Annotated in this window: 55 protein-coding genes, 1 tRNA gene and 2 pseudogenes (2 of these 58 running past the window's edge); 29 read left to right on the top strand and 29 right to left on the bottom strand. The window is 66.0% G+C overall.

From position 1 onward, the window contains the following. Window positions 1-198, bottom strand: the beginning of a protein-coding gene (locus CJZ82_RS08560; protein WP_233130133.1) for a glycoside hydrolase family 15 protein. The gene continues 3126 nt to the left of window position 1, outside the view; the window shows 198 of its 3324 coding nt (coding positions 1-198); its start codon is at window positions 196-198; its stop codon lies off the left edge, out of view. A 94-nt stretch (window positions 199-292) separates the two neighbouring features. Here CJZ82_RS08560 and CJZ82_RS08555 point away from each other — a divergent pair, with 94 nt between their 5' ends. Beyond that, window positions 293-1024 (top strand): WecB/TagA/CpsF family glycosyltransferase, encoded by a 732-nt coding sequence (locus tag CJZ82_RS08555; protein WP_094555382.1) that lies wholly within the window; start codon window positions 293-295, stop codon window positions 1022-1024. A 47-nt stretch (window positions 1025-1071) separates the two neighbouring features. Here the strand turns inward: CJZ82_RS08555 and CJZ82_RS08550 are convergent, their stop codons facing one another. Then, on the bottom strand, window positions 1072-1224 hold the full coding sequence (locus tag CJZ82_RS08550; protein WP_094555354.1) for a photosystem II reaction center protein K: 153 nt from the start codon (window positions 1222-1224) through the stop codon (window positions 1072-1074). Between the two features lie 34 nt (window positions 1225-1258). Beyond that, complete coding sequence (tgt, locus tag CJZ82_RS08545; RefSeq protein WP_094555353.1) at window positions 1259-2404, bottom strand: tRNA guanosine(34) transglycosylase Tgt; 1146 nt, start codon at window positions 2402-2404, stop codon at window positions 1259-1261. Between the two features lie 53 nt (window positions 2405-2457). On the opposite strand from tgt, the gene CJZ82_RS08540 reads away from it, so the two are divergent. Next, window positions 2458-3237, top strand: coding sequence for an adenosylcobinamide-GDP ribazoletransferase (locus CJZ82_RS08540; protein ID WP_094555352.1), 780 nt, complete (start codon window positions 2458-2460; stop codon window positions 3235-3237). Here the strand turns inward: CJZ82_RS08540 and CJZ82_RS08535 are convergent. Beyond that, complete coding sequence (locus tag CJZ82_RS08535) at window positions 3234-4328, bottom strand: sensor histidine kinase (RefSeq protein ID WP_369820035.1); 1095 nt, start codon at window positions 4326-4328, stop codon at window positions 3234-3236. The two genes, CJZ82_RS08540 and CJZ82_RS08535, sit on opposite strands and share 4 nt — an antisense overlap. Before the next feature lie 432 nt (window positions 4329-4760). On the opposite strand from CJZ82_RS08535, the gene CJZ82_RS08530 reads away from it, so the two are divergent. Further along, window positions 4761-5132: a DUF3155 domain-containing protein gene (locus tag CJZ82_RS08530; RefSeq protein ID WP_094555351.1), complete on the top strand. Its 372-nt coding sequence runs from the start codon at window positions 4761-4763 to the stop codon at window positions 5130-5132. A gap of 62 nt (window positions 5133-5194) precedes the next feature. On the opposite strand, the gene CJZ82_RS08525 is transcribed toward CJZ82_RS08530, so the two are convergent. Continuing rightward, window positions 5195-5800: an alpha/beta hydrolase gene (locus CJZ82_RS08525; RefSeq protein WP_094555350.1), complete on the bottom strand. Its 606-nt coding sequence runs from the start codon at window positions 5798-5800 to the stop codon at window positions 5195-5197. A 135-nt stretch (window positions 5801-5935) separates the two neighbouring features. Here CJZ82_RS08525 and purH point away from each other — a divergent pair, with 135 nt between their 5' ends. Further along, the gene (gene purH / locus CJZ82_RS08520) at window positions 5936-7489 is read left to right on the top strand and encodes a bifunctional phosphoribosylaminoimidazolecarboxamide formyltransferase/IMP cyclohydrolase (RefSeq protein ID WP_094555349.1); all 1554 of its coding nucleotides are present in this window, start codon (window positions 5936-5938) and stop codon (window positions 7487-7489) included. Between the two features lie 80 nt (window positions 7490-7569). Then, window positions 7570-8028 carry a DUF4079 domain-containing protein gene (locus CJZ82_RS08515; RefSeq protein WP_094555380.1) on the top strand — a complete coding sequence of 153 codons (459 nt, stop codon included), beginning with the start codon at window positions 7570-7572 and terminating at the stop codon, window positions 8026-8028. A gap of 19 nt (window positions 8029-8047) precedes the next feature. On the opposite strand, the gene CJZ82_RS08510 is transcribed toward CJZ82_RS08515, so the two are convergent. The 4 genes from CJZ82_RS08510 to CJZ82_RS08495 all read right to left on the bottom strand — a co-directional run bounded on the left by CJZ82_RS08510 (window position 8048) and on the right by CJZ82_RS08495 (window position 11821). After that, window positions 8048-8695 (bottom strand): DUF1997 domain-containing protein, encoded by a 648-nt coding sequence (locus CJZ82_RS08510; protein WP_094555379.1) that lies wholly within the window; start codon window positions 8693-8695, stop codon window positions 8048-8050. A gap of 195 nt (window positions 8696-8890) precedes the next feature. Next, a complete protein-coding gene (locus CJZ82_RS08505; protein ID WP_094555348.1) occupies window positions 8891-10087 on the bottom strand; it encodes a 4-hydroxy-3-methylbut-2-enyl diphosphate reductase in 1197 nt (398 codons plus the stop codon). A 62-nt stretch (window positions 10088-10149) separates the two neighbouring features. Next, window positions 10150-10488, bottom strand: coding sequence for a P-II family nitrogen regulator (locus CJZ82_RS08500; RefSeq protein WP_094555347.1), 339 nt, complete (start codon window positions 10486-10488; stop codon window positions 10150-10152). 10 nt (window positions 10489-10498) lie between these two features. Beyond that, window positions 10499-11821 (bottom strand): ammonium transporter, encoded by a 1323-nt coding sequence (locus tag CJZ82_RS08495; RefSeq protein WP_094555346.1) that lies wholly within the window; start codon window positions 11819-11821, stop codon window positions 10499-10501. Between the two features lie 604 nt (window positions 11822-12425). Between CJZ82_RS08495 and CJZ82_RS08490 the strand changes: the two genes are divergently transcribed. The 4 genes and pseudogenes from CJZ82_RS08490 to CJZ82_RS19575 all read left to right on the top strand — a co-directional run. After that, complete coding sequence (locus CJZ82_RS08490) at window positions 12426-13997, top strand: response regulator transcription factor (RefSeq protein ID WP_094555345.1); 1572 nt, start codon at window positions 12426-12428, stop codon at window positions 13995-13997. After that, window positions 13994-16336 (top strand): CHASE domain-containing protein, encoded by a 2343-nt coding sequence (locus tag CJZ82_RS08485; RefSeq protein ID WP_094555344.1) that lies wholly within the window; start codon window positions 13994-13996, stop codon window positions 16334-16336. Before CJZ82_RS08490 ends, CJZ82_RS08485 begins: the two co-directional genes overlap by 4 nt. Before the next feature lie 644 nt (window positions 16337-16980). After that, complete coding sequence (locus tag CJZ82_RS08480; protein ID WP_094555343.1) at window positions 16981-18246, top strand: PrsW family intramembrane metalloprotease; 1266 nt, start codon at window positions 16981-16983, stop codon at window positions 18244-18246. A gap of 160 nt (window positions 18247-18406) precedes the next feature. Further along, window positions 18407-19300: pseudogene (locus CJZ82_RS19575) on the top strand (mechanosensitive ion channel family protein); the annotation flags it as partial. A gap of 83 nt (window positions 19301-19383) precedes the next feature. Here CJZ82_RS19575 and CJZ82_RS19570 read toward each other — a convergent pair. Continuing rightward, the gene (locus CJZ82_RS19570; protein WP_369820039.1) at window positions 19384-19464 is read right to left on the bottom strand and encodes a hypothetical protein; all 81 of its coding nucleotides are present in this window, start codon (window positions 19462-19464) and stop codon (window positions 19384-19386) included. Here CJZ82_RS19570 and CJZ82_RS19565 point away from each other — a divergent pair. Further along, window positions 19454-19912, top strand: a complete 459-nt coding sequence (locus CJZ82_RS19565; protein WP_369820038.1) for a cyclic nucleotide-binding domain-containing protein — start codon at window positions 19454-19456, stop codon at window positions 19910-19912. The two genes, CJZ82_RS19570 and CJZ82_RS19565, sit on opposite strands and share 11 nt — an antisense overlap. 205 nt (window positions 19913-20117) lie before the next feature. On the opposite strand, the gene CJZ82_RS08470 is transcribed toward CJZ82_RS19565, so the two are convergent. Together CJZ82_RS08470 and sfsA are read right to left on the bottom strand one after the other, a co-directional pair. Beyond that, the gene (locus CJZ82_RS08470; RefSeq protein WP_094555341.1) at window positions 20118-21563 is read right to left on the bottom strand and encodes an ammonium transporter; all 1446 of its coding nucleotides are present in this window, start codon (window positions 21561-21563) and stop codon (window positions 20118-20120) included. Window positions 21564-21694: 131 nt separating this feature from the next. After that, entirely contained in the window at window positions 21695-22477 is a 783-nt protein-coding gene (gene sfsA, locus CJZ82_RS08465) for a DNA/RNA nuclease SfsA (RefSeq protein ID WP_094555340.1), read from the bottom strand. A 122-nt stretch (window positions 22478-22599) separates the two neighbouring features. Here sfsA and murJ point away from each other — a divergent pair, with 122 nt between their 5' ends. Beyond that, entirely contained in the window at window positions 22600-24213 is a 1614-nt protein-coding gene (gene murJ, locus CJZ82_RS08460) for a murein biosynthesis integral membrane protein MurJ (protein WP_094555378.1), read from the top strand. Here the strand turns inward: murJ and CJZ82_RS08455 are convergent. The 3 genes from CJZ82_RS08455 to CJZ82_RS08445 all read right to left on the bottom strand — a co-directional run bounded on the left by CJZ82_RS08455 (window position 24197) and on the right by CJZ82_RS08445 (window position 25121). After that, a complete protein-coding gene (locus tag CJZ82_RS08455) occupies window positions 24197-24463 on the bottom strand; it encodes a cytochrome-c oxidase (RefSeq protein WP_094555339.1) in 267 nt (88 codons plus the stop codon). The two genes, murJ and CJZ82_RS08455, sit on opposite strands and share 17 nt — an antisense overlap. Before the next feature lie 94 nt (window positions 24464-24557). Next, window positions 24558-24848 (bottom strand): DUF3181 family protein, encoded by a 291-nt coding sequence (locus tag CJZ82_RS08450; protein WP_094555338.1) that lies wholly within the window; start codon window positions 24846-24848, stop codon window positions 24558-24560. Between the two features lie 15 nt (window positions 24849-24863). Beyond that, window positions 24864-25121 (bottom strand): hypothetical protein, encoded by a 258-nt coding sequence (locus CJZ82_RS08445; protein WP_094555337.1) that lies wholly within the window; start codon window positions 25119-25121, stop codon window positions 24864-24866. Between the two features lie 96 nt (window positions 25122-25217). Here CJZ82_RS08445 and CJZ82_RS08440 point away from each other — a divergent pair. From CJZ82_RS08440 to CJZ82_RS08415, 6 genes are all read left to right on the top strand, one after another. Then, window positions 25218-25291: transfer RNA gene (locus tag CJZ82_RS08440), tRNA-Arg, on the top strand. Between the two features lie 190 nt (window positions 25292-25481). Further along, entirely contained in the window at window positions 25482-26771 is a 1290-nt protein-coding gene (glyA, locus tag CJZ82_RS08435; protein WP_094555377.1) for a serine hydroxymethyltransferase, read from the top strand. 143 nt (window positions 26772-26914) lie between these two features. Further along, window positions 26915-28054, top strand: a complete 1140-nt coding sequence (locus CJZ82_RS08430; protein ID WP_094555336.1) for an MraY family glycosyltransferase — start codon at window positions 26915-26917, stop codon at window positions 28052-28054. Next, entirely contained in the window at window positions 28029-29327 is a 1299-nt protein-coding gene (locus CJZ82_RS08425) for a competence/damage-inducible protein A (RefSeq protein ID WP_094555335.1), read from the top strand. The genes CJZ82_RS08430 and CJZ82_RS08425 overlap by 26 nt, the downstream gene beginning before the upstream one ends. 47 nt (window positions 29328-29374) lie before the next feature. Further along, window positions 29375-30850, top strand: a complete 1476-nt coding sequence (gene leuC, locus CJZ82_RS08420; RefSeq protein ID WP_233130140.1) for a 3-isopropylmalate dehydratase large subunit — start codon at window positions 29375-29377, stop codon at window positions 30848-30850. After that, window positions 30847-31488: a 3-isopropylmalate dehydratase small subunit 2 gene (locus tag CJZ82_RS08415; protein ID WP_094555333.1), complete on the top strand. Its 642-nt coding sequence runs from the start codon at window positions 30847-30849 to the stop codon at window positions 31486-31488. Before leuC ends, CJZ82_RS08415 begins: the two co-directional genes overlap by 4 nt. 3 nt (window positions 31489-31491) lie before the next feature. Here CJZ82_RS08415 and CJZ82_RS08410 read toward each other — a convergent pair whose 3' ends face one another. Next, window positions 31492-34608 carry a DUF3769 domain-containing protein gene (locus tag CJZ82_RS08410; RefSeq protein WP_233130130.1) on the bottom strand — a complete coding sequence of 1039 codons (3117 nt, stop codon included), beginning with the start codon at window positions 34606-34608 and terminating at the stop codon, window positions 31492-31494. Window positions 34609-34777: 169 nt separating this feature from the next. Further along, window positions 34778-34897 carry a photosystem II reaction center protein I gene (locus CJZ82_RS08405; RefSeq protein WP_071800827.1) on the bottom strand — a complete coding sequence of 40 codons (120 nt, stop codon included), beginning with the start codon at window positions 34895-34897 and terminating at the stop codon, window positions 34778-34780. Between the two features lie 101 nt (window positions 34898-34998). Here CJZ82_RS08405 and CJZ82_RS08400 point away from each other — a divergent pair, with 101 nt between their 5' ends. Further along, on the top strand, window positions 34999-37998 hold the full coding sequence (locus tag CJZ82_RS08400) for an alpha-mannosidase (RefSeq protein WP_094555331.1): 3000 nt from the start codon (window positions 34999-35001) through the stop codon (window positions 37996-37998). Here CJZ82_RS08400 and psbN read toward each other — a convergent pair. Beyond that, window positions 37967-38107, bottom strand: a complete 141-nt coding sequence (gene psbN, locus CJZ82_RS08395; protein WP_006172418.1) for a photosystem II reaction center protein PsbN — start codon at window positions 38105-38107, stop codon at window positions 37967-37969. The two genes, CJZ82_RS08400 and psbN, sit on opposite strands and share 32 nt — an antisense overlap. Window positions 38108-38292: 185 nt before the next feature. On the opposite strand from psbN, the gene psbH reads away from it, so the two are divergent. From psbH to CJZ82_RS08375, 4 genes and pseudogenes are all read left to right on the top strand, one after another. Continuing rightward, on the top strand, window positions 38293-38493 hold the full coding sequence (gene psbH, locus CJZ82_RS08390) for a photosystem II reaction center phosphoprotein PsbH (protein WP_094555330.1): 201 nt from the start codon (window positions 38293-38295) through the stop codon (window positions 38491-38493). Between the two features lie 55 nt (window positions 38494-38548). Then, window positions 38549-38824: pseudogene (locus CJZ82_RS08385) on the top strand (TatA/E family twin arginine-targeting protein translocase); the annotation flags it as partial. 137 nt (window positions 38825-38961) lie between these two features. Next, the gene (pth, locus tag CJZ82_RS08380) at window positions 38962-39588 is read left to right on the top strand and encodes an aminoacyl-tRNA hydrolase (protein WP_094555328.1); all 627 of its coding nucleotides are present in this window, start codon (window positions 38962-38964) and stop codon (window positions 39586-39588) included. Between the two features lie 36 nt (window positions 39589-39624). After that, window positions 39625-39882 carry a DUF3146 family protein gene (locus CJZ82_RS08375; protein WP_094555327.1) on the top strand — a complete coding sequence of 86 codons (258 nt, stop codon included), beginning with the start codon at window positions 39625-39627 and terminating at the stop codon, window positions 39880-39882. 29 nt (window positions 39883-39911) lie between these two features. Here CJZ82_RS08375 and CJZ82_RS08370 read toward each other — a convergent pair whose 3' ends face one another. Genes CJZ82_RS08370 through ntcA form a run of 3 tightly spaced genes read right to left on the bottom strand, consistent with a single transcriptional unit; the run spans window position 39912 to window position 42373 of the window. Continuing rightward, window positions 39912-40361 carry a resolvase gene (locus CJZ82_RS08370; protein ID WP_094555326.1) on the bottom strand — a complete coding sequence of 150 codons (450 nt, stop codon included), beginning with the start codon at window positions 40359-40361 and terminating at the stop codon, window positions 39912-39914. Next, window positions 40358-41599 (bottom strand): DUF3084 domain-containing protein, encoded by a 1242-nt coding sequence (locus CJZ82_RS08365; RefSeq protein WP_094555325.1) that lies wholly within the window; start codon window positions 41597-41599, stop codon window positions 40358-40360. Before CJZ82_RS08365 ends, CJZ82_RS08370 begins: the two co-directional genes overlap by 4 nt. 45 nt (window positions 41600-41644) lie before the next feature. Then, window positions 41645-42373, bottom strand: coding sequence for a global nitrogen regulator NtcA (gene ntcA, locus CJZ82_RS08360; protein WP_094555324.1), 729 nt, complete (start codon window positions 42371-42373; stop codon window positions 41645-41647). A gap of 207 nt (window positions 42374-42580) precedes the next feature. Between ntcA and CJZ82_RS08355 the strand changes: the two genes are divergently transcribed. Together CJZ82_RS08355 and dcd are read left to right on the top strand one after the other, a co-directional pair. After that, window positions 42581-43174, top strand: coding sequence for a cob(I)yrinic acid a,c-diamide adenosyltransferase (locus CJZ82_RS08355; protein WP_094555376.1), 594 nt, complete (start codon window positions 42581-42583; stop codon window positions 43172-43174). Continuing rightward, window positions 43168-43761, top strand: coding sequence for a dCTP deaminase (dcd, locus tag CJZ82_RS08350; RefSeq protein WP_094555323.1), 594 nt, complete (start codon window positions 43168-43170; stop codon window positions 43759-43761). The genes CJZ82_RS08355 and dcd overlap by 7 nt, the downstream gene beginning before the upstream one ends. A 17-nt stretch (window positions 43762-43778) precedes the next feature. On the opposite strand, the gene CJZ82_RS08345 is transcribed toward dcd, so the two are convergent. The 3 genes from CJZ82_RS08345 to CJZ82_RS08335 are packed head-to-tail and all read right to left on the bottom strand — an operon-like array spanning window position 43779 to window position 45536. Beyond that, a complete protein-coding gene (locus tag CJZ82_RS08345) occupies window positions 43779-44174 on the bottom strand; it encodes a hypothetical protein (RefSeq protein WP_143593577.1) in 396 nt (131 codons plus the stop codon). A gap of 26 nt (window positions 44175-44200) precedes the next feature. Next, a complete protein-coding gene (thyX, locus tag CJZ82_RS08340; protein ID WP_094555321.1) occupies window positions 44201-44923 on the bottom strand; it encodes an FAD-dependent thymidylate synthase in 723 nt (240 codons plus the stop codon). Between the two features lie 34 nt (window positions 44924-44957). Beyond that, window positions 44958-45536 (bottom strand): thioredoxin domain-containing protein, encoded by a 579-nt coding sequence (locus CJZ82_RS08335; RefSeq protein WP_094555320.1) that lies wholly within the window; start codon window positions 45534-45536, stop codon window positions 44958-44960. Window positions 45537-45656: 120 nt separating this feature from the next. On the opposite strand from CJZ82_RS08335, the gene CJZ82_RS08330 reads away from it, so the two are divergent. Together CJZ82_RS08330 and CJZ82_RS08325 are read left to right on the top strand one after the other, a co-directional pair. Then, a complete protein-coding gene (locus CJZ82_RS08330; RefSeq protein ID WP_094555319.1) occupies window positions 45657-46070 on the top strand; it encodes an NIL domain-containing protein in 414 nt (137 codons plus the stop codon). Continuing rightward, window positions 46067-46585 (top strand): hypothetical protein, encoded by a 519-nt coding sequence (locus CJZ82_RS08325; protein WP_094555318.1) that lies wholly within the window; start codon window positions 46067-46069, stop codon window positions 46583-46585. Before CJZ82_RS08330 ends, CJZ82_RS08325 begins: the two co-directional genes overlap by 4 nt. 14 nt (window positions 46586-46599) lie before the next feature. Here CJZ82_RS08325 and CJZ82_RS08320 read toward each other — a convergent pair whose 3' ends face one another. Further along, a complete protein-coding gene (locus CJZ82_RS08320; protein WP_094555317.1) occupies window positions 46600-48609 on the bottom strand; it encodes a lytic transglycosylase domain-containing protein in 2010 nt (669 codons plus the stop codon). A 63-nt stretch (window positions 48610-48672) separates the two neighbouring features. On the opposite strand from CJZ82_RS08320, the gene CJZ82_RS08315 reads away from it, so the two are divergent. Further along, a complete protein-coding gene (locus tag CJZ82_RS08315) occupies window positions 48673-48885 on the top strand; it encodes a hypothetical protein (RefSeq protein WP_094555316.1) in 213 nt (70 codons plus the stop codon). A 45-nt stretch (window positions 48886-48930) separates the two neighbouring features. Next, on the top strand, window positions 48931-50340 hold the full coding sequence (gene glmM / locus CJZ82_RS08310; protein WP_094555315.1) for a phosphoglucosamine mutase: 1410 nt from the start codon (window positions 48931-48933) through the stop codon (window positions 50338-50340). Here the strand turns inward: glmM and CJZ82_RS08305 are convergent. Genes CJZ82_RS08305 through CJZ82_RS08290 form a run of 4 tightly spaced genes read right to left on the bottom strand, consistent with a single transcriptional unit; the run spans window position 50327 to window position 54721 of the window. Next, window positions 50327-51340, bottom strand: coding sequence for an N-acetylglucosamine kinase (locus CJZ82_RS08305; protein ID WP_094555314.1), 1014 nt, complete (start codon window positions 51338-51340; stop codon window positions 50327-50329). The two genes, glmM and CJZ82_RS08305, sit on opposite strands and share 14 nt — an antisense overlap. Continuing rightward, a complete protein-coding gene (locus CJZ82_RS08300; protein ID WP_094555313.1) occupies window positions 51333-52694 on the bottom strand; it encodes an IctB family putative bicarbonate transporter in 1362 nt (453 codons plus the stop codon). The genes CJZ82_RS08305 and CJZ82_RS08300 overlap by 8 nt, the downstream gene beginning before the upstream one ends. Beyond that, the gene (gene trmB / locus CJZ82_RS08295; protein ID WP_233130129.1) at window positions 52694-53404 is read right to left on the bottom strand and encodes a tRNA (guanosine(46)-N7)-methyltransferase TrmB; all 711 of its coding nucleotides are present in this window, start codon (window positions 53402-53404) and stop codon (window positions 52694-52696) included. The genes CJZ82_RS08300 and trmB overlap by 1 nt, the downstream gene beginning before the upstream one ends. Before the next feature lie 6 nt (window positions 53405-53410). Then, window positions 53411-54721: an FIST N-terminal domain-containing protein gene (locus CJZ82_RS08290; RefSeq protein ID WP_094555311.1), complete on the bottom strand. Its 1311-nt coding sequence runs from the start codon at window positions 54719-54721 to the stop codon at window positions 53411-53413. Between the two features lie 34 nt (window positions 54722-54755). Between CJZ82_RS08290 and CJZ82_RS08285 the strand changes: the two genes are divergently transcribed. After that, window positions 54756-54915 carry the beginning of a DUF3177 family protein gene (locus CJZ82_RS08285; RefSeq protein WP_094555310.1) on the top strand. Its footprint extends 479 nt past the window's final position, so the window shows 160 of its 639 coding nt (coding positions 1-160); the start codon lies at window positions 54756-54758; its stop codon lies beyond the right edge, outside the window.

Below are 54915 nucleotides of genomic sequence, written 5' to 3'. Positions count from 1 at the left end.
GTTGCCGTGCACGGTGTTGGCGGTGCTCGCCGGCAGCAGTCCACTGATCGGATGCTGACGGGCCAGCACCACCCGCTCGATCTGGCTGTCGAGGTGGCGAAGCAGCTCGTGGGCGTCTTCGTCGCTGAGCTGGCGGGCGCCCAGCTGCTCCTGCAGGGGCGGCTCCAGGCCCCCATCGCGGGTCCACTCGCTCGTCATGGTCGGCCTGGTTGCGAGGTTGATGGAGGGATCTGCCCTGCAGATGGGTACTCTCCCTAAATTCTCCCCTGTGATCCGAAGGGACCTGGCCGTGATGGTGACGGAAACTCAGGTTCCCGGGGGCCTGCGCTCGAAGGTGCTGGGACTGCCGGTCGATGTCTGCGCAGATGTGGCTGATGCCGCGCTGAGGCTGCATGGCCGCGGCGGCGGTCAGATCGTCACCCTCAACGCCGAGATGACGATGGCAGCGCTTGAGGATCCTGCCCTGGGGGATGTGATTCGAGCCGCCGAGCTGGTCATCCCCGATGGGGCGGGGGTGGTCTGGGCCCTGGGGCGGCAGGGGCACCGGGTGAGACGTAGCCCGGGCATCGAGCTGGCCGATCGGCTGCTGGTGGAGGCTGCCGAGCGGGGATGGCGGGTGGCCCTGGTGGGGGCATCGCCCACGGTGATGGAGCGCCTGCGGGAGCGCCTGCTGCTGCGGCTGCCGGACCTCGATCTGATCGCCGCGGTACACGGCTATCAAGCCGATGCGGCCTGGCCGGGGCTGGAAGCCACGTTGATAGCCAGCCAGCCGGATCTGGTGCTGGTGGCGCTGGGGGTCCCTCGCCAGGAAACCTGGATCCAGCGGCTGCATCAGGGCCAGAAGGGCCTCTGGATGGGGGTGGGCGGCAGTTTCGATGTCTGGGCCGGGACCAAAAAAAGGGCCCCCGCCTGGATGGGAGCCCTGCAGATCGAATGGTTGTACCGGTTGATCCAGGAACCGAGCCGTTGGCGGCGGATGCTGGCGCTGCCGGCTTTTGCCTGGGCTGTGCTGCGGGGCGGTTGAGGCGCTGCCCAGGAGGTGTGGTTGGTGTGCCTGCCCGGTGCGATGGCTCAGCGGAAGCCGACGGAGGCCTGCCAGACGAAAGCCAGCAGCAGGAAGAAAAGGGGGATGATCGGCAGGATGTCGACCAGTGGGCCGAAGGCCTGATAGGCCTCGGGAAGTTCGGCCAGGGTGGTGGCGGAGATCAGCGCGGAGAAGACCATCCCTGAACGGCGAAAACGTGATATGGGCTGGACGCTACCACGTGTGAGCGGCCCCGGAGCCGGGCTCCCAGGGAGTGAAATCCTCTGCAAAGCAGCCCTCGCGGATCGCCGTCGCCATGGCTGTGCTGAAGCGAATCAGCTGGGTGAGGTTGTGCAGGCTGAGCAGGATCCGGCCGAGCAGTTCGTTGCTGCGGAACAGGTGATGCAGATAAGCCCGGCTGTGAACGGTGCAGGCCGGGCAGGCGCAGCTGGCATCGAGCGGGGTGTGGTCGTGGCGGAAACGGGCGTTGCGCAGATTCCAGCGTTCGCCCTCCACCAGGGCGGTGCCGTGGCGGCCCAGGCGGGTGGGCAGCACGCAGTCGAACAGGTCGATGCCCTGGGCCACGGCGATCGCCATCTCCCGCAGGCTGCCCACACCCATCAGATAGCGGGGACGATCGCTGGGCAGCAGCGGCGCCACCTGGCGCACGATCCGGTGCATGGCCTCCACCGGTTCGCCCACGCTCACGCCGCCGATGGCGATACCGGGCAGGCCCATGGCACTCACCGTCCGTGCCGCCTGCTCGCGCAGATGGGGGAAGGTGCCCCCCTGGACAATGCCGAACAGCGCCTGGTCGCTGCGGTCATGGGTGGCGATGCAACGCTCCAGCCAGGCGTGGGTGCGGCGGCAGGCCTCGCCCACGTCATTTTCGCTGGCGGGATAGGGCGGACATTGATCGAAGGCCATGGCCACATCGGCCCCGAGCGCCATCTGGATCTGCATCGAACGCTCCGGTGTGAGGCTGATGCGGGCGCCGTCTCGGGGCGAGCGGAACACCACTCCCTCGTCACTTATCAGATTTATGTTGCCGAGGCTGAACACCTGGAACCCACCCGAATCGGTGAGCAGGGGCCCATCCCAGCCCATGAAGCGGTGCAGCCCGCCTGCTTCGGCCACGATCCCCTCACCGGGCTGGAGGTGCAGGTGATACGTGTTGGCGAGAACCATCTGGGCGCCGGTGGCCGCCAGCTGGGCCGGGGTCACCCCCTTCACGGTGCCCAGGGTGCCCACCGGCATGAAGCGTGGCGTTTCAACCTGGCCGTGGGGCGTGTGAAAGACGCCGCAGCGGGCCTGGGTACAGGGGCACTGGGCCGTGATCTCGAACCGGAAGGGGTCGGCCGCTGCGGCGGAGCGGGTCACGGCGGCTGGAACGGTTCGGCGTTGAACTTAGTTCGTTCGCCCTGGAGTGGGCGATGAGGCCCCTGGCGGCGCCTCCCTGGCTACGCGATCTGGCCGGGGCCTGGATCTTTTACACGGTGCTGCCCGCCTGGCCACGGCTGCAGCCACGCTTTGAGCGGATTGCCCGCTTCGCCCCGTGGATCGGTCTACTGCAGGGCCTGCTGCAGGGCCTGCTCTGGTGCCTGGCGGAACCCTGGCTCCCGGGAGGGGCCCGCGTAGCTCTGGTTCTGGCCTTTGGCCTCTGGCTGACGGGCGGCATCCACGCCGATGGGGTGATGGACACGGCCGATGGCCTGGCGGCCGGCGACCGGGCCCTGGAGGCGATGGACGACAGCCGGGTCGGGGCCAGTGGGGTGCTTGGCCTGGTTCAGGTGCTGTTGCTGCGGGCGGCCGCGCTGCTCACCCTGGCGGAGTTGAACCTCGGTCCCCTGGTGGCTCTCGGCCTGGTCTGGGCCGGGGTGTGGGGCCGCATCGCCCCGTTGTTTGCCATGCACCTCTTCCCCTACCTGCGGCCCGCCGGCACGGCCGCGTTTCATCAGCGGCACTGGCTCGGCCTCGGCCGGGAGCTCAGGCCAGCGCTGGTGTTGCTGGTGCCGCTCACCCTGGTTGCGGCGTCGATGGGTTGGCCCTGGCAGGGCTTGCTGGGCCTGCTGCCGGCGTGGCTGGTGCCGCTGGGGCTGGGCCGCCGCCTGGGGGGTCACAGCGGTGACAGCTACGGCGCCTGCGTGGAATGGGTGGAGAGCCTGACCCTGCTGCTGCTGGCCCTGGCTGCCCTCCTCGCTGGGGCGGGCTAGGCGCTGGCGCTGGGAGGGAGCTCCAGCAGGAAGGCGTTGCCGGCGTCGGGGAGATCACTGGCAGCAAGGTTGGGGGGGCAGAGCAGACTCAGTTCGCCGCCCATGCTGCGGGCCAGATCCCTGGCCAGGGCCAGCCCCAGTCCCGTGCCAGGAAGGGCCTGGCCCCGCTCCCCCCGGATCCCCCGTCCGAAGATCGCCTCCCGCTCGTCCGGTGAGATCGCCCCTCCGCCATCCCAGACCGTGAGCCTGGGGCTTCCGCCAGATGTCATGGCGGTGTGCAGTCCCACGCTGGTGCCTTCGGGGCTGTAGCGGAAGGCGTTCTCCAGCAGGTTGGCCAGAATTTCGGCCACGGCGGAGCTGTCGCCGCGCCAGTCCGGCAACGAGCTGGGGCCCTGCCAGGGGCGGCCCTGCAGGGCTGCGGTGGCGGCTGCGCGCTGCAGCAGGGGCTCGATCCGCTCCTGCAGGGGTGCGGCGTTGCCGCTCTGGAGGGACGGCGGCAGCAGCAGGGGGCCTGAACTCTGGGGGCCGGCCTGGAGCGCCGCTGGATCCGTGAGCCCGTCGATCGCTTCGATGTAGCGGTGAAGCTGCTGCCCTTCCACCAGCAGGTTCTCCACCAGGGCGCGGTTCTCGGGATCGCCCTCGAGGCGTCGTTTGAGCAGCTGGGCAAAGGTGCGCAGGGCGGCCAGGGGGTTGCGCATCTGGTGCACCAGCAGGCGCAACTGCTGCTGCTGCCGCTCCAGCTGCTCGCTCAGCCGTTGGTGCTCCAGATCCAGCAGCAGGGCCTCGGTGAGGACCTGGGCCGCCGCCTGCAGCCGTGGATGGAGGTTGGCCGGCCAGGCACTCCCAGCCAGTTCCACCCGCAGGGCGCCCAGCAGGGTGCTCTGGTGGCGCAGGGGCAGCCAGCGGCGCTGCTCACTGGGCAGCAGCAGGCTCTCGTCTTCCTCTACGGGGGGAAGGGCCATGCGTTGTGGAGGCCAGTGGCCTGCCGGCATCAGGGCCGGCTTGCCGTCAGCGCGGGGAATGGCCAGATAGACCACCAGAGAGCGGATGTCGCTGCGGTCGGAGAACTGCTCGAGCTGCAAGCGCAGCAAGGTCAGGAAACGCGGCGACACCTGCATCGTGGCCTGGCCGGGAAAGCCTGCAAAAAAAAGTTCCGGGAACCGTGGTTGAAATCTGGGATTTTGCCTTAAGATTTACGTATCGACCACTACTTCGCGGTCCGCGAGCGGACCTCCAGGTGCAGGGGCGAACGCATCGGTTGCACTTTTCTGCAAACGAGGCTACAGCAGAGAGAGACCCGTCCCTCCGCTGTTCGGAGGCATTCCCTGGGATGCCTCCGAGTTGCTTCCTGTCTGGCGATTCCCTGAGCAGCTGCCAGCAGCCGCCCCAGGAATTCCGCTCCCGGTAGCCAGATGTCTGGACGTGCCTGCGCTTCCCCAGGGAGCGCTCAGCAGGTTTGTCTCGTCCTGCGAGACCGCCCCATCCTCTCCGTCCCTCTCCATCTCCCCCTAGGGAGTTGTTTCATGTCCAAGAAGCGCAAGCGGATCAGTCGCCGTCGTCTCGCCGGTCAGCGCGTGCTCGCCCACGTGCCCACCCACAACCTTGAGACCGGAGAGCACAAGCCGGTCACCGCTGCCCGCCGCTACATCGCCGAAACCGGCCTTGAAGCGCCCGCACTGCTCAACGTCCGCCGCAACGAGCACACCACCGATCGTTTCTTCTGGGGTGAGAAGGGCCTGTTCAGCGCCCAGTACGCCGAGGAGAACCACTTTCTGTTCCCCTCCCTGCGCCTGATCGTCGATCAGGTCGGTGAGGACAACCTCTTCGCCGGCCTTGAGTCCACTGGCTCCGACGACTGGGAAGAGATGGAAGAGTACGAATACGCCTTCGTCTGAGGTCTGCTACTGGGGCACCGCCCGATCAACCCCTGTGGATCCATGGATCCACAGGGGTTTGTTTATGGGCGTGGCTGGGGCCAGTGTCTTTGCAGGAAGGAGCGCAGAGCTGGGAACAGGGCCGGGTCAATGCTGTGGCCTCCTTGGAAGCCCAGTAACTCACTCTCACCGCCGGCGCTTCGCCAGAGACGCTGCAGCTCTTCGCTGGCGCCATAGGGCACCACCGGGTCCGCCCGGCCGTGGGTGAGCAGGATCGGCGGTAAGGGGGATTGGGGGCTCCAGCCGGGGTGGGGATAGCCACTGCAGCCGATCACCCCGGCCACCGGCAGTTCGCCAGCCACATCCAGGGCCATGGCAGCCCCCTGGGAGAAGCCGAGAACAATGGTCTGCTCCAGGGGGAGGCTTTCCGCCAGGTCCTCCAGCCGCTGACGCAACAGCAGCCGGGCCTCTGCCAGGCCTGGCCACTCCGGCTGCTGCAGGTCATACCACTGGCGCCCGACTCCGTAGGGGTGGGGTTCGGGCGCGCGCAGGCTGATCACCCCCGTGTCGCGGCTGGCGAGTTCTTCCCCCAGATCCAGCAGGTCGTCGGCATCGGCGCCCCAGCCATGCAGCAGCACCAGCCGTTGCTCGGCGGCGGCGGGTCCGCGGATCAGAAGGTCATCCGTCATGGCACTGGGGTGCTGGCGCACTCGGGTGGGGGTGCCGGCGTCAGGGCCGGAGCTGGGGCCATGGTGCTGCGCGGTTGGTGCTGTTGGGGTGCTGCTGCTGCGTAAGTTGTGGCCAGCACGCCGTCACGACCGTCCATGGCCCCCACCGCGCTGCTGAGTGTGTCGGATAAGCAGGGTTTGGTGGAACTCGCCACGGCCCTGCACCAACGCCATGGCTACAGCCTGCTCTCCAGTGGCGGCACCGCGTCCACCCTGGCTGCCGCCGGCCTGCCGGTGACACGGGTGGCCGACCACACCGGGTCACCGGAAATTCTCGGCGGCCGGGTCAAGACCCTGCATCCGCGAATACACGGCGGCATCCTGGCCCGCCGGGAGGACCCAGCCCACCGAGCTGAGCTGGAGTCCCAGGCGATCACACCCATCGATGTGGTGGTGGTGAACCTCTATCCCTTCCGCGAAACGGTGGCCGACCCTGCCGTCTCCTGGGAGACGGCGGTGGAAACGATCGACATCGGTGGCCCGGCCATGGTGCGTGCCGCCGCCAAGAACCATGCTGACGTGGCGGTGCTCACTGACCCCGGCCAGTACGGCGACTTCCTTTCGGCCCTGGACGAGGGGCGTCTTGATGCCTCCCTGCGCCGCCAGCTCGCCCTTGAGGCCTTCCGTCACACCGCCAGTTACGACAGCGCCATCAGCGGCTGGCTGGCGGAGAAACTGGAGCCTGCGGCGGCGGAGCAGGAGCTCCCTCTGCGGCTGGAGCTGCCCTTGCGCCAGCCCCTGCGCTACGGCGAGAACCCCCACCAGCAGGCCGGTTGGTACAGCGAGCCCGGGGCGGGCTGGGGCGGGGCCCGGCAACTGCAGGGCAAGGAGCTCAGCTTCAACAACCTGCTCGACCTCGATGCCGCCCTGGCCACCGTGAGGGAGTTCGGCTACGGCGCCGACGTCAGGCCCGCGGCTGTTGTGGTGAAGCACACCAACCCCTGCGGTGCGGCTGAGGGCAGCAGCGCCTCTGAGGCCCTGCGGCGGGCCCTGGCGGCGGATTCGGTCTCGGCCTTCGGAGGCATCGTCGCCCTCAACACAGAGGTCGATGGGGCCAGTGCCGAGCGGCTCACCAGCCTGTTCCTGGAATGCGTTGTGGCGCCTGGTTACAGCGAGGAGGCCCTCGCGCGGTTGGGGGCCAAGACCAACCTGCGCCTGCTGGAGCTGCCGGCGGCGGCAGTGGCGCTGGCGCCGCGGCGCCAGCTGCGCACCGTGCTCGGCGGTCTTCTGTCCCAGGACCTCGATGACCAGCCGGTCAGCGAAGCCGATTGGCAGGTTGTCAGCAAGCGGCCGCCCAGCCCCGCCGAACTCGACGACCTGCGTTTCGCCTGGCGTCTGGTGCGCCATGTGCGCTCCAACGCGATCGTGGTGGCCAGGGGCGGGGTCAGCCTGGGGATCGGTGCCGGCCAGATGAACCGGGTCGGCTCCGCACGGCTCGCTCTGGAGTCGGCTGGAGATGCCAGCCAGGGTGCGGTGCTCGCCAGTGATGGTTTCTTTCCCTTCGCTGACACCGTGCGGCTGGCGGCGGAGCACGGGATCACCGCGGTGATCCAGCCGGGCGGCAGCATGCGTGACGGGGAGTCGATCCAGGCTTGTGACCAGCTCGATCTGGCGATGATCTGCACCGGTCGCCGGCACTTCCTGCACTGAACGGGCCAGCCTCGGGCGCCGAACGGCACGGGGAGAATGTGAAGCAGTAGTTTCGCTGCCAACGGCTTCACCCCGTGACCATGCCTGATGCTCTCGCTTTCAATCTGAATTTTTTGCACCCGTTGCTGATGTGGGCGTTGCTGGCCCTCTCCGTCTATGCCCTGTTCCTGGGCATCAAGGCCAAGAAGACCCGCACCGCCGATGCGGAGCAGCGCAAGGAGCTGATCAAGGGCAAGTTCGGTCAGCGCCACTTCCAGATCGGCTCGATCGTGCTGGCGGTGACGGTGCTCGGCAGCTTCGGCGGCATGGCCGTCACCTACCTCAACAACGGCAAGCTGTTCGTGAGTCCTCACCTGCTGGTGGGCATCGGCATGGTCTGCCTGATCGCCGTGGCGGCCTCCCTCTCGCCGCTGATCCTCAAGGGCAATCTGGTTGCCCGTAAGGCTCACGTCGGTCTGAACATGACCCTGATGACCCTTTTCCTCTGGCAGGCGGTCACCGGCATGCAGATCGTCAACAAGATCTGGACCGACCGCTGAGGACCTGCTCAGAAGGTTGTCAGAAGGGGGCTCGGCGCCGGGGCGGGCATTCCAGTTCGTGGGTGGCGTGAAAGTCTTCCTGGACCTTCCAGGTGAGCTTGCGCGAGATCTGACGCACGATCTGACGCAGCAGGTGATCGCCGCTGGATTGGACCAGCTTGTCGGGAAGCAGGCCGATCACCGCTGGCAGCCTGATCCACACACAAAGGTCGAGTTCCCAGCGCACCTGGGTGAGGACGCCGGTGCCGGCCTCTGAGCCCTCCTCCAGCTGCAGGGCGGCGTTGAACTCGACGTCGTAGATCTCCTGCAGGCTGGGGTCGGGGTCGCTCAAGGCCGCCGTGACAATGCGATAGATGCCTTCGCTCTGGGGCAGGAGCTCCAGGCCGATCGTGGGTTCCACCTCGAAGCCGAAATTGCCGAAGCGCCCCAGGGTCAGGGCATAGCCGTTGGGCCCGAGCGGTTGCACCGTCATCGGGGCCGCGCAACGCCGGAACCAGCCATCGTGGTGGTCGAGATAGGTGCCCACGGACTGGGACGGCGCCCGCATCTCCATGACATCGGCGAAGCTGCTGCTGTACCGGTGAACTCGAAGATCGTCGCTATGGCGCAGGGGCAGGGCTTCGGACGGCGGGCACTGGGCAGACTCCGGATCCTGGGCAAAGGCCACGGTTGGCGAGGCGTCGCGGGACAGGGCGGTGCTCAAAACTGTTTGATCTCCTCAAGGCCCGGGCAAGTACCCCGTGAAGGCGGGAGACGATGGACCAATTTAACTGCGGCTTGCTTGGGCGGCTGGGGCGGTTGTGACAGCCATGGGAGCTGAGGGTTGGAAGGGGCTCTGCTCAGCCGCTCCCGATGTTCGCCCTCAGTTGCCGCAAAGCTCCATGAGGTGGCGGATCACGTCCTCCACCACCCGGTCAGGAGTCGAGGCGCCGGAGGTGATGCCCACGCGCAGGGGACCCTCCGGCAGGAAGGGCGCCACCACCTCCAGATCGCCCCCAAGCGGCATGTGCTCGATGCGGTTGCCAGGCCCGATCCGCTCGGGTGTGTCGATGTGGAAGGAGCGGATGCCGCGGCTGACGGCGATCTCCTGCAGGTGAGTGGTGTTCGAGGAGTTGTACCCGCCGATGACGACCATCAGATCGAGCGGTTCATCCACCAGGGAGAACATGGCGTCCTGCCGCTCCTGGGTGGCGTCGCAGATGGTGTTGAAGGCCAGGAAGTGGTCGTTGAGCTCAGCCGGGCCGTAGCGCTGCAGCATGGTGCGCTCGAACATGCGCCCGATTTCCTCGGTTTCACTCTTGAGCATCGTCGTCTGATTGGCCACACCGACGCGCACCAGATCCAGGTCGGGATCGAATCCCGGGGAGGACGCCTTGGCGAAATGGGTGATGAAGGCCTCCCGGTCGCCCTTGCCGAGGATGTAGTCGCAGACCATCTGGGCCTCGGCCAGATCCAGCACCACCAGATAGGTGCCGGCGAAGGAGCTGGTGGCGAGGGTTTCCTCGTGCTTCACCTTGCCGTGGATGATCGAGCTGAAGGCGTGCTTCTTGTGCTTCTCCACGGTGTTCCACACCTTCGAGACCCATGGGCAGGTGGTGTCGACGATGTGACAGCCGCGTTCGTTCAGGAGTTGCATCTCCTGCACGGTGGCGCCAAAGGCGGGCAGGATCACCACATCACCGATCCCCACCTCGGAAAAGTCCTTGACCCCTTCCTCGACGCGTATGAACAGGACGTTCATGTCGCGCAGATGGGCGTTCACTGACGGGTTGTGGATGATCTCGTTAGTGATCCAGATCCGCTCAGTGGGGTAATGGCGGCGTGTTTCATAGGCCATGGCCACGGCACGCTCCACACCCCAGCAGAAGCCGAAGGCCTCGGCCAGCCGCACAGTGAGACGGCCATGCCGCAGCTCGTGGCCATTGTCCCGCAGGCCGGCGATCAGATCGCTCTGATAGGCCTGCTCGAGACTCCCTGCCACCTCCTCGCCGAGGCCGAAGCCCCGGCGGTTGTAGCGCTCGGAGTGGTGAAGCGAGCGCTTGAAGGCACGGGTATCCATGGCAGCAGGCCTCGGTTGAGAGCAACTCTATGGAAAAGCCCCCGTTCCGGTGGGGGCCTGGCTCAGAGAGCTGCCTCGCCGCGTTCGCCGGTGCGGATCCGCACAACGATGCTCACCGGAGTGACGAAGATCTTGCCGTCACCGATCACTCCGGTGTGGGCCGCTTCACTGATGGCGGCGATGGCGGTTTCCACCTTGTCGTCGGAAACCACGGTGGAGAGCCGCACCTTGGGCAGGAAATCGACCGTGAACTCGTTGCCGCGGTAGCGCTCCACCTGGCCTTTCTGCCGGCCGAAGCCCCGCACCTCCGTGAGCGTGAGGCCAACCACATCGATGGCCACAAGAGCTTCTTTGACGGCGTCCACCTTGGAGGGCCGTACGATTGCTGTGATTTGCTGCATGAGATAAGCTTCAGGAGGTCATGGGTTCGTAGGCATCTTCGCCATGCTCGACGTAGTCGAGTCCGCGTTCTTCGTCCTCAGAAGTGACACGCAGCGGCATAACAGCGCTAAGGCCCTTCAGAATGATGAGCGTGCCGAGACCTACGAAACCATAGGTGATCACGACGGCCTTGAACTGAGCCACGAACAGGGCGAAGTTTCCCCCTGTAGCGAGAAGCTCTGCTGAAACGGGGAAGTAGTCGGCTGGAACGAGTTCCTTGGCCGCCAGGATTCCGGTGAGCAGGGCGCCGACCGTACCGCCCACGCCGTGCACGGAGAAGGCGTCGAGCGATTCATCCAGCATCGTTTTTCTGGTGCCGCCATAGCCGCCGAAGCCGGAGAGCTGAACGGCCACGAAGCAGACTGAGGCCGTGACGGCACCGATCAGGATCGACTGGGGCATGTAGACGAAACCGGCGGCAGGGGTGATGCCCACAAGACCAGCCACGGCACCACTGGCGGCCCCAACGGCGCTGGGTTTGCCGTTTTTGAACCACTCGATCAGGCACCAGGTGAGCATGCCGGCCGATGCACTGGTGGTGGTGGTGAGGAACGAGAAGCCTGCTCCCTTCGCTGCAAAGTAGCTGGCACCATTGAACCCGAACCAGCCAAACCACAGCAGGCCGGCCCCCAGGAGGATGTGGGTCACATTGTGAGGTGGACGGACGCTGTCGGGGTAGCCGGTGCGGGGGCCGACGATGGCCGCTGAGACCAGAGCCGCCACACCGGAGGCGATGTGGACCACGGTGCCGCCGGCAAAGTCAATCGCACCAATTCCAAAGCTGCCGAGATAACCGCCGCCCCACACCATATGGGCCATGGGGCAATAGATGAGAAGGCTCCAGAGCAGGCAGAACCAGAACCAGGCCTTGAAATTGATGCGTTCGACCACGGCACCCGAAATCAGGGCAGGGGTGATGATCGCGAACATTCCCTGGAAAAGGGCGAATGAGGTGCCGCTGATCGCGAACCCATCTGCCAATGGAGCATCCCCGAGCGGCCCACCCACTCCGTTCAACCACATGAACTCGAGGCCGCCGATGAAGGGACTCTTGAAGCCGGTGCCGAACGAGAGGCTGTAGCCGATCACGACCCAGAGCACCCCGATGAGCCCCATCAGGAAGAAGCTCATCATCATCGTGTTGAGAACGTTCTTGGCGCGGGTGAACCCCCCGTAGAAGAACGCAAGCCCTGGAGTCATCAGCAGCACAAGGGCTGATCCCATCAGCATCAGCAGGGTGTCGGCACCATCCGTTGGCACCTTGGTGAGAGCCGCATGGGCGGAGCCGGCCATCAAAGGCAGCAGGCCGGCTCCAGCGGCGAGCAGGATGATGGCGTAGCGGCGGAGATGGGAATGCCCTACTCCTGAGAGAAGCTTTGATCGAACGGAGTCGACTGTGGCGAGAGCTGAGGACTCTCCACCAAGTTGACTTCCTTCAAGTGTTCCCAAAGGGGGTTTTGGCAATGATCAAAAGGTTTCTACCAGTTTTTCGGTAGCTATCTGTATCTGTGGCTACAGAAGCAGCGGGCCATGTTTTGCGATTTGGAGAATATGTTGATTGCATGAAAACACGGGGAAAGAGTTCTTGACCGTTGCCCCTGGTGGGTGTACCAGACAGGGTGGTTCTTCGTAGAGTTGTGAGGGATTGACGATCGACTGACCTATGCAATGCTGCGTGAAAGCGAATTCCTCTCGGCCTGGCCACTTGTAATAATTTGTGAGGGCCCAGTGGAGCGACGCCTGAGAATTCCTTGGTGCTCGATCCTTCTCCGCCCTCTCGGAACAATGACTATGACGAATTCATGTGATCTAAGGGCTCAGGTTTTTCGCTAGGATCCTCAAGTCGTTCATTCCTCAGCGACCTCATGTTGCTGGTTCTGCAGGAGGGATAGGAAAAATGGTAGATCTTGACCGGCTTGAGGCACTCGATACCCTGATATGGATGCGTGGTTCGGACGCTGCTGCAATCGCAATCTTCGCTACCCAGAGCACGATCATTCGTCGATCAAGGCATGCGCTCCAGGCCTTCGGCGTCAGCCTTCAGCGTGGACACGGTACCTGGAGAGTATCAGGGGATTCTGATCTTCTTGACCTTGAGCGCAGGATTCATCAGGAGGCTCGTTTCTGTGGCAACCGCAGGCTACGCCTGCACATGCCATGGTGGACAAGTAGTCTAATCAATGCTGAACTCAGAAAGCAGGTAGCCATACGGTGGACAGCTCATCCGGATGGCGTTCGAAATCGTGAAGATGATCCTATCTCCTTGCTGAAAAATAGAGTTATTGACGCTTGTTTCGTTACGCCGACGCAGATGCCGGTCGTGGATCCTGACTTGTCTGTCATTGATCTTTATCAAAGCGACATCCACCTGATGGCTCTGACTGATGATCGAGTCCCATTTTTGGATGCCCATCACGAGGCCAATGGCTTTCGGCTGCAACTGTTTGACTTCCTGCCCCAAAGTTGCAGGGCTGCATCGAGGGCCTGGTTCGATCGCCATGTCGACATGGAGGACTTGGAGGCCAAGCAACTGGCGACATCCCAACCGACCGCGAACTTTGCCTATCTGACACCCAACATGGCGCAGGCTGCGGGAATCCATGTAACTCCTCTATGTTTGACCCCCAGGCCCTATGTTGAGCGGCTGGTTGTTCGAAAGGAGTATCGATATCATCCGGATGTGGAGCAACTCCTGGCCGCGCTCTCCGATTCGTTCGCTCGATTCGGATCCCGAGTCAAAGCAAGCGACGTAACATTTCCTTACTCCTTGCAGGATTTGCATGGCAGGCATTCCGGGGCGGCAGCGCCTTTATTCTTGAATGCAGATCGATGTCCAGCTTCACCGTTGAGGGAGACTGAGCGGCAAGCCTGCCTGATCGTTGAAGATCAGGGGATTCTTGCAGAGCTGCTGGCTGAAAATCTTGCCCAGCAGCTCCCCGGCCTGATGGCGATTCAGACGGCGGGAACCGTGGAGGAAGGAGTTCGAGTCGCCCAGACCTGCAGGCCCAGGATTCTGATCCTTGATCTGTTCCTCCCCGATGGATCAGGCCTGGAAGTCGCTGAAGTCCTCTTGGCTGTGGAGCCCAGTGCTCAGGTGATCGTACTGACGGCTGAGCCCCATCGGATGCAATGCAGCCGCCATCTCCACCAGGCCATTACCGCGGTGCTCGACAAGACCCAGGCCCTGGATCGGCTCCATGAGCAGGTGAAGGCTCTGCTCCATGGGAGCGAGCATCCCAGAGACTGCCGCGCCTCAAGACTTGGAGATCTCACTGATCGTGAGATTGAGGTGCTGCAGTTGATCGGTCAAGGACTGAGCTCCAAGGAGATCTCCCGGAGACTCACCATTTCGCTTGGGACGGCGCAGACCCACAGGAAAAACATCATCAGCAAGCTGGGTATCAAAGGAGGGGAGCTTGTGCTCTTCGCTGCCCGGCAGTTCCCAGCCAGGGGTCCGGTGAGGGCATGAGGCTCGGCTGGGTTGGCTCCAGGTATCGCCTGTGGACCTTGGCCAACCTGGCGGTTGCTGTCAGTTATCTCCTGATCGGCGCTCTGGTGCTGTGGCTGGGCCGCGCAACAGGCGTTGCGATTCCGCTGTGGCCTTCGGCCGGGCTTGCTTTCGTCTGCCTGCTGAGATGGGGACCGGTGCTGCTGCCAGGCGTGATGGCGGGAGCGCTTGTGATCAACGGTCTTGATCTGGCCTCCTATGGCTACTCGCCTGGCCAGCTGGCTCTCCTCAGTGCCACTCCCACTGCCGGCTCGTCGCTTCAGGCTCTCTGCGGTGCATGGATGGTGCGACGTTGGGTGGGGAGCCGCCCCCTCCTGACGAGGCCCCGGGAGATCATCCTGTTCCTCGGAATGGGTGGCCCACTCAGTTGTGTCATCGCTCCTGCAGTGGGCGTGACAACCCTTGTGCTGGGCGGTTTCCTGCCGCCTGGGGATTCGTTCGTGGAGGCGCTGGTCTGGTGGGTGGGCGACTCCATCGGTGTGATCGTCTTCGCGCCCTTGCTCCTGATGGCCTTGCCGGGGGAAGCTGCGAATTGGCGCGGTCGACGCTGGCTGGTGGGACTGCCCCCCGTGTTGCTGAGCGCCCTGATCCTGGCCCTGTTTCTGTACTACGGGAACCTCCAGCAGCAGGAGATGGTCAGCTCCCTCGACCGTGCCGCATCTCGGGCCGTGAACCTGCTTCAGGTGAGGCTGGCCTGGCAGGAGGGGGCGCTGCAGGCCGTACGGGGCCTTTTCACGGCCTCAGGACAGGTGACCCGCAGCGAGTTCCGTACGTTCACCCTCTTGATTCTGGCGAGAACGGACGGATTGGTGGCCCTCTCCTGGGATCCTCTGGTGACCCGAGAGCAGCGGCCTGCTTTCGAGCGGCACCTGCAGGAGATCTACGCGGATTCAGGCCTTGGTATCCGCGAGCGGCGGGACGGTTCGATCCAACCGGCGAGGGCCTATGCCACTCACGTGGTGGTGGAGCGAATCGAGCCCTTCGAACGTCATCGCGCAGCACTCGGCTATGACATTCAGTCCGATCCCATTCGGGCGCTGGCCCTCCACCACGCCCTGGAGCACGGATCGGTCCAAGCCACCGCCCCGATCCAGCTGGTGCAGGGCAATCGCAGCCAGTTGGGCATCCTGAATGTGCTGGCCGTGTTCGACGAACCTGGTTCGGTGCGTCGCCTCGCCGATCGAGATCGTCAGTTGAGGGGATTTGTTGTGGGTGTGATTCTGCCGGATGACCTCGTTGCGACAACATTTGCTGCACCCGTCTGGAAGGAGCTGAATCTGCAACTGAAGGATGTCACGACACCAGAAGAACCCATTCTACTCGCCACCACCCCCAGCCACCTGACAACGATTGAGCAGGCCGGTGTCTGGAGCCGCACGCATCAGTATGAGCATGAGATTGTGCAGCGTCGGCGCTTCCAGCAGGCAGGCCGCGACTGGCAGTTGGAGGTGCGTCCGAATCCGGCATTTTTCTTGAGACAGAGTGCTTCCAACGTCCCAGTCCTGCTTGTGGGCGGCCTGAGCCTCGTGGCTGTGCTGGAGGCTCTGCTGCTGCTGATCTCGGGGACTGAGTTGGAATCCCGCAGGGGTCTGGAGGAAAAACTACGTCTGAGTCTGATGACCGCCGCGCTGGCGCATGAGATCAAACAGCCTCTATCCGCTTTGCTTCTTCAGTCCAGAATGGTCTGCCAACTCGCATCAGACCAGAACCAACTGGCACAGAACACGGCGCTGGATCAGGCGATTCTGGGAATGCAAGAAAGCTGCCGATCGGTGGGTCAGTCGATCACTGCAATACAGGAGTTGCTATCGCATCGTTGCACTAATTCTGCCTCTCTCAATCTTAGCGACCTGGTGCACAATGCCCTGCTGATCCTGAAGTCGGATGCGATGGGCCGAGGCATCCATCTGCAGTCATGGGGGCTTGAGCAACCCCGAGTGGTCATCGGAGATGCCCAGCAATTGCAGCTCATGGTGCTCAATCTGCTACGCAACAGTCTGGAAGCCACTCCTGCAGGCGGCGTCGTGGAGGTAGGCCTGGAGCTGAATCGAGACGTAGTGGAATTGCGGGTTGGCGACAGTGGCCCTGGGTTTGTCACTCACCTCAGCGATCCAGATCAGTTCCTGCTGGCTAGTTCAAAGACTGGAGGGTTCGGGCTGGGGCTCTTCATGGTTCGTACTGCCGCGGACAACCATGGGGCGAAGATCCGTTTTGGACGCTCCAGGCTGGGCGGGGCTGAGGTTGCGGTTCGCTTTCCGGCCCGCCTGGTCCGAACCGCTCGGCGATCCAGGGCTGACTGACCTCGCCCTTGGCTCGCCAGGACGGAGATCGCTATCGCCTGTTGGATCTCGACAGTCCTTGTGCCGAAGTGCTGGCTGAACGGCCCAGGGACTGCACCATGTCGCGGAAGGCTTCCACCTTCAGACCTGCTTGAACCGAGAGCTTCAGAGTCGTCAGGATGAGGATGCCAGCCATTGCGGTCATGGCCGATTTGGCTCTTCTGGAAAGGGGCCTGCTTGGAACGAACCTACGAGAACCCGAGGAATAGACTTCGCAATTCGTCATGCGTGGATGCCCTGAGGCCCTGTCTTTTTTGGATCTTCGGATCCGTTTCGGTTGGGCGCATCTCTCCTGGAAGGTATTTCTGCTGACCAGCGTCTACCTGAAATGGTGTATCTTTGCTGCGCTCCTGCTCGCGGTGCTGTGCCTGATTTTGTGAAAGGCAAATCCATTGCCACCCTGACTTGCGTTAAGCAGCGTACAAATGCGCACCCTCGCCTCCAAGGAATGGTGAGATCAAGCTATAATCGCTGGATGGCCCGCCTCTCTTGGGTAGGGTATGGCGTGACCCCCGGCAGGGCTGCCAATAACTGATCGACTCAGGATTGCCTCATCGCCTAAATCGTCCCAATCCTCAGACCTCTTCATCTGTTGATCCCCATCCATGTCGATTGCTGCTGGAAGCCGGTTTCTCTTTGATTCGCCGCTTAGCAATCCGAGAGTGGCTCGCTTGATTGCGATTGTTTTGGCAATTCTTGCCGAGGCCTCCCTGATCGTCCTTGTCAAGTTCCAGCTGATGAGCCTGGCTCCCAGCTCACTGGGCGTGTTTCTGCGTGCTCTGCTCGTCTCCGGATTGCTGTCGATCATTCCCTTCGCGGCTCTGTGGTTCTTGGACCGTCGTGAGCGGGAATCGATCTGGCTTTATATCGTGATGTTTCTCTGGGGAACTCTCATTGCCACCGGCATTGCGTCCCCAATCATTGGAATTCTATTTCCAAAGGCAACTCATCTCGCCTTTCTCCACTCCGATATCCTGAAGCAGGTGACCCAGAATTCGGGGCCCACCTTTGCGGCGATGTTGCTGACCCCGGCAATCGAAGAGTTTGTGAAGGGGCTGGGTGTGTTCATCGTGTTTCTCCTGCTTAAGTCCGAGTTCGATGGCGTCCGAGATGGATTCATCTATGGTGCATTGATTGGGATTGGCTATAATCTGATAGATTCCTCATTCTATCTTGCCCAGGCCTATGCCCAGACTGGGGTGGCACCGTGGTGGCAGTATCTGGTCACCCACCATTCCTTGATGGGTTTTGGTGGCCACGCTCTCTATACAGGTCTGTTTGGGATGGGTCTGGGTCTCGCTCGCCAGACGACGATTCCCTGGCAACGAATCGCTGCTCCTGTCGCTGGGTGGCTCACTGGATTGTTGGCCCACATCACAGGAAGCCTGATGGGCCTCCTGACGATCTTTCTGGCTGTTTCGGTCGTCGGCAAGAGTCTCGCAGCACCGTTCAGCCCTGGATCTGACTTGTTCTCCAACCCCTCCTTCTGGGCACTTCTGCTGTCGGGTGGTTACATCAGCTTCTTCTGGTCTTTCCCATTCGTGGCTCTAGCAGGTCTGATGCTCTGGCGAAGCGGTGAGTGGGAGCGAAAGGTGATTCGAGACGAGCTGGTTGATGAGGTAGAGCCTGTGATTACGTTGCAGGAGTATCAGGCTGTTCTGGCTGATCGGATGTTGCACACTCGTCGGATTCAGGGAATCAGCAAGGCGCTGTCGGCTTCGATCGTTAATGCCCAGAACGAGCTAGCAATCCGAAAATGGCGCCTCAGTCACCATGGAAAGGATCCAGCCGCCGATCCGCTGGTTGCCTCCTGGAGAGAGGAAATCACACGGCTTAGAGCAAGCACCTTAGAGCAAGCACCTGAATCTTGAGATCAGGTTGTGTGTGGATGGCCAGCTTTTGCATTGATTTGAGTGGGCATCCTTGTAGCGCACTGAATTCCGTTCTCAGCAGCCAGGTCTGGCTAGGATTGCCTGGCAATAATAAGCTCGCCTGCCACTGATGCACAGGGGGTTTTAGAGCCAGCCCTTCATGATGGCTATCCTGACCAACCTCCTGATCGCCATTGGGCTGCAGATTCTGCTGCTCACCATTCGGGTCCTCTGCCGCAGGCGCCGGATCCCCCGGATTCCGCTGCGGCTGCCCAGCTTTGCCATCTGGCTCTGGCTGATCCTCTCGAGCCTGCCGGATTCGTTGGTAGCCCTCCGTTTTCGCCCCTGGCTGGACAGCGCGCTGTTGCTGAGCCAGTCCTATGCGGCTCTCCAGCTGTTGGTCTGGTGCACTCTGGAGGTTCCCGGTTCCGTGTCCTGGTGGCCGCGGCCGCCGAAGATCCTGAGGGACCTTGGCATGTTGGTGGTCGCTGCAGTGATCACCGTGATGGTGCTGCAGGAACAGGCAAAGATCAATGTGGTGGGAGTGGTCACCACCTCCGCCATCCTGACGGCGGTGATCGGCCTGGCGGCTCAGGAGTCTTTGAAGGACCTCTTTGCCGGAATCGTTCTGCAGGTCGATTCTTCGTTTCAGGAGGGGGACTTCATCAGTGCAGGGAATGGGATTGAGGGGTGGGTCGTCTCACTGACGCTGATGAGTACCCGCCTCCAGCACGTTCACGGGGCTCTGATCACCCTGCCCAACAGCAAGATGTGGAGTACTGAGATTCGACGTTTCGGTCCCCGCGGACCGATTGCACGTGAAATTCATCTCAATCTCGATCTTGATCTTCCGCCGGAGAAGGCGACGACTGTGCTCACAGAGGTGGCCAGGAGCAATCCCCTTGTCTTGAGTGACCCCGAACCGACAGCCTTTGTCTATGCCTATGCGGATCATGCGATCACCTATGAGCTGGAGGTCTGGCAAGAGGATCCTACTGACAATGGATTTGATGTCTTGAGGGGGCAGTTGCTGGCGCAGATCTGGTATGCGCTCGAGCGAAACGGCAGAACCCTCCCCTACCCGGTTCGCGAACTGCGCCCGAAGGCCAGGCCTGCCGCGAATGATGATCCTGCCGGTTACGATCTGCCGTCTCGACTGGACTTGCTTAGGCAGAATGTTCTTTTTGGCCATCTCAACGCCTCACAACTGGAGCAGATAGCACCACTGACGCGTTGTATTCGTTACGCCTCAGGTGAGTCTATAATCGTCGAAGGCGATCAAGGAGACGCTCTCTTCCAGCTGGTGCGAGGTAGGGTTGAAGTGATCAAATTAATGGACGATGGGCGTCCTAAGACGGTTGCTCAGCTTGGAGTCGGAGCGATCTTCGGCGAGATGAGTGTGTTCAGCGACCACCCCCGCAGTGCAAGCGTCCGTGCAATTGAGGAATGCGTGCTTCTGGAGGTGGAACGTGACGATCTCAGACCCGTGCTTGAAGGCAATCCAAGGCTTGTTGAAGAGCTTGCGCAACTGGTCAGTGAGCGCCGGGCCCAGCTCATCAGCTTGAGCCAGGAGGTCAAGCAGGCTCAGACGAATCAGCTGATCCATCAGATGCTGCAAATCTTCTCGAACCTCACTGGCGGGGATGCAGATGAGCGACCACGATGAATGCGGCCTGTCTTGGTCTGGATTCTTGCGAGTCAGCTTGGACCAAGGCACATCTGTGCGCTCGCATGACTCTCATGGCCCATGGCTCCTATGGATTCCGGTGCTTATCGGATCGGCCAAGGGTGCCAGGCAGGAGACCCTTTCAACCCATGAAAAAGCCCGCGCCGATCGGCACGGGCCAAGAGCTTGACGCTGGTGAAATCGATCAGTAGTTCGTGGTTGCGAAGTCTGGGTAGGCTTCCATCCCATGCTCACTGATATCGAGGCCCTTGATCTCCTCTTCCTCGTGAACACGGATTCCATCGAACATAACCGCCAGAATATTCCAGAGGATGATGCCTGTGACGATGGCCTCAGCCGCGATGGCAAAGGCTCCAACCAACTGGAGGCCGATCTGGCCAAACCCATGGCCGGTGAACAGTCCATGCTTGGTTGAAAAGACACCCACAGCCAGGGTGCCCCAGAGTCCGCAGGTGCCGTGAACGGACCAGGCTCCTACCGGATCGTCAATCTTGAGGATGTCGATCCAGCCGACGGAGAAAACAGCCAATGCGCCGCCGATGGCACCCACGATCCAGGAAGCGGGCATGGAGATGTCGTTGCAGACAGCCGTTACGCTCACCAGTCCAGCCAGGATGCCGTTGATGGTCATCGAGAGGTCCGGTTTGCCGGATTTCAGCTGGGAAACAATCGTGGCGACAATGCCTCCAGCTGAAGCGGAGAGGGTAGTGGTGACGCAGATGTAAGGAACGTTCTGATTGAACGCCAACTCAGAGCCGCCATTAAACCCATACCAGCAGACCCAGAGAAGCAGGGCTCCCAAGGTGGCGATCGAGAGGTTGTGGCCAGGAATGGCCTGCGGCCTGCCCTCTAGGAATTTACCGATCCGGGGACCGAGAATGATGGCCCCGACCAAGCCACCCCAAGCTCCCATGGAGTGCACGGCTGTGGTGCCGGCGAAGTCGATGAAGCCCAGCTGCTTCAGCCAGCCTGCTGAATTCCAGAGCCAGGCGGCGCCGATCGGATAGATGATGCCGCACTTGATCGCTGAAAACAGAACAAACGGTGCGAACTTGATCCGCTCAGCCACCATGCCGGAAACGATGGTTGCCGAGGTTCCTGCGAAGGCAGCCTGGAAGAGGAAATCAAGACTGGGAACCAGTTTGGACTCCTTGACCATGTCGGCTGTCACCGTGGGATCAAAGAACAGTCCATTGAAGAACAGCCAGCCGCCGGCGATGGAGTTGCCATACATCAGCGAATAGCCAACAAGCCAATAGGCGGTGACTGCGACTCCAAAAACGATCAGGTTCTTGGCGAGAATGTTGACGGCATTTTTGGACTGGCAGAGTCCGGCCTCCACCATCGCGAACCCCGCGTTCATGAAAATAACGAGGATTGCCCCAATCAGCACCCAGAGGTTGTTGGCGAGAAAGGTAGCCGAGAGTTCTGGAAGCTCGGCGGCGTGGGCGGAGAGGTTGAACACTCCGAGGCCGAAGAGGGCCAGGGGTACACAGGCCAGCCAGGTGAGTGTGCGGGAACTGGAAAGCCCTCGCACGCTGCGCAGCAGCAGTTCGGGAGCCTCAAGCAGGCTTGCCTCCTGGAGAAGCCGCTGTCGGCGTCGCCCAGGGGCGTGAGGAGCAAATGTCATGGAGCGGAACGTCCTACAGGGTTTTGTGGAGAGAGGGTGGATCACGCCCGAAGGCGTTGGTACCAGGAAAAGGTGCACGTTGCAGAACCAATCGCCGGTTGCAGCCGCTACAAAATCTCTGATCGAATCGCCTAGAGACGTGCCTGGGGGTCCTGGGGGATCACGCTGGCCACGCCGAGCCAGCTCACCCCCTCGGCGCTGAAGCGGTAGCGCAAGGGCAGCACCTCAACCCCTGCCGCCAGGGCCTCACGGAACAGTTCGCCGTAGCGGGGATCGGCCGAATCCCCCGGTGCGAAGGCCGTCACGTCGGCGCGGCTCAGGCAGGGAACGAGCAGGCCGCGGGCTTCGGGTCCAACGGCTATCAGCTCACGCAGGTGCTTCTGACCCCTCTCGGTGACTGTGTCCGGGAACAGAGCAAGCTCCCCCCGGCTCCAGGTGGTGTTCTTGACCTCCAGATAGATCGGCCGGGGGTCGGCGGCGTCGGCGGCAGGGCTCAGCAGCAGATCGATCCGGCTGCGACGGTTCTCCCCGTAGGGCACCTCGGCGCGGATCGAGCCGATCGGTCCCAGCCATGGCTCCAGGCAGCCCGCTTCGATCGTGGCCCGCACCAGCCGGTTGGGCAGGGCCGTGTTCACCCCCACCCAGCAGTCCTGGTCGTCACTGCCTTTCACCAAGGCCTGCTCCCAGGTCCAGGCCAGCTTGCGCTCGGGTCTGGGGTCGTGGCGCAGGCGCACCCGCCCGCCGGGGAGGAGCACCCCGGTCATGGGTCCGGTGTTGGGGCAATGGGCGGTCACCACCTGGCCGTCAGCCAGCTCGACATCGGCCAGGAAGCGTTTGTAGCGGCGCAGCAGCACCCCCTCCACCAGGTTCTGCATCGGCAGGATCAGGCTGGGGCAGGGCTTCGGATCCGGCATCAACTCGGTTGCTGGCCATGGGGGCTGGCTCAGGCGCCCATGGTGCCGCTCGGCCGGTCGGTATGGCTGCGGGCGGCGGGGTGGAGAATCCCCCGATGGATGCGGCCCAACGGCCTGACTGGATGGCGAAATCCCTGCGGCGCATCGCCCTGATCGTGGCGCTGGCCACGGCCCTGAGCAAGGTGGCCGGATTGCTGCGCCAGCAGGTGATTGCCGCCGCCTTCGGGGTGGGAGTCGCCTACGACGCCTACAACTACGCCTACGTGCTGCCGGGATTCTTGTTGATCCTGCTGGGGGGCATCAACGGGCCTTTTCACAGCGCCATGGTGAGTGTGCTGGCCCGCCGTCCCCGTGAGGAGGGCGCCCACGTCTTGGCCGCCATCAACACCCTCGTGGGCGTGGGCCTGCTGGTGGTGACCGTCCTGCTGCTGGTAGGCGCCGACCCCCTGATCACCCTGGTGGGGCCGGGGCTCGATGGGGAGCGCCACGCCATTGCGGTGCTGCAGCTGCGCTGGATGGCGCCGATGGCCCTGTTCGCCGGCCTGATCGGTCTCGGCTTCGGAGCCCTCAATGCGGCCGATGTCTTCTGGCTGCCCTCGGTGAGCCCGCTGGTGTCCAGTGTGGCGATGATCGCCGGCATCGGCCTGCTCTGGTTCCAGCTCGGAGCGGCCATTGCCCTGCCGGCGACGGCGGTGCTGGGAGGGATCGTGCTGGCGGCCACCACCACCCTGGGGGCGGTGCTGCAGTGGCTGATCCAGCTGCCCGCCCTGGCGAAGCAGGGCCTGCATCGCTTCCAGCTGGTCTGGGACTGGAAGGACGAGGGGGTGCGCGAGGTGCTGCAGGTGATGGCGCCAGCCACGCTCTCTTCGGGGATGCTGCAGATCAACGTCTTCACGGACCTGTTCTTCGCCTCCGGCATCGTCGGTGCCGCCGCTGGCCTGGGCTATGCGAACCTGCTGGTGCAGACACCCCTCGGCCTGCTCTCGAACGCGCTGCTGGTGCCCTTGCTGCCGGTGTTCGCCAGGCTCACGGCTCCGGCTGATCGGTCGGCCCTGGTGGGCCGGATCCGCCAGGGGTTGATGCTCTCAACCGCCAGCATGATGCCGTTGGGGGCCCTGTTCGTGGCCCTGGCTGTTCCAATCGTGGCCCTGGTCTACGAACGGGGTGCCTTCGACCGGGGGGCGGCGCTGCTGGTGGCCAGCCTGCTGATGGCCTACGGCGTGGGCATGCCGGCCTACCTGGGCCGCGACGTGCTTGTGCGGGTCTTCTATGCCCTCGGCGACGGCACGACCCCCTTCCGCTTCTCCCTGGCCGGCATCGGCTTCAACGTGATCTTCGACTGGGTGCTGGTGGGCGGCCCCAGCCCCTGGGGGCTGCAGCTGCCTGGGCTGTACTTCGGGGCCCCTGGCCTGGTGCTGGCCACGGTGGCCGTCAACCTGCTCACCTGCGCGGGATTGCTGCTGGCGTTGCAACGGCGCCTTGGGGGCCTGCCCCTGCGGGTATGGGGGCGGGACAGCCTGTGGCTGCTGCTGGCTGCCGTGGTCGGTGGGGTGGCCGCCTGGGTGCTCTCCAGCTCCGTGGCCTGGCCAGGCGGACTGCTGGGCCAGCTTCTGGAGTGCGCCCTGAGTGCCGGCCTGGGCCTGACTCTCTATGGCCTGATCGCCAGCTGGACAGGGGTGCCCGAGGCCCGCGATCTGGTCCTGCAGGTGCGCGCGCGCCTCAGTCGGGGTTCCTGAGGGTCACCCGGCGCTCCTCGCGCACCTGAACCGGGATCTCCAGGTGGCTGCGTCCGAGCATCTGGGGGCCATCCACCGAGAAGATCCGCGCCTCGATGCCGAAATCACGAAAGGCGTTCTCCAGTTCCTGGATCAACGCCTTCTCCACCTGGGCCTCGGCGTCGACGACCTTGCCGATCAAGCGGCCGCCCAGGGGGCCGATGCGCTGACGGACCACCTCTCGGGCATTGGTGACCTCGATGACCAGCATCCAACGCCTGCAATGGGTTTGAACCTTATCCGCTGAGCAACGTCCAGGCCGGCACTGTCGTGCTTCTTCAGCCGCAGCCACCCACCACTGGGGATCAGCGCCCCAGGTTCTCAAGGACGTCCTCGAGATCACGCAACTGTCCCGGGGGGAGCAGACGGGCCAGGGGTAGGCGGCTGGAGCCTCCGCCGATCGGCACCTGGACCGCTTCGAGGGCCTGGCGGGCGCAGACTCCGGGGCCCTGATCGAGCCGGGCCGCGCACTCGATCGCCAGGGTCATCGCCAGGCCGGCATCGCCCAGGTAGAGATGCCAGCTGGCCACCTGGATGTAGAGGCGGTCTGCCAGAGCCAGGCTCAGCTCCTCGAGTTCAGGTCCCGTCAGGCTCACTGGACTTGGCTGCGCTCAGGCCTCACCTTGGTCGAGTGTCTGGCTTCGTGGGCGCAGCCGCAACACGATGATGAGGTGCAGCAGCCAGCCCGCCCCCCAGGTCAGGCTCAGCCAGCTCAGGTGCTCCCAGGGATGACGCAGCCCCTGCACAAACCACAGGCCCGTGTTCAGGGCAGCGAACAGGCCGCCATGGAGGCAGAGGTTCACCACACGCTCGTAGTGGCGATAGGTGGGGTCGGCGGGGTCGGCGGGGCCGTACCAGCGGATCGGCATGGGGAGGGGGAACGCAGAGCCTGAGGTGGCTGACTCGATTGTGCCCCGGCGACAGTTGACGAATGGCCCCCCCATGCGGTGAGAATGCATGGGTAAGCGCTTGTAGCTCAGCGGATTAGAGCATCTGACTACGGATCAGAGGGTCGGGAGTTCGAATCTCTCCAGGCGCGCTTGTCAACCGTCCGGCATCGGACGGTTTTTTTTGTTTTTTCCTCCTCCAGTGGCGTTGACCCGGGCGTTGACGGCCAGGGCGTTGACCCGACCGCGCTCCCTCCAGCCATCTGGCCCTGGGCCAACCGGCCAGCTGCAGCGCCGGGATGATTTCTTACGATGGAAAACTCGCGCCTTTCCGTCGACACCATGGTGGAAACCACCGGTACGCCCCTGAACCAGTCCCTGGCGGCCGGTGATCCCGCCATCGCCGCCCTGATCGGCCGAGAGCTGGAGCGTCAGCAGACCCATCTGGAGCTGATTGCCAGCGAGAATTTCACCTCCCGGGCCGTGATGGAGGCCCAGGGATCGGTGCTTACAAACAAATACGCCGAAGGCTTGCCACACAAGCGCTACTACGGCGGCTGTGAGCATGTCGACGCGATCGAGGAGCTGGCGATCGCCCGGGCCCGCCAGCTGTTCGGGGCCGCCTGGGCAAACGTGCAGCCCCACAGTGGCGCCCAGGCCAACTTCGCTGTGTTCCTGGCCCTGCTCCAGCCCGGCGACACGATCCTGGGCATGGATCTCTCCCATGGCGGTCACCTCACCCATGGGTCGCCCGTGAATGTCTCGGGCAAGTGGTTCAAGGCCGTCCATTACGGCGTCGATCCCCACACCCACCAGCTCGACTACGACGCCATCCGGGCCCTGGCCGAGCAGCACCGCCCCAGGCTGATCATCTGTGGCTACTCGGCTTACCCCCGCACGATCGACTTCGCGGCTTTCCGCTCGATCGCCGATTCCGTCGACGCCTTCCTGCTGGCCGACATGGCCCACATCGCCGGCCTGGTGGCGACAGGTGCCCACCCCAGCCCCATTCCCCATTGCCATGTGGTCACCACCACCACCCACAAGACCCTGCGGGGCCCCCGCGGCGGACTGATCCTCTGCAATGACGCCGAGTTCGGCAAGCGCTTCGACAAGGCCGTCTTCCCCGGCAGCCAGGGTGGCCCCCTGGAGCATGTGGTGGCGGCCAAGGCCGTGGCCTTCGGCGAGGCCCTGCAGCCCTCCTTCCGGGCCTACAGCCAGCAGGTGATCCGCAATGCCCAGGCCTTGGCCGCGCGGATCCAGGAACGGGGCATCGCCGTCGTTTCCGGTGGTACCGACAACCATCTGGTGCTGCTCGATCTGCGCTCGATCGGACTGACCGGCAAGGTGGCTGACCTGCTGGTGAGTGAGGTCAACATCACGGCCAACAAGAACACCGTGCCCTTCGATCCTGAATCGCCCTTCGTAACCAGTGGCCTGCGCCTCGGCACCGCCGCCCTCACCACCCGTGGCTTCGATGCCGACGACTTCGCTGAGGTGGCCGATGTGATCGCCGACCGGCTGCTTCATCCCGAGGACAGCGTCATCGAGCTGCGCTGCCGCGAGCGCGTGCGTGCCCTCTGTGAGCGCCATCCGCTTTACGGCCCTAGCCGCATTCCCCAGCCGGCCTGACCCCGACTGCCTAAGCTTTGCCCTCGGTGCGGTCCCTGCATGGCTCCCCCCGCGACGTTGCCACCAGCGTTGCCCCGCCTTGGGCTGTGGTTCGTCAGCCGGTCGTTTCCACTTCCAGGTGAACCCTTGCTCGGCCGTCGCTCGTGAGCTTGGCCGCCAGTCCGCTTGCCGCGGCCCTCTTCACGTTGTTGGTCGCGGCACTGCTCACGGCTCTGGTCGTGCCGCTGGTTCGCCGGATGGGGCTTCGCTATGGCCTCGTAGATGCCCCTGATCCGCGTAAGCAGCACCACGTGCCGATGGTGCGGCTGGGGGGGATCGGCATGGTGGCGGGGTTTTCTCTGGCTCTGGCGATCACCTGGGCCCTGGGGGGCTTCGGCAACCTGGCTCCGGACCGGGACCAGCTGATCTGGACCACCCTGGCCGGTGCGCTCTGTTACTTCGTAATCGGCCTGGCCGATGATCTCTTCGCCCTCCCCCCCTTGCCGCGCCTCGCCGGCCAGGTGGCCGTGGCTGTGGTGGTCTGGGGCGAGGGGGTGCGCATCGGAGCGATCGATCTGCCTCTTGGATGGTTCGGTCTGCCGTCGCTCGCCTTCCCATTGCCGGACAGCCTCAGCCTGCTGGCCACGGTGATCTGGCTGGTGGGCATCACCAATGCCATCAATTGGATCGATGGCTTAGACGGGCTTGCCGCCGGCGTGGGAGGCATCGCGGCGGTGGGGCTGCTCTCGGTGAGCTTCAGCCTGCAGCAGAGCGCAGCTGGCCTGCTTGCGGCCGCGCTGGCCGGTGCCTGCCTTGGCTTCCTGCGCCACAACTTCAACCCCGCCCGCATTTTCATGGGCGATGGCGGTTCCTATTTCCTGGGCTTTGCCCTGGCGGCGATCAGCATCGTCGGCCCGGCCAAAGGGCTCACCACCGTCAGCCTGCTTTTCCCCCTGCTGATTCTCTCTTTGCCTCTCGCCGACATGTCGGCGGTGATCATGGGCCGACTCAGTGAGGGGCACTCTCCCTTTTATCCCGACCGTCGCCATCTTCACCACCGGCTGCTGCGGGCAGGCTTCAGCCATCGCCGCACAGTGGTGCTCATCTACGCCTTCACCCAGTGGCTGGCGGCACTGGCCCTGGTGGCGGCCAATGTGCAGATGCGCTTCCTCTGGCTCGCGCTGGCCACCGCGGTGCTGATCGGCGCGGTACTGGGGTCCCGGCGCCAGCGCCGGTTACCGGGCGATTCCACCACCGCCTCCCCATCCTTCCCCTGTGATGCCGGTCGTGACCCGAAGCTCTGAGAGCGGGGCCAGCGGCGGCACCGAAATCCTCTGCATCGGCACGGAGCTGCTGCTGGGCAACATTCTCAACGGCAACGCCCGCTGGCTGGCGGAGCAGCTGGCGGGCCTGGGGCTACGCCATTACCGCCAGTCCGTGGTGGGGGACAACCGGGATCGCCTGATCGCCATGGTGCAGGAGGCCTCCAGGCGTTGCCGGGTGCTGATCTGCACCGGTGGTCTCGGCCCCACGCCCGATGACCTCACCACCGAGGCGCTGGCCGCTGCCTTCGCCACCCCGCTCGAGGAGAGGCAAGAGGTGTGGAGCGACATCCAGGCCAAGTTCGCGGCCCTGGGCCGCACCCCGTCGCCGAGCAACCGCAAGCAGGCCCTGCTGCCGGTGGGGGCCGAACTGTTGCCCAACCCTCTGGGCACGGCCCCCGGCATGATCTGGACTCCCAGGCCAGGCTTCACCCTGCTCACCTTTCCGGGCGTGCCCTCCGAGCTGCGGGCGATGTGGGCCGCCACCGCGGCACCCTGGCTGCGCGGACAGGGGTTAGTTGAGGGGGTGTTTGCCAGCCGGATCCTGCGCTTCTGGGGGGCAGGGGAATCGCGCCTGGCGGAGCAGGTGGCCGACCTGCTGGAGCTGACCAATCCCACCGTGGCTCCCTACGCCGGCACGGGGGAGGTGAAGCTACGGATCACGGCTCAGGGACCCACCCTCCAGCAGGCCGAGATGCTCCTGGCCCCGGTGGAAGCCGAGCTGCGCCTGCGGCTGGGGTCCTGGTTCTATGGAGTCGACGACGACAGCCAGGCCTCCCTCTGCCTGGAGCTGCTGCGGCTGCGGGGGGAGTCGCTGGCCGTGGCGGAGTCGTGCACCGGCGGTGGGCTGGGCGCAGCCCTGACTGCGGTGGCCGGTGCTTCAGATGTGTTCCTCGGCGGCGTGATCGCCTACGCCAACTCCGTCAAGCAAGCGCTGCTGGGTGTCCCCGCCGCCATGCTCGAGGCCCACGGGGCGGTGAGTGACCCGGTGGCGATCGCCATGGCCGAAGGGGCGCGGCGGGTCACCGGCAGCACCTGGGCCCTGGCACTCACGGGCGTCGCCGGCCCCGGTGGTGGCAGCCCCGGGAAGCCGGTGGGGCTGGTGCACATCGCCCTGGCGGGGCCCCGGGGCACCACCAGTGAGGGTGTGCGTTTCGGCGCTGGCCGCAGCCGCGACTGGATCCAGATGGTGAGCGCCGGCGAGGCCCTCAACCGCCTGCGCCTGCGTCTGCTTGCCGAGACGCAGGCTGATTGACAGATCCCTCAGCCTTAGGGTGATTCGTCTTGGGCCTGGAGGGCAAGGTGAGCGCCGGCACGCTGTACGACAAGGTCTGGGACATGCACCGCGTGGCGGAGTTGCCCGGAGGGTCCACCCAGCTGTTCATCGGCCTTCACCTCATCCATGAGGTGACCAGTCCCCAGGCTTTCGCCGCCCTGAGGGAGCTGGGCCTGGGTGTGCGCCATCCCGAGCTCACCGTGGCCACGGTCGATCACATCGTGCCCACCACCTCCCAGGTCCGTCCCTTTGCCGATTCCCTCGCCGAGGAGATGCTCTCCACCCTGGAGGGCAACTGCGCCGAGCACGGCATCACCCTGCATGGCCTCGGCAGCGGCCGCCAGGGCATCGTCCATGTGATCGCGCCGGAGCTGGGTCTCAGTCAGCCCGGCATGACGGTCGCCTGCGGCGATTCGCACACCTCCACCCACGGCGCCTTCGGGGCGATCGCCTTCGGTATCGGTACCAGCCAGGTGCGCGATGTACTCGCCACCCAGAGCCTGGCGATGAACAAGCTCAAGGTGCGGCGGATCCTGGTGGAGGGCCGGCTGCAGCCGGGCGTGTTCGCCAAGGATCTGATCCTCCACGTGATCCGCAGCCTGGGGGTGAAGGGTGGTGTGGGCTACGCCTATGAATTCGCAGGATCCTGCATCGACGCCCTCTCGATGGAGGAGCGCATGACCCTTTGCAACATGGCGATCGAGGGGGGTGCCCGCTGCGGTTACGTCAATCCCGACGCCACCACCTTCGCCTACATCAAAGGTCGGCCCTTCGCCCCTGAGGGGATGGCCTGGGACCAGGCGGTGGCCTGGTGGAGCGCCCTGGCCAGCGGGCCGGACGCCGTGTTCGACGACGAAGTGCGCTTCGACGCCGGCACGATCGCCCCCACCGTCACCTGGGGGATCACCCCGGGGCAGGGGATCGGGGTCGATGAAACGGTGCCCACTCCTGAGCAGATGGCCGCCGAGGAGCGCCCGATTGCGGAGGAGGCCTACCGCTACATGGACCTGGCCCCGGGTACACCGATCCTTGGTCTGCCTGTGGATGTCTGTTTCATCGGCAGTTGCACCAACGGCCGCCTCAGTGACCTGCGGGCGGCTGCGGCAGTGGCCCGTGGTCGCCAGGTGGCTGCGGGGATCAAGGCCTTTGTGGTGCCTGGATCCGAGCAGGTGGCCGCCCTGGCCAGAGCCGAGGGGCTTGACCGGCTGTTTCAGGAGGCGGGCTTCGAATGGCGTGAACCGGGCTGCTCGATGTGCCTGGCGATGAATCCGGATCGGCTGGAGGGCCGCCAGATCAGCGCCAGCTCCAGCAACCGCAATTTCAAGGGCCGCCAGGGCTCCGCCTCCGGCCGAACTCTGCTGATGAGCCCGGCGATGGTGGCCGCGGCGGCTGTCAACGGCCACGTGAGTGATGTGCGCGAACTACTGGAGAACCCCTGCGCATTCGCCTCTGCGCCTGCCGAAACCAGGCCCGTGGCGATGTCGCCTTCCCTGATGCCATGAGTGACTCCCCCTTACCCTTCGGCCCGATCCCCGTTCTTCAGGGTCGGGTGGTCGTTGTCAGCGGCGATGACATCGACACCGACCGGATCATCCCGGCCCGCTATCTCAAGTGCGTCACCTTCGAGGGTCTCGCACAGGGGGCCTTCGCTGATGACCGCATCGAACTGAAGGGCTCCCACCCGTTCGATCGCCCCGAGCATCAAGGGGCCAGCATTCTGGTGGTGAACCGCAACTTCGGCTGCGGCTCCAGCCGGGAGCATGCTCCCCAGGCTCTGATGCGCTGGGGGATCCGCGCCGTGGTGGGGGAGAGTTTTGCCGAGATCTTCTTCGGCAACTGCCTGGCTCTTGGGATCCCCTGCCTCAGCGGTGATCACGCCACGATCCTGGCGCTGCAGCAGGCGGCCCTATGCGAGCCGGACACCCACTTCCGTCTGGATCTGGCCACGGCCGAGATCCACAGCCAGGCCTCTGGTGCCGCCGATTCAGCGCAGCGGTGGAGACTGGAGCTGGCGGCCGGCCCCCGGCAGATGTTGCTCAGCGGCCAGTGGAATGCCACGGGCCAGCTGCTGTCCCACGAGGAGGAGCTGGTCCGGACGGCGGCAGGCTTGCCCTACCTGGCCGGTTTCGCTCTGGTCTGAGGCTCAGAACGGGTTCCGGCCTGCTCCGCCACCAGCGCCACTGAGCTCGGGACGGTAAGGGGCGAACGGCACCCCCGTCCCCTTGAAACCGAAGTCGTTCAGGCGGATCCGCACCCCGCCAATGCCCTCGTAAGGGCTGTAGAAAACGCTGAAGGCGTAGGAACGGCGCTGCCAGCGCAGTTCCACGTAGGACCCGGTCAATTCGCCGTAGTTCGGCGAGGCAGGGTCCACGTTGACGCCGATCCCCCCGTTGAACAGAAGCGGACCGGCGATCTGCTGGGTGAGCCCGATTCCAACCGTGCCCAGATCGACCGCCGCGTCGAAGCCGAATGGGCTGAGGCCATTGCGCAGGGTGATGCCGCCAGTGACCGTCAGCTGAGTGAAATCGAAGAAGCGCTTGTTGAAGTGCCCCAGAGTGAGGGTGGGACCACCGGAGATCGAGAAGGTGTTCTGGTAGCTGCCGTCGCCGAAGTAGGCCACATTTCCTGAAAGATTCGTGTTCAGGGTCAGGCCAGGCACGATCGGCTCGGGTGAATAGCGCAGGGCCCCATCCGGGGTGGAGGGCAGGGCCCGGCCTCGCCAAAGCTGCAGGGAGCTGTTGAGTGATCCCACTGCGTTGGCTCGCCAGAGCTGGGCAAGATTCCTGGATTCCTCTCCATTGCTGAGGAATTCGTTGCTCTGGTAGTTACCCAGGCCCACCCGCCAGAAGTAGCGGTTGCTGAGTTTGCCCCAGTTGGGGAGAGTCTCTTCTTTCTCCAGGGAGGCGCCATAGGCCGAATAGATGTCCTGCTCGCCGAGGGATCCATTCCAGATCCTGAAGCGGTAAGCCCCGAAGAGGCGGGCCGTGGTGGAGCCCACCAGGGGGAGGTTGATGTTGCGATCCAGCTGGCCCCAGCTGCGGGTGCCGTTGGCGATGTTCTCAGGATTGAAGGTGGAGATGTCGAGGTTCAAGCTGGTGTCGAACCCCAGCAGCGGCGCCTTCAGCCGGGCTTCCAGGCCGAAAAGGTCGCCCAGGGTGTTGTCCTGGCTCACCGAGGGTCCGGTGGCCTGGCCGCCTGGGATTGGATAGCTGTCGGTAGTGCCCTGGTAGGCGCGCTCGAGCATGAACTGGGGCTCCAGTTCCAGGGTTCCCTTCTCGCCGATCCGTATCGGCCGCAGGCGCCGGCCCACATAGAAGCCGTCACGGTCCTCCTGATCGACCCCCAGCACCCAGCGGTTCTCCACCTCCTGCTGCTTGCGGATGCGCGTGCGCGAGGTGACGGGAATGGCGAGGCGGTCTTCCAGGATCAGTCGGTTGCGCCTGGAGGTGATCAGCAGATCGCCGTTTGCGTCCTGGTTGACCACCACCTGATCAGCATCCATCCACGACTGGGACGGTGTGAAGGGGTCGTTGCTGAAGCTGGCACGGTCGCTGCTCCAGCCGTTTGCTGTCAGCACGATCCTGGCCGCCTGATAGCGCAGATGGGTGAGGGTGCCCTGCACAGCCTGGCGATTCTTCTCCGAGCGCAGCCGCCTGACCTGGGGTGGCCGGGCCGGTCCGAAGTCGCTGTCCTTATCGGTGGCCACCTCATCGTTACTACCGGCCTGACGACGGCGTTCGATCACCAGCCCTTCCCGTTGCTGCACTCCGGCGATGCGTTGCTTGATGCGCGCCGCGGCGGCGGCGCGCTGCTGCTCCTGCTCTCGCATGGCACGGAACGATGCTGGCTCCCCGCCCGGGGCGCTCTTGGCACCATCAGCGCTGCTGGCTGAAGTCGATGGGTCTGGCGCCGGAGCTTGTGCCTCACCGCCCATGGCCACCTGCTCGAGGGCTTCCGGCAGGGTGCGGGGGCGATCTGGTGGCTCCGCTCCACGGTTGGGGCAGCCCTTGGCCGGCCGCAAATTGGCCTGAGGATCATCCTGCGGCGCTGGATCGCTGCCGAAGCGGTAACGCAGGCCCAGCAGGTAGGCGTTACTGCCCTCCCTGACGCCGTTGTAAGTGCCGAAGGCGCCGGAGCGATGGTGAATCCGTCCCACCATCGACCACTGGGGTGAGAAGGATCCTTCGATCTCGAAGCCCAGATAGTTGAGGAAACGGGCCGACTTCCGGCGGTAGGTGTCCTCGTAGTTGCTGAGGTTGGTGTTGAGGCTCACCCCCTGCACGAAGCCCAGGCTCAGCCAGGGTTGAAGCCAGGCCCGTAGTCCGATCCCGCCGGTGAACTCGCCGAAGGTCTGGGCGGAGGTGGAGAGGTTGGCCACCTCGGAAGCCGTGAAGGGTGCGATGTAACGCCCGCCCTTCTGAGCTGAGGCCCAGTGCCCGAGCGCATTGAAGTCCAGCTCCAGGGCGAAAGGACCGGCCTTGATCAGTCGCTTCTGCAGGCCAGCGCCCAGCACCCGCTCCGGCCGGAAGACACCCTGGCCGAGGAAGGTCTGGCCGAAATCGGAGTGGAACATCTGCCCGCCCCAGAGGGTGGCGCTCCAGGGGTGGGGGTGCCAGTCAGGAATCTCGGGCAGCAGCGTTTGGCAGGCGATCGGCTGGGGCTTGGGGAGCGGCAAGGAGGGGGCCTGCTCAATGTCGAGATCCTCCAGGCTGGTTTTGAGGTCGAGAACTCCGTAGACGTCCTCCATCTCCCCTTCGCCTTCGATCAGGCCGTAGCGAAACATGCTGCCCTGCAGATACTGCTGGCCACGCCAGAAGCGCACGCTGCCCGTGGCGTAAAGGGTGCGGGTGATGGTGTCGTACTCGAGGCGATCCGCCATCAGCCGGCCGCCGGCCAGCACGGCCCTGGCATTGCCGCTTGCCACGTAGCGGTTGATCACCAGATCAAACCCCTGTTGATCAGCGCTGATCTTCAGTTCCTTGGGAGGGGTTTTGACGGGAGGCTCTGAGCCGGCTGTTCCACCAGCTTCTGCGGGCACAGCTGGTTCAGAAGCTCCCGGTTCAGCTGGACTTGCTATCGGTGCGGCCTGGGGTTCGCCTTCGCTGGGTTCGCTGGCGGTGGCTTCAGCGCTGGCGTCGCCGGATCCCACTACGAAATTGCCTGGCTTCGCCTCAGGGACAAGCGTGTCGGATTCGCTGACATCGGCTCCGCTCAGGAGTGCCGGTGGCGAATCAGAGTCCAGGGTCTGGGCCCGGCTCACAGCAGGTGTTGCCAGAGTTGCCGCACCCACCAGTCCGATGGTCCACCGGATAAGCGTTGCTGAGGGCACCACATCTCCGAGACCGCGGCCGATCCTGCCATGCCCCTGTTGATGCTGTTGCTCGGCTCAGGTGGGTTGATGCAGTGACCCCGCCCTGAGCGGATGGCCTTCAGTCCTCTAGGTCCTTGCGGCTGGGGGTGCGGGTGGGATCGCTGGCCAGGAAGCCGAAGACGAAGATGCCGATGAAGAAGAAAACGACCGAATAAACGGAGATCTTGAGGGCGAGCATGGTTCCGTCCGGCGGGTGACAGGCAGTGACAGGCGCCAGGTGGGTCCTGAACGACCCTGCGGCAGCCGCATCATCCTATGGGTCACTGATGGCCGGGATCGATGACGCAGGGCTTGGATCCCCAGCTTCCCCCCGAGATTGAAACGTTTCGATCACGTTCGAGGCTGGACCTGCTCTCTGCCTGGCAGCGGCGTGGTGCGGATGGCTCCTGGCAGGGAGCCCTGGCCGACCCCTGGTCCGGGCGCCATCGCCCCGACTGGCACGCCCGTGGCCTGATCGCCTGGCCGCGGGGCGGGCAGACCCGTTGTCTGGTCCTGGAGCTGAGCTGTCCCCCCAGCTGGCGCGGCCGGGCTCCGGCCCTGGCCCGCCTGGCGTTGCGCTGGTGGGCTGATGCCGCCGAACTCCGGGTTGACGGACGCACGGTTCACCGCGGCGATCTGTTCGACAGTTCCTGCCGCTGGGCCCTGCCGCAGCGCTGGTGGCAGGGGGAGCCGTTGCGCCTGGAGCTGGAGCTGCGCAGCCCGCACCATGACGACGGTGCCCTCATGCTCAGCCGGATCGAGGCGGAGCCCCTGGATCCGGCCGATCCGGACGGCCTGCTGGCCGCCACCCGGCTGGAGCTGGAGCAGCTGCGGCGGGCCGGGCCGGCAAACCCAGGTGGCTTCCACCTGCTTGGCCACGCCCACCTGGACCTGGCCTGGCTCTGGCCCGTGGCCGACACCTGGCAGGCCGCTGAGCGCACCTTCCGCTCGGCCCTCGATCTGATCGAGCACCACCGCGATCTCCACTTCGGCCATTCCACGCCGGCGCTCTACGCCTGGCTGGAGCGCCACCGCCCCGCGTTGTTCGCGCGAATCCGTGCGGCCATGGTGGACGGCCGTTGGGAACCGATCAATGGCCCCTGGGTGGAGACCGATTGCGTGCTGGTGGACACCGCCTCTCTGCTGCGGCAGTTCCAGGAGGGGCAGGCCTACAGCCGCCGGACCTTTCCCGAGTGGGAGCACCAGCTGGCCTGGCTGCCCGACAGCTTCGGCTTTGCCGCCGGCCTGCCAGCGGTGGCTGAAGCCACCGGTGTGCGCTGGTTCTGCACCCACAAGCTGGCCTGGAACGCCACCAACCCTTTCCCGCATCGGCTGTTTCGCTGGCGCAGCCGCTGTGGCGCCGAGGTGCTGGCCCTGATGAGCGCCCCGATCGGCACGGATGGCGACCCCCTGGCGATGGAGCGCTACCGGTTGGAGTGGCAGAGGGTCACGGGCGATGCCGAGGCCCTCTGGCTGCCTGGGGTGGGGGACCACGGCGGCGGTCCCACCCGTGAAATGCTGGATCAGCTCGACCTCTGGCGAGACGACCCTGCCACTGCGCCCCAGCGGCACGGCAACCTGCGCCACTACCTGCGGCGGCTGGAGCCCTTGAGCGGCCAGCTGCCGGTCTGGCGCGATGAGCTTTACCTGGAGCTGCATCGGGGTTGTGCCACCAGCCGCCCCGACCAGAAGCGCCACAACCGCACCCTGGAGCGGCTGCTGCGCGAGGCCGATCTCGCCACCGTTCTGCACGGGGAGCCTGACGATCGTCCGGAGTCGTCCGGCTGGCGCGATCTCCTCTTCCAGCAGTTCCACGACATCCTGCCGGGCACCTCCATTCCGGAGGTGTTCGAGCAGGCCGAACCCCAGTGGCAGAAGGCGCGGCGCGCGGCGTCCCGCCGGCGTGATCGGGCGCTGCTGGCCTGGCTGGAGTCCTCCAGCTGTCAGGGCTCCAGCCAGGCGGAGTGCAGCGACCTGGAGCCATGGTGGTGGGTCCAGCTGCAGCCACTGCCGGCGGCCCCCATCACCATGCGCCTGCCGGCTGGCCACTGGAGCCTGGGGGAGCAGCCCTTGCCGTCGCAGCCGGCCCGATCCGGCGGCCACTGGGTGCAGCTGCCCTCCCCTGGCGGAGTGGCGGCCCTGCAGCTCCTGCGTCAGCGCCAGCGGCCTGGGTCAAGTCCGCCGCCGGCCAGCTCTGACGCCTCGATCGTGAATCCGGTGCGGCTGGAGACCCTCGTCGCCGGCGAGCGCTGGCGGCTGGGTAATGGTCTGCTCTGGGCCCAGCTCGGCCCGCTCGGGCTCGAGCAGCTCTGGGGGAGTGATCACAGCCCCCAGCTGGCCGAGCCGCTGCAATGGCGACGCTGGATCGACCGCGGCGAGTTCTGGGATGCCTGGGATCTGGCCGCTGACTACCGCCAGCACCCTTTGCCTCTTCATTGGGAGCCGTGCCCGGTGCTGGCGGAGGTCGGTCCGCTCTGCAGCCGCCTGGTCTGGCACGGCCGCTGTGGTGCCAGCGCCCTGCGCCTCGATCTGCAGCTGCGGGCCAGCTGCCCCTGGCTGGAGCTCAACCTGCGGGTCGACTGGCGCCAGCGCCATGAACTGCTGCGCCTGGAGCTGCCGTTGCAGCACCAGGCTGTGCGCTGGGCTGCCGACACCAGTGGCGGAGTGATCGAGCGGATCGCTGCGGCCGCCAATCCGCGGGAAGCCAGCCGCTGGGAGGTGTCGGCGATCAGTTGGCTGGCGAGCCAGTCCTCGACCGGCGGCCTGGCGGTGCTGCTGGATGGGCCTCAGGGTGTGTCAGGCAGCCCTGAAGCCCTCGGGGTCTCGCTGCTGCGTGGACCCACCTGGCCCGACCCCGGCGCTGATAACGGCGCCCAGCGTCTGCGCCTGGCTCTGATGCCCTGCCTGCAGGGCTGGCGCCAGGCCGGTGTGGCAGCGGCGGCAGTGCGCTTCCGCGAGCCCTGCTGGCTGCGGCCGGCCAGGGTTTCAGCTGATGCCGGATCTGAGCTGGGATCGGTGCTGCAGCTGGGTCATCCCGATCTGCGCCTGATCAGCCTCGTCTGCGACGGCGATCGCGACCTTGCTCGGCTGACGGTACAGAACCTCTCTCCCTGCCGTCAGCAGCTGGAGCTGGAAGGCGAGTGGGAGCTGCTGGAGCGGATCAATGGGCTGGGCGATCGGCTTACTGCGGCTGACGGCAGGGAGAGTGGCGGGCCAGTGGTCGAAACCTCCACTCGCCTCGGGCCGTGGCAGCTGGCCAGCTGGCGGGTCAGTCGTCGTGGTCGTCGAAAGGATCCGTGAGCTGTTTCGAGGGGGGGCCGAAGGCGGTGTACACCCCGAACCCGGTGAGGGCGAGGAGCGCGACCAGAACGGTGATCGCCACGGAGATGGCTGGGGAGGTTTCGCTCACGGGTGGTTTTGCTGGGGGACAGGCCGGACTCAGCCCGGGGTGCGGCGTCGTGGGAGCGAGGCGGTAGAGGCGCTGCCCCTTGGGAGGCAACGGACCTTCACAACTCTCGGCGAGGGCTGCGCCGGCTGCCACTCGACGTTTACAGTAACGATCCCACCTCGTGTGCCAGAGAGGACACCACAGCCATGGCCCAACGCACCCGCCTGGGAGATCTGCTGCGCCCCCTCAACTCCGAGTACGGCAAGGTCGTGCCCGGCTGGGGAACCACCCCGGTGATGGGTGTCGCCATGGCGCTGTTTCTGGTCTTCCTGCTGGTGATCCTCCAGCTGTACAACCGTTCTTTGCTCCTCGACGGCATCACCGTCAACTGGAACGGCATGGGCTGATCGTCGGGATCGTCCCTTCTCCTCGCTGCTGCCCTTTCCCTGAGATCCTTCCTTCATGAACTTCTTTGGGATCGGTCTTCCGGAGATGGTGGTCATTGCTGCCATCGGCCTGCTGGTCTTCGGGCCCAAGCGCCTGCCGGAGCTGGGTCGGACCCTCGGCCGCACCCTCAAGGGCTTCCAGTCGGCCTCGCGCGAGTTCGAGCAGGAGTTCCGCAAGGCTGTCGACACCGAAACGGTGACCGCCAGCAGCCTTGGTACGGAAGTCATGGCGGCCGAACCCCTGGTCGCAGCTTCTGCTGATGCTGAGCGCAACATTGCCGAGGCCAGCACAACTGATATCAACCCCGCCGAAGCCGGCACCGTTGTCGAGGCCATCGCTCAGTCGTCTGAGCCGCCCAATGCCCCTGCGTCCAGCTGAGCGTTGTTGCTGCAACCCGCCGCCTGCCTGTCTGCCGGCAGGTGCCCGCGATGAGCGTCACCACTGCACCATTGGCCGACCTGCAGCTGCTCGTCGGCCTCGGCAATCCTGGCGAGAAGTACGCCCACACCCGCCATAACGTTGGCTTCATGGCCCTCGATCAGCTCGTGCGGCGCGATGGAGTCACCTTTCGGGCGAATGGCAAGCTGCAGGGAACCATCGCCGATCTCGGCCAGGGCTCAGAACGGCTGCGTCTGCTCAAGCCCAGCACTTTCATGAACGAGAGCGGCCGCTCGATCCGGGCCACGCTCGACTGGTTCGGGCTCCGCCCCGATCAGATGCTGGTGCTGGTGGACGATATGGACCTGCCCCTGGGGCGCCTGCGGTTGCGCCGCTCCGGCAGTGCCGGTGGTCACAACGGCCTGCGCAGCACCATCGCTCACCTGGGCAGCCAGGACTTCGCCCGCTTGCGCATCGGCATCGGTGCTCCGGCGCTGGACCCAGCTCTGCGCAGAGCCCGTACGATTTCCCATGTGCTGGGCCGCTTCGAGGCTGACGAGTTGCCGTTGTTGCAACAGGTGCTGAACGAGGTGCTCGAGGGTGTCAGCTGCATCCGCCGCTGGGGTTACGAACGGGCAGGCAACCGCCTGAACAGTTTTCAGCCCACCTCTGTCTGACGCTGAATTGGCCCCACCGCCCCGCTCCCTGATCCCGTGAGCCCCCTGCCCGCCACCACCGCCCAGCTGCGGGTGCTGCATCAGAGCTTCAGCCATCAGTTACTGGAGGGCGAGGTGGCCGCCGGCGGCTTCCATTGGACCTTCTGCTGGGCCTTCGGCCGTGGCGAGCTGACGGTGGAGCCCTCCCTGGGCCGTGCCCTGATCCAGGACGCTCTGCTGCGCTTTCTGCTCCAGGTTGATTACCAGCTCGAGCCCGGCGGCGACTATGCCTTCACCGTGCGGGCCAAGTTCTAGGGCCACCCACTCTCAGCGTCAGAGACGCTTCAGTGCGCCTCCGGTGCCGTAGCCAGGGGGTGGCCCAGCAGCCGCTCCAGCAGCAGCTGCGCCACTACATCGTCCCAGTCTCGGGGTGGCTGGCGCAGGCCGCGGGGCAACAGCCGGTGCCAGCCGCGGGCGGGGTGCAGCTCCCAGAAGCGCTGTCTCGCGGCCAGGGTTGAACCGTGCTCCTCCACCAGCAGCACGGGCACCAGCGGCTCCAGCCGCCGCCGCCAGCCGTCGCTGCCGGTGCCATTGCCGAGGATCACCGCCACCACCTCCCCCCGCAGCAGCCAGCCCTCCAGGCGGCCCCAGGCCTGCTCAGGAGCGATCACCAGGGCGTCGAGCAGCTGCTGCCGGTCCACGTCAGTGCGCACCAGGCCGCATTTGCTACGCCCCGGATCGAGCCCGGCCAGGGCACCATGACTCGGCAGAGTCTGCGTAACTGGGTGAATCATGGCCGCCCGGGGCCCTGCCGCTCCTGCCGCGGCTCAGTGGGGACTGCGCTTAGGCGCAGTTCGATCACCAGCGGGTCGGGGGTTTCCGCGTCGCGGAGCGCCACGGCCTCGAGGGTCACGGTCTGTCCGGTGGGCCGCTCGCTCAGTTCCCGCCCCAGCCGGTTGAAGCTGGCCACGTCGAACTGGACCCCGTCGGCAATCGAGCCCTGCCGCTGGGCCTTGGCGAAGGAGGCCGCCAGCAGCAGGTTGAGGCGGTTGCGCACCTGCTCGCTGGAGCGTTCATTGCCTTCCAGCACCGTGGAGGCCATCAGATCTCCCCGTTGCAGTACCTGGCGGTTGGGTCTGAGGTCGGGGAAGCCCAGCACCTGGTCCTCGCCGCGCAACACGTTGGCGGCCGAGAGGATGCTCACCACCCAGGGCCCACCTCGGGAAATCCGTGATTCCAGGGTGGCGATGTCCTGGCGTGGCACCAGCAGGATCTGACGGTTGGGGGCTTGTGTGGGCAGCACCCGCTGGAAGGCGTTGAGATTGGCCTGACGCAGCAGGGCCACGATCGCTGCGTTGGCTTCGGTTGCGTTGCGGGGGTTCACCTTGGCGCTGGCGAGGGGTTGTCCGCTGCTGATCACAACATCGCCGCGGCGCATGGCGATCAGTTTCTCCTCCAGTCCCTTGAGTTCGGTTTCGCCGGCAGTGATCAGGCCGCGCACCCGGGCCAGTTCCGTTTCGGTTTTGCGGATGTCCTGGTCCCTGGCGCGGATGTCCCGGTTGAGGCGGTCGCGCTGGGCCAGCAGTTGCTGTTGCTGGGCCTGCAGAGGCTTGAGTTCGCCGCGCAACTGACGCGCCTGGATCTCGGCGGCGGTGAGCTGACGACGGGTCTGCTCTCGGTCGCGGCGGGCCCGTTGCAGGGCTGCTTCCACACGGGCCTGTTCCTGCCGGCTGCTGCGCAGGTTCCGCTCGCTGCGGCGCAGGGTGTTGCGGCTCTCCAGCAGCCTTGCCTGCAGGGCGTCGAGTTCGAACAGGCCGACGCGCAACCGTTCACTGACGGCCAGCATCAGGCCGAGGGAGACGGCGCTGATCAGGCTGCCCGTGAGCACCGTGATCAGCACGGCCGTGTTTCGAGGCCGCAGGTTGAACAGACTGAGCCTGGCCTTGCCCACCCGGCTGCCCAGCCGATCCCCCAAGGTGGCCAGCAGTCCTCCGAGGGCCAGGAGGGCTAGAATCAGCAGCCAGCCGGACACAGCGCCGTGCGTGAGCGTCCAGTATCAGTCGCGGTGGTAACCGGTTCAGCTGAAGCGCTTGGCCAGGGCGACCGGATCGAAGACGGTGATCTTCTTGCGATCGATCTGCACCAGCCCTGCCTGGCGCAGATCGCCCAGCAGGCGGGTGATCGTCACCCGAGTGGAGCCGATCGCTTCGGCGATCGCCTGATGGGAGAGACGCAGGTCGATCGTGATGCCTTCATTGCCGGGAACGCCGAAATCACGGCAGAGCACCAGCAGAAAACTCACCAGCCGCGACGACATGTCCCGGTGGGTCAGGGTTTCGATCATGGTCTCGGTCTGGAGGATCCGTGAGGAGAGTCCCTGCAGAAGCAGCAGCCCAACGCTGGAATCCTGCTCGATCGCCCGCCGCACCGAACCAGCTGGAGCCGCCACCAGCTCCACCCGGGTGAAGGCCACCGCGTGGTAGAAGCGGTCTGACCGCTGGCCTGTGAGCAGAGAGAGCACCCCGAACAGGCTGTTTTCCCGCAGCAGGGCCACGGTGATTTCTTCCCCCGATTCGTAGACGCGGGAGAGCCGCACGGCTCCACGACGCAGCAGATAGACCCGCTCTGCCGGATCACCGGGGAAAAAAATTGTCTTTCCCCGCTCAACGGTTTCGATCACGCAGCCACTCAGGCCGCGCATCACATCGAGGAGTGTGCTGGCGCCGTTGGCGGCAGCGGCCAGGCCGACGGGGGCCGGTGTCGATGGGCCGCCGGTGCGACTGAATCCGCGCATCGCGCCAACCATGTTTCGGCGGAGCAGGTGTGAGAAGGACGCTAAGGATCGCCCATGGCGCGCCATGTAGTGATCGACACCAATGGATCGCATTCACACAGGTCTGGCCTGGCCAGGCCCATGGGTGGAGTACGGGTGTTCGCGCTAGGGATGGTGGCTGAACCTTGCTGGCGGCCCGGATGCCGCTACATTCGGTTTCGCGCTTTCCTTGGGGTGTTGATGACGGCCAGCCTGCGCAACGCCTCCACCGAGTCGCGTCATCCCCTGCGTGCCGTTGGAATTCCCCGACCGGTGCAGCCCCGTTCCTTGCCTATGCTCGCAAGGCCCGAAGGGCTGCTGCAGGTACACACAGCCCCTTTCCGCGGCAGTTTCGGCGGTGTGTTCAGCCAGGCCCTGCGCAGCGCCGGACTGGGCAGCAGGGTGCTGATCAGCCAGTTTCTCAAGGGTGGGGTCGACCAGGGGCCCGAGCACAGCCTCAGGCTCTGTGGCCGGCTGCAGTGGTTGCGCCCAGCTGTGCCTTCCTGTCTCACCCAGCCTGCTGCCCTTGAGACCGAGCTCGTGCATGCCGCCGTGCAGGAGGTGTGGGCTTTCAGTCGCGACCAGTTGCTGGGGGCTGCTGTGGAGCTGATGGTGCTCGATGAACTGGGGCTGGCGATCGAGCTGGGTTTTCTTGCTGCCGAGGAGGTGATCAGCACTCTTGAGCAACGGCCGGCCCACCTGGATGTGATTCTCACGGGTCCCTCCATCCCCCTGGAACTGCTGGCCATGGCCGATCAGGTCACCCAGCTGCGGCGGGGAGGTGCTCCATGCTGAAGAACGACCGCTGGATCAACTCACTGGCGGCGGAAGGGATGATCCAGCCCTTCCAGCCCACCCTGGTGCGGCATCTGGAGCCGGATACCGCGTCCCGGCCGGTGCTGAGCTTCGGCTGTTCCTCCTACGGATACGACCTGCGTCTCTCGCCGCGGGAATTCCTGATCTTCCGCCACGTGCCCGGCACGGTGATGAACCCGAAGCGGTTCAATCCCGACAACCTGGAGCCCGCCCCCCTGCACCAGGACGGCGACGGTGACTACTTCATCCTGCCGGCCCATTCCTACGGCCTGGGTGTGGCCCTGGAGAAACTGAGGGTTCCGCCCACGATCACCGTGATCTGCCTGGGCAAGAGCACCTATGCCCGGCTGGGCATCATCGTGAACACCACTCCGGCGGAGGCTGGCTGGGAGGGGCATCTCACCCTTGAATTCAGCAACTCATCCGGTGCTGACTGCCGGATCTACGCCAATGAGGGCATCACCCAGCTGCTGTTCTTCGAAGGGGATCCCTGCGACACCACCTACCAGGACCGCGCCGGCAAATATCAGCATCAGCCGGAGCGCGTCACGCTCGCCAGGGTCTGAAGTGGGCAGGGTCTGAATCAGGGCATCCCCATGGCCCGCCGCACCTGGCCGATGCAGGGCAGTCCGCTCGGGCAGAGCCGGATCACCTGGTCATTCACCACGAAGACGGTATCGGCGCCCGGCTCGGCAGAGCCGGCTGCCATCGGCGACCCCGGGGTTCCAGGCAGCTGATCACCTGAAGCGGCTCTCCCTGTTGGTAGAAGCATGCTGAAGGGATCAGTGCCGCTGCTGCTGCCGGCGCTGATGCCCTGCAGCTTTCCTCTGACGGAACGGAGCAGGTTGGTGTAGCCCGGGGCGGAGCCGCCCTGCATGCTCCCCTGGATCGCCGCTGCTCCCGCCGCGTCGATCAGCATCTGGCTGCGGGCGGCAGGCGCCATCAGCAACAGAAGCAGCAGCAGGGGCAACGCAGGCATGGCAGGGCTTGCAGGCAATGGTGTGGTCAGGGAGCGAGACGCGCTTTGTGCAGGCGGGAGCGGCTGTACCAGTTGGCGATCTCAGGGGCCCACGATTCCAGATGGGGCCAGAGCAGATCACAGAGCTGACGGATCTCCAGCTGTGCATCCAGCTTGGCGCGCAGGTCGAGAAAATGCAGGAATGCGCGCAGGCTGAAGCTCACCACGAAGTGCTGGCGGTAGTCGAAGGGGAGGATGCCCCGGGCATGTTCCTCGGCGAAACCGGCGGCCAGCAGGTCGCGGTAGCGCTCGGCGGCCTTGCGGCACAGCTCCAGATCCAGGCTCCGCTGGGCCATGTCGTAGGTGTACTTCTTGCCCTGGCGGTCGCTGTAATCGCCGATCGGGCGCAGATAGAACACCTCCTCGAGATCGAGGCTCCCGTCGGCGGCCTTGCAGATGCGATCTCCGGTGTAACGCATGGATTGCACATCGAAACTGACGCCCACTCGATGGGTGCGTGCCTGCTGCATCACGGAGTGGGGAAACCAGCCCACGTTGAGCACGATCTGGGCATGCTCCAACGGGCCGTAGTGGCCGCGCTCGCCGGAGAGCAGGCGCTTCACGCAGATCTCACCAGCCGTGCGTTCATCGGGCCACTCGGCGCGGTCGGCCGCGACGAACCCCTCGCTGTAGTCCTGATGCATGGCTGCATAGACGCACTGCTGGGGGTTGGGGGTGGCGGCGATCAGCTCAACCCGGAAACGGTCCATGGGGCAGCAGGGCAGGGGCATGGTGGCGGTGGAGTCAACCGTGGCTGCGGGGGCCGGTCTGGGCCGGTGCGGCCTGGCCAGCAGCCAGCGCCTCGCCGCCCGTCAGGGGCGAGAGGCTGCCGACGCCCGCCAGCAGCGGCAGCGGTGTCTCCTCGATCAGTGCGGTCATGATCGCGGCCAGCTCGGGCCGGCTGCGGGCCCCCAGGGAGCGTCCGATCGAGCGGCCACTGCGCTCGAAGAGCTCCAGCTGGGGGATGCCGTTGACGGAGTAGCGATCGATTTCCGGACTCCAGCGTGGATTGTCCACATTCAGCAGCACTACGTTGAGATCACCGCGGTGCTCACTCTCGAGAGCTGCCATCGCCGGGGCCATTGAGCGGCAGGCTTCGCACCAGTCGGCGTAGAACTCAACGATGGTCGGCCGACCGCTGGCGAGGGCGAACGGCAATTCCGGCGAACGCCGCGCCAGCTGCTCCAGCGGCGCCTGGGGCTGCAGGCCCCCGCGCAACCCGAAAAGGAGCAGTGCCAGGGCGGCGGCCAGGGCAGCAAGAATCATGCGTTCGCGCCGCCCCAGGGGTGAGCCCTCTTCAGCTGCGGGGTTGGGCAGAGTCATCGCGGCGCGCGGGGGGCCTGAACCGAAGGCACTCTGGCAGCTCTGGCGGGGCAGCCGGGATCGAGGCCAGAACTCTGGCTTCAAAAGCCTCGATACCATGGGGTTCTTTGCCAGGCTGCGGTGAAGCGTCGCCTCACCATCCACTTCCCGCGCGACACGGTGCATCACCCGATCACCTACCGGCTTGCCGTGGATTTCGACATCGCCGCCAAGATCCTGCGAGCCCAGATCGCTCCCAACCAGAGCGGCACCATGGTGGTGGAACTCTCTGGCGACATCGACGAGCTCGACGCGGCCGAGCAGTGGCTCGAGGATCTTGGCCTGGGTCTCGATCGCGCCCCCGGTGAGATCCGCATCGACCGCAGCCGTTGCGTTGATTGCGGCATCTGCGCCAGTGTCTGCCCCAGTGGCGCTCTGCTCAGCCGCCCGCCGGCCTGGCGGCTGGAGTTCAGGGGCCAGCACTGCCTGGTCTGTGAGCAGTGCATCCCCAGCTGTCCGGTGGACGCCATCGATCTGGTGCTGGAGGCCCGATGAGCGGCGTGATCGGCGTCATCCTGCGCCTGGCGCTGCTGCCCCTGCGGGCGCCTTTCCTGCTGCTGCTCCTGCTGGTGAGCATCTACCTGGGTGTCGAGTGGGTGGTGAACGCACCTGTCCAGGGCATGGGGAACCCTGAGCAGGATCCGGTCCACGGCCTCTACTGGACGGCGGAATGCCTGCAGGCCCTGTTGGTGGTGGTGGTGGCCTCGCTGCCCGACCTGCTGCTGCGTCAGCTCTCGATACTGATGGCCGCCAGCCGGGTGATCACCCTCATCGTCAGCCTGTTTCTGGTCACGGTTGCTGGCCTCTACCTGATGCACCTCAGTGCCCTCGCCGATGTGGTGATCCTGGCCACGGCGGTGCTGCTGGCCCGGCTGGATCTCACCCGTATCCGGGTGGTTCGGTCACCCTTGTTCACGGCCTTCTCGCTCTCGGGCTATGTGATGCTCGGCATCTGGATCGGTCGGGAGTTGCAGCAGGGTGGGCTGCTGGGACCAGGGCCAGGGAGCTGAGGCCTGAGGCCGCGTCAACAGGCGCGCCTCGGCTTCTCCTGGTAGCCCCAGAGGTTGCCGAGCACCTTCTTCACGTAAAGCCGGGTTTCCGGGTAGGGGATCGCCTCCACCCAGAGCTCCGGGTTGCTCTGGAGCCGAGAGTCACGCCAGCCGGCCACCGCGCCAGGACCTGCGTTGTAGCTGGCGATCGCCAGGAAAGGATCGCCCTTCCAGAGTGTGAGCAACTGGTTGAGATACATCGCCCCCAGCTCGGCATTGAAGGCGGGCTCGCGCAGCTGATCGCCGCTGACCGCTCCCCCTGCCAGCTCCGCTGCCGTCTCCGGCATCAGTTGCAGGAGGCCGATGGCTCCCGCAACCGATCCCACCCCGGGGGTGAAGCGTGATTCCTGCCTGGCGACGGCGAGCAGCAGGGTGGGGTCAAGCCCATGGCGGGCCGCAGCGGCGCTGAAGGCCTCGCCGTGGCGGACCGGCAGCAGCGCCCGCTGCAGGGGCAGGGTGGTTGGGCAGTCGCCTCCGGCCCAGCGCAGATTCGCCTCATCCAGCTGGCCGAGGCCGGTCCAGTCGTCGCCGACTCCCTGCCGCAGCCGTCCCTCCAGGGTCAGCTCCTGGGGGGCGCTGGGGGTCGCCGCTGGACGCTCCTGCCGCCAGTGCTCCCATGCCTCCAGATTGAGGCCCAGGCGCCAGAGCTGGTCAAGCTGGGGCTGACCACTCTCCAGGGGCCGCCATTGCTCCTCCGGCAGAGCGACGGCGCCGCTGGCGGTCAGCAGGAGATCGGGTCGCTCGCCCAGCTGGACCCGGCTGCGCCAGGCGTAGTAGCTCCAGGGCAAGCGTCGCAGCACCGCCTGCCAGCTGCTGGCGGCGGAGGCCTGCTTCCCCAGCTGCTGCTGGACCATGCCCAGCCAGAACAGCTGGCGCACCGCCAGCGGCGGCGGCAGGCTGTCTGGCGGCAGAGCCTGCAGCAGCGCCAGAGCCTCACCGCTCTGTCCCTTGAGCAGGGCGGAGCGGGCCAGGTCCCACTGCAGGTTCCAGCTGGCGGGATCCCCGGGCCAGCGCTTCAGCACCCGTCGCCAGTCGCCACCGGTATCCAGCGCCAGACGGGCCTGCACCGGCGCGCTCCGGCGCAGGGGCTCAGGCAGCTGGAGCAACTGGGCTGGGGTGACCGTGGGCGCGGGGGTCTGGGCCAGCAGACGCACGGCTTCAAGGGCCTCGGGCCGCTGGCTGTCGCCTTGACTCAGGGCCAGCAGGCGCGCCACCCCGGCCCTGGTCTCGGCGGGGTCGCCCCGCAGGAGAGCGCGGCCGATCTCCAGTTCCTGGTCGGGCTCGACCCGCCCCGATCCCAGACAGCTCAGGCTGTTTTTGCCATCCCCGAGCCCGGCCAGGCCTGCCGCCAGAGTGCCCCGCTGGGCGGTGGTGAGTGGCGCGGCCGGGCGGGCGCAGATCTGGCGCAGTCGCTCGCTCGCGCCAGGCCAGCGCGGGCCCCAGCGGGCGAGATGCAGGGCCCCCTGCTGGCGCTGGGCGGGCTTGGGGCCCTGCTCCAGGGCGGCGGCCAGGGCGGCTGGGTGGGCAGGGAACCGGCGCAGCAGCTCCTGGCGCTGGCGAGGATTCTCACGGCCGAGGGCATACAGCGCGTCTGCGCTGGGGGGCGCCTGGGGGAAACGATGCAGCAGCTCCTTCCATTCGGACGTGGCCGCCAGACCCTGGGCTTCACGGGCCAGGGCCGCGCGTTTCAGCGCCACAGGGGCCAGGGGACCTAGTCCCCAGCCCTGCCCCTGCAGCAGCTGACTTTGGCGCGAGGGATCGTCGGTGCTGGTGGCGGGCAGCAGCAGCAGGCTGGCCTCCCGGCGCCGTTCGGGATCGGGGTCCCAGCGACGGATCCGCTCCAGGTTGAGGGCTGAGGTGTCGGGGGTGGGCAGGGGCCGTTGCAGCAGCAGCGCGCGCCCCAGCAGCAGGAGTGCGGTGCTGCCCGCCACGGTGAGGGCGAGGGTCAGCGGCCCGCGGCGGCCGGCAGGGAATGGTTTCGGCACGGACAGGGCGGGGCGGCCGCTGAGGCTTTGGCATTCTGGGGTTCGCCTCTGCGTGTCAGGCCTATGCCAGTCCCCTGGCCTCGGTGGCTGACCACCCTCCCGGGTGCGGCCGGGCGCCGTCGGGCCTTGCTGGCGCTCGGGCTGGCGATGGTGGCCTATCTGCTGCGTCCGCTGGGGCCCCTGCGCTGGCTGCCGGGATGGGTGGTGGGCGGTCTGCTGTTGTGGGCGGTCGTGGAGCTGCTGCGCTGGGCCTGGCGGCCGAGGCGCTGGCGGTGAGGTGCAGCCGATCGGCTTAGCCTGATTCCCTTCCTGTCCCCCCTGATGCTGGAGCTGGCTTCTTCCCCCATCGGTGCACCTCTCGGGGAGGGGTGCACCGGTTTCGGCACCGATGGCATCCGGGGCGAGGTGGGCAGCCTGATCACACCGTTGCTGGCCCTTCAGATGGGCTACTGGTGTGGTCGTGTGCTGCCGCCCGAGCGCCCGGTGCTGATCGGCATGGACTCCCGCCACAGCGGCCCCATGCTGGCCGCCGCTCTCACCGCCGGGCTGACCGCCGCCGGGCGTGAGGTGTGGAACCTGGGTCTCTGCCCCACCCCGGCCGTGCCCGGCACGATCCGCCGGGTCGGTGCTGCCGGTGGCCTGATGGTCTCCGCCAGCCACAACCCTCCCGGCGACAACGGCATCAAGGTGTTCGGGCCCGCCGGCGACAAGATCGATCGAACCCTGCAGGCGGCGATCGAGGCCGGTCTGCGCGGAGAGGAGGCCGCCACGATCCAGGCCACGGGTGTGAGCGGCCTGCGCAGCTGTGGGCCGGCTCATCAGCGGGAGGATCTGCTCGAGAGTTACCGCGAGGCGTTGATCGCCAGCGTTGGCGGGCGGCGCCTCGATGGCTGCCGCATCGTGCTGGATCTCTGCTGGGGCTCAGCCACCGCCTGCGGGGCCGCGGTGTTCAGGGCCCTGGGGGCGGACCTGATCGTGCTGCACGGCGAACCCGACGGGGGGCGGATCAATGTGTCGTGCGGCAGCACCCACCTGGAGGCCCTGCGTCAGGCGGTGCTGCAATCCGGGGCCCAGATGGGCTTCGCCTTCGATGGCGATGCCGACCGCATGATGGCGGTGGACGGCAAGGGCCGGGTCGTCGACGGCGACCAGGTGCTCTATCTCTGGGGTGGCGCCCTGCTGGAGACCGGCGAACTTCCCGGCCGCCTGCTGGTGGCCACCGTGATGTCGAACCTGGGCTTCGAGCGTGCCTGGCAGGCCAGGGGCGGATTGCTGCAGCGCACCGATGTGGGCGATCAGCACGTGCATGCCGCCATGGAAGCGAGCGGGGCCGGCCTGGGTGGAGAGCAGTCGGGCCACATCCTCTCGGCCCAGCACGGCATGAGCGGCGATGGACTGCTTACCGCGCTGCAGGTGGCCACGTTGATCCACAACGGTGGCGGCTCTCTGACCGACTGGATGGAAGCCAGTTTTCAGCCCTACCCGCAGGCCCTCGTCAACGTCATCGTTCCAGACCGCAACCGCCGTCAGCAGTGGCAGCGCTGCGACCCTCTGCGTCAGGCCGTCGAGCAGGCCGAGCTGGCCATGGCCGGCAGCGGTCGGGTGCTGGTGCGGGCCAGCGGCACCGAACCGCTGCTGCGGGTGATGGTGGAGGCGGCGGAGCAGGAGGCGGTCGATCACTGGTCGTCGCACCTGGCTGCCCTGGCCGCGGCTCACCTCAACCGGAGCTGAGCACCGCCTCCTGCTCCAGCAGTTGACCGGCCAGCTGCAAGGCCCCCTGGCAGGCATCTCCGCGGGGGTGCACCAGCCGTGCCTGCGGTAAGACCAGCTTCAGGCGGCACTGATAGGCGCTGCGGAGCCGGCTGAAGTGACCCAGGGCCCCGCCCAGGCCGCAGACCTCGCCGTCTTCAAGGCCCAGGGTCCGGGCCACGCCCGCCACCAGCCCCACCAGACCCAGGGCCGAGCGTTCCAGCACCTCGATGGCGCTGGGATCCTCCGCTTCCGCCAGGGCATTCACCGCTGGGGCCAGCCGTGCGAATCCTGCTGCTCCGAAGCCGGGCTCCACCACCAGGGCCTTGATCCGCTGGCCCGCCTGCGGGTCGGTGGGATCCAGATTCAGGGCGCTCCACAGGCTCGCCCGCAGGCCACTGCCACTGTCGGGGCGCCGCCCATCGGCCATTTCCAGGGAGAGGGACAGGGCGTCGCGGCCGATGTCGCAGGCGGAGCCGGAGCGATCCAGCAGCCACCCCCAGCCGCCGCAGCGGTGTTCCTCTCCCTGGGCGTTCCGGCCCAGGGCGATGCAGCCGGTGCCGCTGATCACCACGATGCCGGCTCTGCCGCCGAAAGCTCCGTGCAGGGCGGTGCGCTCATCACCGCTCACCAGCACCCGTTGCAGCGGCAGGCCCAGGGCTGCGGCGGCCAGGGCCGTGCCGAGCTGCTGCACTGTGCTGCCTTGTTCGATGCCGCTGGCGCCCACCGCGGCCGCCTGGAGCGAGCTGGACAGGGCAAGACCTTCGCTCGTGTGGGTTGCGGCGGCGCGGGCACGCTCCAGGCTGATGGTCAGGGCGGCGCTGAAGCGCTCCTCGCCGGCGGCCGCGGCCAGGTGGCTCACCCCTGGCCCCTCGCCCTCAGCCAGCACCTGCAGGCTGCCGTCACTGCGGCGCAGGGCCAGCCGGCAGGTGGTGTGGGTCTGGCCGGCATCGAAGCCCGCCAGCAGAACCGGTTCAGTCATCCGCCGCCGCCGGCAGGGTGGCCAGGGTGGCGAGGCAGAGCCAGCCCGTGAGCTGCACTTCCGGGCGGAAGAAGATCGTGTCGGTGAGGCCCTGGACACAGAGGCCCAGGATGGCCGCGATCGCCCCAAGGGCCGGCAGCACCTGGGGATGATCGCGCCTGAGCTGGGCCCAGCCCTGTCGCAGGCTGGACTGCAGCAGGCCGAGGCCCGCCAGCAGACCGGGGATGCCCCCCTCCACGGCCAGCTCCAGGGGAATCGAGTAGGCGCTGAGGGCGTTGAACTTCGGTTGCTGGTACAGCGGGTAGATCAGGTTGAAGGCCGTATTGCCGGGGCCGATGCCCAGCCAGGGGCGGTCCTGGACCATCTGCAGCGCCGCCATCCAGACGTTGATGCGGAAGTTGTTGGAGCTGTCCTCCCGGCCCGCCACCAGGCTCATCACCCTGACCCGCAGGGGCTCGATCTGGCTCACGGCCAGCACCAGCACCAGGCCACCACCCAGCAGCAGCAGCAGCGGAAACAACCGGCGCAGCAGGGGCGACCAGTGGCGGCTCGCCCGCAGCGCCAGCAGCAGGGCCAGGCTGCCCAGGGCCACCACCATCCCCATCCAGCCGCCACGGCTGAAGGTGAGCAGCAAGGCCACCGCACCGCTCAGCAGCGCCGAGAGGGCAAAGAGACGAGGCAACGGTCGTCGCCAGCGCAGCAGGGCCACTGCCGCCAGGGGCAGGATCGGCAGCAGGTAGCCAGCCAGCAGGTTGGGGTTGTCGAGGGTGCTGTAGATCCGCACCGTGCCTTCAGCCACAGAGTTCGGATCGGACCAGCGGGCCAGGGCGGAGCTGTCGCCGTAGAGCTGGCGTATGCCGATCACAGCTGTGATCAACGAACCGCTCAGCAGGGCCGCCACGATCCGGTCCCACCAGGGTGGAGCGGTGGCGAGCAGCTGGCGCATCAGGGCATAGACGCCCAGGTAGCTCAGCAGTTTGAGCAGCCCCTTGGCTGCGGCGCTGGGCACGGGCGAGAAGCCGGTGGCCAGCACCGCCACCGCCAGCATCACCAGAAGCCAGCCGCTGATCGGGCCGATGCGGCCGGCGGGGGTGCAGAGGGCCCAGATCAGCCAGAGCAGTCCACTGGAGAGAATCAGCAAGCTCAGCCCGGCCCTGGTGACCAGGGGGAGTCCCGCCATCAGAGCGCAGAGCACCAGCCCGGCCAGCAGCGGCAGATGTCTGGCCAGTGGGCCCGCGGCCGATGAGGCGAACAGGCCCTGCCAGCGCAGCAGCCAGGGCACCCGCGGCTCGCGCTCCTGGGCGCCGGTGCCCTCAACAGCGGCAGAAGCTGAGCGGGTGGTGGGGGCGGACATCAGCTGCCGGCGAGGCTGGCCGACGGATTATGGGCGGCATCGGCCCTCGACTCCAGGGCTGGCTGGGGATGGAGGCAGGGCTGATCACCGCGCCGGTAGAGCACCCGGTACACCGGCAGCCCCTGGCTGAGCACGATTCGCTCCCGCTCCGTCGCCACAGGCAATGGGTTGTCACCCCGCCAGGGGCGCCCGTCCTCCGGGGGACGCAGGAACCAGCCGCTGGCTTCGGTGAGCGCCACCATCGGCTCGATCACCGCTGCCACATCGCTCTGCAGAAACAGCTCAGCCCCTGCAGGCAGGGACGCGGCCAGGGCCTGCAGCAGATCGGGCTGCAGCACCCGTCGCTTGTGGTGCCGGCTCTTGAACCAGGGGTCGGGGAACTGGATCGTCACCCGCTGCAGCGAACCGGCAGGCAGGTTCCGCAGCCAGCTCAGCAGGCTCACGTTGGCGTTGCAGAAGAGGAAGCGCAGATTGCCGCTGGCCTGCGCCTGGCGGTCTCGCTTGGCGGCCTCCACCAGCGGCCGGCGGATCTCGACCCCAAGAAAGTTCCACTCAGGCTGAAGTGGCGCCATCGCCAGCAGAAAGCGGCCACGGGCGCTGCCGATGTCGAGGTGGAGCGGCTGCTCGGGCCGCGCAAACAGCTCGATCAGCGGTGGGAGCACAAGAGGTTGCTGGTGCACCCGCGAGAGGGGGTTGACGTGCTGGCGCACCACCGCTCAGGCCTCCGGCAGCGGTTCCAGTGACGGCTCGACGCTCGGCCGTGGCACCAGGAAGCCGCAGCTGGCTGTGTAGCCGTGCAGATAGGTCGTGCCCCCCACCGGGCCGATTTCTCCGTTGCAGAAGGCTCCTGCCATCGGCAGAACCGGAAATTCACCCTGGGCGATCCTCACGTCGCCATCGGCTTCGCCATAGAGCCCCTTGCCCCGGCCCAGGCAGGCGAAGAGCAGTCCCGCCAGGGGCCGCTCGGAGGATCCGGCCTGGCTGCGCAGCAGCTGCCGCAGCTCCTGACGGGAGGCGTCGGCATCGCGGAGCTGGAACTGCACCTGCTGGCCCACCCGCAGGCGTTCGGCCACTGCCACCGCCCCGTTGCGAGGATCCACCCCGATCAGGTTCCTCACCAGAAAGGCCGTGGTCTCGGCGTCTTCCCCGTCGCCTGCCATGTTGAAGCTGTTGCGCGCCACTCCGAGGAAAAGGGAGTGGCGAACCAGTTCCCGCTCGGCAGGGCTGAGGGTCTGCAGGATCGTCTGCAGACAGTTCACCGGGGTGTTCTGCTGGTCGCCGCGGCTCAGCTGCAACACCACATTGCGCTCGGCTTTCTCGATCTCGAACACCGGGCCGATCGGCCGGCAGCCCTGGGCCACCACCGGATCGATGGTCCAGCTGCCGCCGATCAGGCAGCCCACAGCCCCGGTCACCACCCGTTCGTTGAACAGCAGTGATCCATGGCTGGCGCTGTGGGGGCCGGCGATGCCACCCACCTTGGCCAGGCCCGGAAAGGCGTAGTCGAGACCACTGATCAGGTCGTTGATGGCCTGGCAGGTGGGATCCACAAACAGCAGCATGGCGTCGGCCCGCTCCGGATCGGCCCCCACCCAGTCAATCCAGTCGCGGCTGTCACCATCGAGATCGGGCAGCTGGTCGGTGTCGAGTTCGAACAGCTGCAGGTCGGCTCCGGGCAGGCGCAGCAGCATCACGCTCAGCGCCGCTTCCTGCTCCACTTCATGGGCGATGCCGCTGGCCCCGGTCCCCACCACGCCACCGCCGGCGGCGCCGAGCCAGTGGCGGGCCCGCAGACGGGTGCGCAGCAGCGGCAGCAGCCGCGGCAGGTCGCTGGCATAGCTGGTGGAGCCGAACACCAGGGCCAGATCGGCCTCCCCACGGGCCGCGGCGCCAAAGCTTTTGGCATTCAGCTGTTGCACCACCTCGTTGACGGCGTCCTCAAGCGATGGGTGGCGCGAGAGTGCCGTGCGGCAGGAAGCCTGCTCATCACCGCGGCGGAGCCAGGAGAACAGGGGAGGCGCAGGCATTGACCGAACCTACTGGTGAGGCATGGCGCGGATAATGGCGCCTTCCCGTACCCAAGCTGTACCCGACATGCTGTACCGCACGCTTGTGTGGCTCGACTTCCGTCTTGCGGTGGTCTTCAGCCTGGGTCTGCCGCTGGTGCTGCTGATCTGGGCGGCGTTGCGACGGGAGGGGGCGCTGCTGCGGCTGATGTCCA

Source organism: Synechococcus sp. 1G10 (genome assembly GCF_002252625.1).
Lineage (GTDB): Bacteria > Cyanobacteriota > Cyanobacteriia > PCC-6307 > Cyanobiaceae > Regnicoccus_A.
This window is presented reverse-complemented; position numbering and strand designations above follow the sequence as displayed.

Coding starts and splice junctions, on each gene's coding strand:
- CJZ82_RS08555 (WP_094555382.1), top strand. CDS start 293: ATGGTGACGGAAACTCAGGTTCCCGGGGGCCTGCGCTCGAAGGTGCTG.
- CJZ82_RS08550 (WP_094555354.1), bottom strand. CDS start 1,224: ATGGTCTTCTCCGCGCTGATCTCCGCCACCACCCTGGCCGAACTTCCC.
- CJZ82_RS08540 (WP_094555352.1), top strand. CDS start 2,458: ATGAGGCCCCTGGCGGCGCCTCCCTGGCTACGCGATCTGGCCGGGGCC.
- CJZ82_RS08530 (WP_094555351.1), top strand. CDS start 4,761: ATGTCCAAGAAGCGCAAGCGGATCAGTCGCCGTCGTCTCGCCGGTCAG.
- CJZ82_RS08525 (WP_094555350.1), bottom strand. CDS start 5,800: ATGACGGATGACCTTCTGATCCGCGGACCCGCCGCCGCCGAGCAACGG.
- purH (WP_094555349.1), top strand. CDS start 5,936: ATGGCCCCCACCGCGCTGCTGAGTGTGTCGGATAAGCAGGGTTTGGTG.
- CJZ82_RS08515 (WP_094555380.1), top strand. CDS start 7,570: ATGCCTGATGCTCTCGCTTTCAATCTGAATTTTTTGCACCCGTTGCTG.
- CJZ82_RS08505 (WP_094555348.1), bottom strand. CDS start 10,087: ATGGATACCCGTGCCTTCAAGCGCTCGCTTCACCACTCCGAGCGCTAC.
- CJZ82_RS08500 (WP_094555347.1), bottom strand. CDS start 10,488: ATGCAGCAAATCACAGCAATCGTACGGCCCTCCAAGGTGGACGCCGTC.
- CJZ82_RS08495 (WP_094555346.1), bottom strand. CDS start 11,821: ATGGCCGGCTCCGCCCATGCGGCTCTCACCAAGGTGCCAACGGATGGT.
- CJZ82_RS08490 (WP_094555345.1), top strand. CDS start 12,426: ATGGTAGATCTTGACCGGCTTGAGGCACTCGATACCCTGATATGGATG.
- CJZ82_RS08485 (WP_094555344.1), top strand. CDS start 13,994: ATGAGGCTCGGCTGGGTTGGCTCCAGGTATCGCCTGTGGACCTTGGCC.
- CJZ82_RS08480 (WP_094555343.1), top strand. CDS start 16,981: ATGTCGATTGCTGCTGGAAGCCGGTTTCTCTTTGATTCGCCGCTTAGC.
- CJZ82_RS08470 (WP_094555341.1), bottom strand. CDS start 21,563: ATGACATTTGCTCCTCACGCCCCTGGGCGACGCCGACAGCGGCTTCTC.
- sfsA (WP_094555340.1), bottom strand. CDS start 22,477: ATGCCGGATCCGAAGCCCTGCCCCAGCCTGATCCTGCCGATGCAGAAC.
- murJ (WP_094555378.1), top strand. CDS start 22,600: ATGGCGAAATCCCTGCGGCGCATCGCCCTGATCGTGGCGCTGGCCACG.
- CJZ82_RS08455 (WP_094555339.1), bottom strand. CDS start 24,463: ATGCTGGTCATCGAGGTCACCAATGCCCGAGAGGTGGTCCGTCAGCGC.
- CJZ82_RS08445 (WP_094555337.1), bottom strand. CDS start 25,121: ATGCCGATCCGCTGGTACGGCCCCGCCGACCCCGCCGACCCCACCTAT.
- glyA (WP_094555377.1), top strand. CDS start 25,482: ATGGTGGAAACCACCGGTACGCCCCTGAACCAGTCCCTGGCGGCCGGT.
- CJZ82_RS08425 (WP_094555335.1), top strand. CDS start 28,029: ATGCCGGTCGTGACCCGAAGCTCTGAGAGCGGGGCCAGCGGCGGCACC.
- CJZ82_RS08415 (WP_094555333.1), top strand. CDS start 30,847: ATGAGTGACTCCCCCTTACCCTTCGGCCCGATCCCCGTTCTTCAGGGT.
- CJZ82_RS08405 (WP_071800827.1), bottom strand. CDS start 34,897: ATGCTCGCCCTCAAGATCTCCGTTTATTCGGTCGTTTTCTTCTTCATC.
- CJZ82_RS08400 (WP_094555331.1), top strand. CDS start 34,999: ATGACGCAGGGCTTGGATCCCCAGCTTCCCCCCGAGATTGAAACGTTT.
- psbH (WP_094555330.1), top strand. CDS start 38,293: ATGGCCCAACGCACCCGCCTGGGAGATCTGCTGCGCCCCCTCAACTCC.
- pth (WP_094555328.1), top strand. CDS start 38,962: ATGAGCGTCACCACTGCACCATTGGCCGACCTGCAGCTGCTCGTCGGC.
- CJZ82_RS08370 (WP_094555326.1), bottom strand. CDS start 40,361: ATGATTCACCCAGTTACGCAGACTCTGCCGAGTCATGGTGCCCTGGCC.
- ntcA (WP_094555324.1), bottom strand. CDS start 42,373: ATGGTTGGCGCGATGCGCGGATTCAGTCGCACCGGCGGCCCATCGACA.
- CJZ82_RS08355 (WP_094555376.1), top strand. CDS start 42,581: ATGACGGCCAGCCTGCGCAACGCCTCCACCGAGTCGCGTCATCCCCTG.
- dcd (WP_094555323.1), top strand. CDS start 43,168: ATGCTGAAGAACGACCGCTGGATCAACTCACTGGCGGCGGAAGGGATG.
- CJZ82_RS08345 (WP_143593577.1), bottom strand. CDS start 44,174: ATGCCTGCGTTGCCCCTGCTGCTGCTTCTGTTGCTGATGGCGCCTGCC.
- thyX (WP_094555321.1), bottom strand. CDS start 44,923: ATGGACCGTTTCCGGGTTGAGCTGATCGCCGCCACCCCCAACCCCCAG.
- CJZ82_RS08335 (WP_094555320.1), bottom strand. CDS start 45,536: ATGACTCTGCCCAACCCCGCAGCTGAAGAGGGCTCACCCCTGGGGCGG.
- CJZ82_RS08325 (WP_094555318.1), top strand. CDS start 46,067: ATGAGCGGCGTGATCGGCGTCATCCTGCGCCTGGCGCTGCTGCCCCTG.
- CJZ82_RS08315 (WP_094555316.1), top strand. CDS start 48,673: ATGCCAGTCCCCTGGCCTCGGTGGCTGACCACCCTCCCGGGTGCGGCC.
- glmM (WP_094555315.1), top strand. CDS start 48,931: ATGCTGGAGCTGGCTTCTTCCCCCATCGGTGCACCTCTCGGGGAGGGG.
- CJZ82_RS08305 (WP_094555314.1), bottom strand. CDS start 51,340: ATGACTGAACCGGTTCTGCTGGCGGGCTTCGATGCCGGCCAGACCCAC.
- CJZ82_RS08300 (WP_094555313.1), bottom strand. CDS start 52,694: ATGTCCGCCCCCACCACCCGCTCAGCTTCTGCCGCTGTTGAGGGCACC.
- CJZ82_RS08290 (WP_094555311.1), bottom strand. CDS start 54,721: ATGCCTGCGCCTCCCCTGTTCTCCTGGCTCCGCCGCGGTGATGAGCAG.